This is a genomic window from bacterium (assembly GCA_013360215.1).
Taxonomy (GTDB): domain Bacteria; phylum CLD3; class CLD3; order SB21; family SB21; genus JABWCP01.
In genome coordinates this window covers 1-57,671 of sequence record JABWCP010000004.1, presented here as the reverse complement: position 1 = coordinate 57,671, position 57,671 = coordinate 1, and the positions used below count along the sequence as shown (strand labels likewise).

General features: G+C 44.6%; 46 protein-coding genes (1 of these 46 running past the window's edge). 24 read left to right on the top strand and 22 right to left on the bottom strand.

The genetic code is table 11. The annotated features are described in order from the left end of the window. From HUU58_03680 to HUU58_03635, 10 genes are all read left to right on the top strand, one after another. A protein-coding gene (locus HUU58_03680; GenBank protein NUN44758.1) for an outer membrane lipoprotein carrier protein LolA crosses the window boundary here: on the top strand, positions 1-66 show its 3' end. It extends 627 nt beyond the left edge of the window; 66 of the gene's 693 nt are visible here — the last part of the coding sequence; its start codon lies beyond the left edge, outside the window; it ends in the stop codon at positions 64-66. 98 nt (positions 67-164) lie between these two features. Continuing rightward, entirely contained in the window at positions 165-722 is a 558-nt protein-coding gene (locus HUU58_03675) for a hypothetical protein (protein ID NUN44757.1), read from the top strand. A gap of 5 nt (positions 723-727) precedes the next feature. Beyond that, a complete protein-coding gene (locus HUU58_03670) occupies positions 728-1,957 on the top strand; it encodes an exodeoxyribonuclease VII large subunit (GenBank protein NUN44756.1) in 1,230 nt (409 codons plus the stop codon). Positions 1,958-2,099: 142 nt separating this feature from the next. Beyond that, positions 2,100-3,263: an ATP-dependent 6-phosphofructokinase gene (locus HUU58_03665; protein ID NUN44755.1), complete on the top strand. Its 1,164-nt coding sequence runs from the start codon at positions 2,100-2,102 to the stop codon at positions 3,261-3,263. A 42-nt stretch (positions 3,264-3,305) separates the two neighbouring features. Beyond that, positions 3,306-4,301, top strand: a complete 996-nt coding sequence (locus tag HUU58_03660) for an alkane 1-monooxygenase (protein NUN44754.1) — start codon at positions 3,306-3,308, stop codon at positions 4,299-4,301. A 92-nt stretch (positions 4,302-4,393) separates the two neighbouring features. Beyond that, positions 4,394-4,801 carry a hypothetical protein gene (locus HUU58_03655; protein ID NUN44753.1) on the top strand — a complete coding sequence of 136 codons (408 nt, stop codon included), beginning with the start codon at positions 4,394-4,396 and terminating at the stop codon, positions 4,799-4,801. Between the two features lie 86 nt (positions 4,802-4,887). Continuing rightward, a complete protein-coding gene (locus HUU58_03650; GenBank protein NUN44752.1) occupies positions 4,888-5,037 on the top strand; it encodes a hypothetical protein in 150 nt (49 codons plus the stop codon). Positions 5,038-5,247: 210 nt separating this feature from the next. Continuing rightward, the gene (locus HUU58_03645) at positions 5,248-6,231 is read left to right on the top strand and encodes an IS30 family transposase (protein ID NUN44751.1); all 984 of its coding nucleotides are present in this window, start codon (positions 5,248-5,250) and stop codon (positions 6,229-6,231) included. 98 nt (positions 6,232-6,329) lie between these two features. Then, a complete protein-coding gene (locus HUU58_03640; protein ID NUN44750.1) occupies positions 6,330-8,813 on the top strand; it encodes an RHS repeat-associated core domain-containing protein in 2,484 nt (827 codons plus the stop codon). Between the two features lie 10 nt (positions 8,814-8,823). Continuing rightward, on the top strand, positions 8,824-9,186 hold the full coding sequence (locus tag HUU58_03635; protein NUN44749.1) for a hypothetical protein: 363 nt from the start codon (positions 8,824-8,826) through the stop codon (positions 9,184-9,186). 864 nt (positions 9,187-10,050) lie between these two features. Here HUU58_03635 and HUU58_03630 read toward each other — a convergent pair. The 10 genes from HUU58_03630 to HUU58_03585 all read right to left on the bottom strand — a co-directional run bounded on the left by HUU58_03630 (position 10,051) and on the right by HUU58_03585 (position 23,790). After that, the gene (locus HUU58_03630) at positions 10,051-11,307 is read right to left on the bottom strand and encodes a SpoIID/LytB domain-containing protein (GenBank protein NUN44748.1); all 1,257 of its coding nucleotides are present in this window, start codon (positions 11,305-11,307) and stop codon (positions 10,051-10,053) included. Between the two features lie 176 nt (positions 11,308-11,483). Next, on the bottom strand, positions 11,484-12,860 hold the full coding sequence (locus HUU58_03625; protein NUN44747.1) for a sigma-54-dependent Fis family transcriptional regulator: 1,377 nt from the start codon (positions 12,858-12,860) through the stop codon (positions 11,484-11,486). Continuing rightward, positions 12,861-14,468, bottom strand: coding sequence for a murein biosynthesis integral membrane protein MurJ (gene murJ, locus HUU58_03620; GenBank protein ID NUN44746.1), 1,608 nt, complete (start codon positions 14,466-14,468; stop codon positions 12,861-12,863). Between the two features lie 17 nt (positions 14,469-14,485). After that, positions 14,486-15,124: an LON peptidase substrate-binding domain-containing protein gene (locus HUU58_03615; GenBank protein ID NUN44745.1), complete on the bottom strand. Its 639-nt coding sequence runs from the start codon at positions 15,122-15,124 to the stop codon at positions 14,486-14,488. Continuing rightward, positions 15,108-16,235 (bottom strand): 3-dehydroquinate synthase, encoded by a 1,128-nt coding sequence (gene aroB, locus HUU58_03610; GenBank protein NUN44744.1) that lies wholly within the window; start codon positions 16,233-16,235, stop codon positions 15,108-15,110. Before aroB ends, HUU58_03615 begins: the two co-directional genes overlap by 17 nt. A 101-nt stretch (positions 16,236-16,336) precedes the next feature. Continuing rightward, positions 16,337-19,468, bottom strand: a complete 3,132-nt coding sequence (locus HUU58_03605; GenBank protein ID NUN44743.1) for a hypothetical protein — start codon at positions 19,466-19,468, stop codon at positions 16,337-16,339. 508 nt (positions 19,469-19,976) lie between these two features. After that, positions 19,977-20,264 (bottom strand): GIY-YIG nuclease family protein, encoded by a 288-nt coding sequence (locus HUU58_03600; protein ID NUN44742.1) that lies wholly within the window; start codon positions 20,262-20,264, stop codon positions 19,977-19,979. Between the two features lie 386 nt (positions 20,265-20,650). After that, positions 20,651-22,513 carry a molecular chaperone HtpG gene (htpG, locus tag HUU58_03595; GenBank protein NUN44741.1) on the bottom strand — a complete coding sequence of 621 codons (1,863 nt, stop codon included), beginning with the start codon at positions 22,511-22,513 and terminating at the stop codon, positions 20,651-20,653. A 264-nt stretch (positions 22,514-22,777) separates the two neighbouring features. Further along, positions 22,778-23,197, bottom strand: coding sequence for a hypothetical protein (locus HUU58_03590; GenBank protein ID NUN44740.1), 420 nt, complete (start codon positions 23,195-23,197; stop codon positions 22,778-22,780). A gap of 68 nt (positions 23,198-23,265) precedes the next feature. Next, positions 23,266-23,790 carry a DinB family protein gene (locus tag HUU58_03585; GenBank protein ID NUN44739.1) on the bottom strand — a complete coding sequence of 175 codons (525 nt, stop codon included), beginning with the start codon at positions 23,788-23,790 and terminating at the stop codon, positions 23,266-23,268. Positions 23,791-23,993: 203 nt separating this feature from the next. Between HUU58_03585 and HUU58_03580 the strand changes: the two genes are divergently transcribed. Then, positions 23,994-26,885, top strand: coding sequence for a leucine-rich repeat domain-containing protein (locus HUU58_03580; GenBank protein NUN44738.1), 2,892 nt, complete (start codon positions 23,994-23,996; stop codon positions 26,883-26,885). A 20-nt stretch (positions 26,886-26,905) separates the two neighbouring features. Then, positions 26,906-27,490 carry a hypothetical protein gene (locus tag HUU58_03575; protein ID NUN44737.1) on the top strand — a complete coding sequence of 195 codons (585 nt, stop codon included), beginning with the start codon at positions 26,906-26,908 and terminating at the stop codon, positions 27,488-27,490. Positions 27,491-27,694: 204 nt separating this feature from the next. Here HUU58_03575 and HUU58_03570 read toward each other — a convergent pair whose 3' ends face one another. From HUU58_03570 to HUU58_03520, 11 genes are all read right to left on the bottom strand, one after another. Next, positions 27,695-29,035 (bottom strand): hypothetical protein, encoded by a 1,341-nt coding sequence (locus HUU58_03570; protein NUN44736.1) that lies wholly within the window; start codon positions 29,033-29,035, stop codon positions 27,695-27,697. 104 nt (positions 29,036-29,139) lie between these two features. Beyond that, on the bottom strand, positions 29,140-31,821 hold the full coding sequence (locus HUU58_03565; GenBank protein NUN44735.1) for a TonB-dependent receptor: 2,682 nt from the start codon (positions 31,819-31,821) through the stop codon (positions 29,140-29,142). Between the two features lie 223 nt (positions 31,822-32,044). Then, the gene (locus tag HUU58_03560) at positions 32,045-33,046 is read right to left on the bottom strand and encodes a DUF4388 domain-containing protein (GenBank protein NUN44734.1); all 1,002 of its coding nucleotides are present in this window, start codon (positions 33,044-33,046) and stop codon (positions 32,045-32,047) included. 86 nt (positions 33,047-33,132) lie between these two features. After that, a complete protein-coding gene (locus HUU58_03555) occupies positions 33,133-34,434 on the bottom strand; it encodes a hypothetical protein (GenBank protein NUN44733.1) in 1,302 nt (433 codons plus the stop codon). Next, positions 34,424-35,179 (bottom strand): hypothetical protein, encoded by a 756-nt coding sequence (locus HUU58_03550; protein ID NUN44732.1) that lies wholly within the window; start codon positions 35,177-35,179, stop codon positions 34,424-34,426. Before HUU58_03550 ends, HUU58_03555 begins: the two co-directional genes overlap by 11 nt. Next, on the bottom strand, positions 35,176-36,939 hold the full coding sequence (locus tag HUU58_03545; GenBank protein ID NUN44731.1) for a hypothetical protein: 1,764 nt from the start codon (positions 36,937-36,939) through the stop codon (positions 35,176-35,178). Before HUU58_03545 ends, HUU58_03550 begins: the two co-directional genes overlap by 4 nt. Before the next feature lie 2 nt (positions 36,940-36,941). After that, the gene (locus tag HUU58_03540; protein ID NUN44730.1) at positions 36,942-37,526 is read right to left on the bottom strand and encodes a tetratricopeptide repeat protein; all 585 of its coding nucleotides are present in this window, start codon (positions 37,524-37,526) and stop codon (positions 36,942-36,944) included. 50 nt (positions 37,527-37,576) lie between these two features. Further along, the gene (locus HUU58_03535) at positions 37,577-38,401 is read right to left on the bottom strand and encodes a class III cytochrome C family protein (GenBank protein ID NUN44729.1); all 825 of its coding nucleotides are present in this window, start codon (positions 38,399-38,401) and stop codon (positions 37,577-37,579) included. 44 nt (positions 38,402-38,445) lie between these two features. Continuing rightward, a complete protein-coding gene (locus HUU58_03530) occupies positions 38,446-39,018 on the bottom strand; it encodes a hypothetical protein (protein NUN44728.1) in 573 nt (190 codons plus the stop codon). A gap of 7 nt (positions 39,019-39,025) precedes the next feature. Next, positions 39,026-39,904, bottom strand: a complete 879-nt coding sequence (locus HUU58_03525; GenBank protein ID NUN44727.1) for a hypothetical protein — start codon at positions 39,902-39,904, stop codon at positions 39,026-39,028. Further along, positions 39,901-41,232 carry an NAD(P)-binding domain-containing protein gene (locus HUU58_03520; GenBank protein ID NUN44726.1) on the bottom strand — a complete coding sequence of 444 codons (1,332 nt, stop codon included), beginning with the start codon at positions 41,230-41,232 and terminating at the stop codon, positions 39,901-39,903. The genes HUU58_03525 and HUU58_03520 overlap by 4 nt, the downstream gene beginning before the upstream one ends. Before the next feature lie 235 nt (positions 41,233-41,467). Between HUU58_03520 and HUU58_03515 the strand changes: the two genes are divergently transcribed. The 11 genes from HUU58_03515 to HUU58_03465 all read left to right on the top strand — a co-directional run bounded on the left by HUU58_03515 (position 41,468) and on the right by HUU58_03465 (position 55,123). After that, the gene (locus tag HUU58_03515) at positions 41,468-43,138 is read left to right on the top strand and encodes an amino acid permease (GenBank protein ID NUN44725.1); all 1,671 of its coding nucleotides are present in this window, start codon (positions 41,468-41,470) and stop codon (positions 43,136-43,138) included. 168 nt (positions 43,139-43,306) lie between these two features. Further along, a complete protein-coding gene (locus tag HUU58_03510; protein NUN44724.1) occupies positions 43,307-43,534 on the top strand; it encodes a hypothetical protein in 228 nt (75 codons plus the stop codon). Between the two features lie 168 nt (positions 43,535-43,702). Next, on the top strand, positions 43,703-44,200 hold the full coding sequence (locus tag HUU58_03505; protein NUN44723.1) for a TlpA family protein disulfide reductase: 498 nt from the start codon (positions 43,703-43,705) through the stop codon (positions 44,198-44,200). Positions 44,201-44,203: 3 nt separating this feature from the next. Further along, entirely contained in the window at positions 44,204-44,809 is a 606-nt protein-coding gene (locus HUU58_03500) for a thioredoxin family protein (protein ID NUN44722.1), read from the top strand. Between the two features lie 75 nt (positions 44,810-44,884). Then, positions 44,885-46,462 (top strand): M20/M25/M40 family metallo-hydrolase, encoded by a 1,578-nt coding sequence (locus tag HUU58_03495; protein ID NUN44721.1) that lies wholly within the window; start codon positions 44,885-44,887, stop codon positions 46,460-46,462. A 330-nt stretch (positions 46,463-46,792) separates the two neighbouring features. Further along, positions 46,793-48,460, top strand: a complete 1,668-nt coding sequence (locus HUU58_03490) for an amidase (protein NUN44720.1) — start codon at positions 46,793-46,795, stop codon at positions 48,458-48,460. Between the two features lie 397 nt (positions 48,461-48,857). After that, positions 48,858-50,501 (top strand): caspase family protein, encoded by a 1,644-nt coding sequence (locus HUU58_03485; protein ID NUN44719.1) that lies wholly within the window; start codon positions 48,858-48,860, stop codon positions 50,499-50,501. A gap of 35 nt (positions 50,502-50,536) precedes the next feature. Further along, positions 50,537-51,130 carry a fibrobacter succinogenes major paralogous domain-containing protein gene (locus HUU58_03480; GenBank protein NUN44718.1) on the top strand — a complete coding sequence of 198 codons (594 nt, stop codon included), beginning with the start codon at positions 50,537-50,539 and terminating at the stop codon, positions 51,128-51,130. Between the two features lie 172 nt (positions 51,131-51,302). Further along, positions 51,303-51,590 carry a GIY-YIG nuclease family protein gene (locus HUU58_03475; protein ID NUN44717.1) on the top strand — a complete coding sequence of 96 codons (288 nt, stop codon included), beginning with the start codon at positions 51,303-51,305 and terminating at the stop codon, positions 51,588-51,590. Between the two features lie 297 nt (positions 51,591-51,887). Continuing rightward, positions 51,888-54,005 carry a ribonuclease R gene (gene rnr, locus HUU58_03470; protein NUN44716.1) on the top strand — a complete coding sequence of 706 codons (2,118 nt, stop codon included), beginning with the start codon at positions 51,888-51,890 and terminating at the stop codon, positions 54,003-54,005. A 20-nt stretch (positions 54,006-54,025) separates the two neighbouring features. After that, the gene (locus HUU58_03465) at positions 54,026-55,123 is read left to right on the top strand and encodes a YjgP/YjgQ family permease (protein ID NUN44715.1); all 1,098 of its coding nucleotides are present in this window, start codon (positions 54,026-54,028) and stop codon (positions 55,121-55,123) included. A 7-nt stretch (positions 55,124-55,130) separates the two neighbouring features. On the opposite strand, the gene HUU58_03460 is transcribed toward HUU58_03465, so the two are convergent. Then, positions 55,131-55,631: a hypothetical protein gene (locus tag HUU58_03460; GenBank protein NUN44714.1), complete on the bottom strand. Its 501-nt coding sequence runs from the start codon at positions 55,629-55,631 to the stop codon at positions 55,131-55,133. 345 nt (positions 55,632-55,976) lie between these two features. Here HUU58_03460 and HUU58_03455 point away from each other — a divergent pair. Then, positions 55,977-57,671 (top strand): hypothetical protein (locus HUU58_03455; protein NUN44713.1); only part of this gene is annotated, 1,695 nt, incomplete at its 3' end.

Below are 57,671 nucleotides of genomic sequence, written 5' to 3'. Positions count from 1 at the left end.
AATGCTGATGTATTTAAGCAAGAAACACCTAGAGGATTTCAAGTTAAAAATCTGGAAAAAAAATGAGTTCAGCAAAACGTATTGGATGGTTTATGTTCGTCGTACTTTTTACTGTTTGTGGGTTATCGGCCGATGCGCAAGTGAGGCGCAAACCGACAAAAAGGATGGAACCCAAAAAAGAAACAAAAAAAGACAAAGGCAAAACAACCTACCTTATTGGCGCTACCACAGCTTATTCCGGGATTACAGGTGTGGTCGTGGAAGCCGTGGGCAAATCCAATAAAAGCACATATAGTTTAGAAGCGGGCTATTCATTTAGACGAGTAAAGTTTGAATCTCCGTATATCGTTTTAGATACCTCATTGACTAATAAAACGGAAATGGTGCATGGTTTTGGCGCTCATATTTGTATGAATAATTATTTGTCAAAATATAAACAAGGGTTTGCTTGGACATTAGGCGTCGGAGGTCACTATTTTTTTAAAAAGCACAACGCTAAAATTTATAATATTACGGACGAACCGTATTATCGTCCCGGACCGGATGTCAAATTTTTTAGCGTGTTTGGACGTGTAAGTTATAGACTAGAGACTGATGAGGGTATGTATCTAACCCCCTTCATCGGCGGTGGTATTATGGCCACACCGTTTAAGAGTACTTTCCATTCCAAGATAAATGGTGCTTTTTTCCAGGGCGGGATCAATTTTGTAATGAAGCTATAAACAGAATGGATCTATTTTCAGGTCAAAATGAGAATTCGTCCGATCTTGTTCAGCAACAGGAAAAGAAGCCTGTTGTTTATTCTATTACCGAAATAACCCGCTTAATAAAAACCAATCTTGAAGATTCATTCCCCGCGATTACCGTTTCCGGCGAAATTTCCAATCTGACCCGTGCCTCTAGCGGCCACGTATATTTTACACTCAAAGATGCCGGCGCACAAATCAAAGCCGTGATATGGAAAAGTTCGTCGGCATCCCAATCGGATGCTTTGAAGGACGGGAAAAAGGTCATTGCTCGAGGAAATATCGCGGTTTATGAAAAAGGCGGCTACTATCAAATAACCGTTCAAAAGATCCAACAAGAGGGCGTTGGAGCACTGCAGGAAGCTTTCGAAAAGCTTAAACAAAAGCTGTATGCCGAAGGATTATTTGATACCTCGCATAAAAAATCTATCCCAAAATATATTCAGCGCGTCGGCATCATAACTTCTCCTACCGGAGCGGCCATCCGCGATATACTTAGCGTTGCACGGCGACGCATGCCGTGGATCGAATTGATTTTGTATCCGGTCAAAGTACAAGGCGAAGGGGCGGCCGAGGAAATAGCGCATGCGATTCGTGAATTTGAAAAATACGGAGCCGTGGATGTTTTGATCGTAGGTCGCGGGGGCGGATCTTTAGAAGATTTATGGGCTTTTAATGAAGAGGCTACAGCGCGGGCTATTTATGCCTGTTCGATACCGACGATCAGCGCCGTCGGCCATGAAATAGATATCTCCATCAGTGATTATGTTGCCGATTATCGTGCGGCCACGCCTTCGGCGGCGGCGGAGATGGTAACGGTAGATCAGGAAGATATGCGAAGTTATATCGTCAATCTTCAATACACGCTATCACAAAATGTAAAAAAACGAATCAGCGATTATCAAAAACAGCTGCATAATCTGAAGAATAGATATGCTTTTCGTCAACCGGAAAACTTAGTCGGTCAATACCGTCAGCAAGTAGATGATTTTGAAAAAACCATGATGCGCGTTTTGCGCCACAAACTTATCGTTTCCGGGCAGACGATCACCGCCTTAGCTCGCCAATTACAAACACTCAACCCCAAAAATACGCTTCAACGCGGATACGCGATCGTCCGTCAAAAAGATCAAATCGTCATGCGTGTTTCCAAATGGGACGACACCAAACCTACAGAATTGGAATTTTTTGACGGTAAAAAAAATATCTGATTTTTTGCCTATCCTAGATTATTCTTACCTAATTCCATTTTTTTTAAACAGCACATAAGTTATATTTCCCAACATTTCTCATGTCTTTTCGTGGCGGGAATCCTCATCTTATATTGATTTTATAACCTAATGAGGTGTATTTATGAAGCGGATCGGAGTATTGACGGGTGGCGGCGATGTGCCGGGTCTCAATCCTTGTATCAAAGCGCTGGTTTATGATGCGATTCATGCCGGTATGGAAGTGGTCGGAATACGAAGCGGTTGGGGTGGATTATTGAGATACAATCCTGATGATCCGGAAGGCAGTAAAAAATGGATTACACCGCTGGACCTTATCAATACACGCACGATTGATCGCAGCGGGGGTACCTTTTTACATACGTCACGAACCAATCCCGGCAAAGTCAGCAAAAGTGACGTGCCCGATTTTTTGAAAAAGCCCGAACATGATACACTGGATCCCAAAACAAAAATTGATTTCACGCCGCATATTTTTCGTGTACTGAAGCATTTAAAAATTGACGCGTTGGTAACGATAGGCGGTGACGATACACTGAGTTATAGCGTGCGTCTGCATAACGAAGATTTTCCGGTCGTAGCGATTCCCAAAACGATGGATAATGATGTGTATGGTACGGATTACTGTATCGGATTTTCTACCGCTGTCACGCGTTCGGTACACTTTATCAATATGCTCAGGACGCCGGCCGGTTCACATGAGCGTATAGCAGTCGTGGAGTTATTTGGTCGTAATTCCGGAGAAACATCGTTGATTTCAGCTCTGCTGGCCAATGCGGATCGGGCCATTATTTCCGAAGTGCCGTTTGATCCCGAAAAATTATCGGAAATGCTTTTGAATGATAAAAGAAACAATCCCAGTAATTATGCGATCATGACCATATCCGAAGGCGCTACCATGGAAGGCGGCAAGATCATCGAATACGGTCAAGAAGACGCATACGGGCATAAAAAACTCGGAGGCATCGGCGAAATCACTGCGGAGGCTATCAAAAAAATCACAGGCCAGCACATGATCTACCAATCTCTCGCGTATCTCATGCGCAGCGGTGAACCGGATGCTCTTGATCGTATGGTGGCCATGAATTTTGCCGGATTGGCGATTGATCTTTTGACCAAAAATCGCTTTGGCATGATGACGGCTTTACAGGATGGGCGCTATACCACGGTACCTGCGGAAACTATCATACAAGGCAAACGCAATGTGGATGTAAAAGAACTTTATGACGTGAATAACTATCGTCCGAAAGTTTTTAATGTCATGCACAAGCCTATGTTTCTGTACTGATCAACACGCATATTAAAAAAAAAGCCCGTTAAGATAATTATTATGAAAACACAAAACCGGTGGGTATATGTTTTTAGTTTTTTGTATCCGTTGAGTGTTATTGCGGGTAATACACTTGGCGGTCACTTTGCGAGGTCGGGCGCTGTAGTCGGACTGGTGATCTATCCTTTGTTAGATTGGTTACTGGGGGAGTCGGAAAGCAATAATTTAGAAGATTCCGAGCCGTTTTATTTTGATACCATTTTGATGGTGCATGCGGTTTTACAGATCGTTTGTTTGCTCAGTTTGGCGCTTCTGATCCAAAGAGACGGGTGGAATTATTTTGCAGTGCTTGCTTCGATTTCCACCGGTCTGAATTCCGGCATTTCATCGATCGTGATCGCACACGAATTGATTCATCGCCGATACGCGTTCCAACGCGTTACGGGTGTTTTTCTTTTGTGGACGGTCAACTATATGCATTTTTATTTTGAACACGTCCGCGGACATCACAAAAGCGTGGCTACGATAGAAGACCCGGCTTCAGCCCGAGTTGATGAAAATTTTTGGTTTTTTTTAATCAGGACGATTCCGGGTCAATTTATAAATGCCTACAAGATCATGAATCCTCGTGCAAATTCATGGCTGCTCAATCCGGTTTTTTTATTTTTAATAGTACAAATCGTTTCATGGATCGTCGTTTATTTCCTATTGGGGAAATACATTTTGTTTGCCTGGTTGATTCAAAGCGCCTTCGCCGTTTTTTTGTTGGAGTATGTGAACTATATCCGGCATTGGGGATTGCAAAGGCCTGTGGGTTCGCGGGTTCAACCCGAGCATAGCTGGCAAAGCAATCATCGGTGGAGCCGTTGGACTTTGGTCGAATTGACACGTCACGCCGATCATCACTATATCGCATCCCGTGAATATTGGAAACTAAGAACCTATCGGGAAAGTCCTAATCTGCCCACCGGCTATTACGGTTGTTTTTGGTTAGCCGTTATCCCGCCGATCTGGCGTAAAGTCATGAAAAAAAGATTACCAAAACCAAGTATATAACGCACCATAAAAAACGATTTATTGAAACCAAACCCTTGTTTTTTCGTAGTTACATTAGTTTTATCTCTGTTTCCTGATCCGGATCATGGTTTTTGAGCGATTTGAAGAGTAATCTTTGGTTACGTATGAAATATAAGAGCACACATAATTTTTATTCTTTAAGTGTTGTATTACTGACACTATCGTTTGTCGTGACGACTAGTGTGCCGATGACATCGTCTGTGATTTTTCAAACAAAGAAAAATTGCTGCGGTAAATCAAGTGCGGGTGCGTGCAACAAATCGCAGCACCATGATTCCAAAAAAAATTGCCCTAAAGAAGCGTGCCCTCCGGTTGTAAGTTGTCAGGTATGCTGCATCTATGAATCGGTAGAATCAATTTCCCTTTCACCCGGAAAACAGATACAACATCAGATTTTTTTTGCACCGGAATCCGGATATAATCCGGAAATCCTTCGCATCATTTGGCACCCTCCGAACGCTGTCATCCCGAACGCATAAAAAATAAACATCACAAAACTATTATGTATGTAGCAAATATGTTATTTGCTATGATATCAATTTTTAAAAAAACAGGAAATTTATATATGAAAAAATTAATGCTTGTCGCTGCGGCCGCTTTGATGGTCACGTCTTTTGTATTTGCCGGTATGGGTCAGGATAATTGCGGTTCGTGCCCCAATAAAGAAAACTGCGGCACAAAAGTATGCGCCCCCAAAGAGTGCTGCAAAAAGTAGTGCTTTGTTAATTAAAAAAACCCCCGTACTGCGAAGTGCGGGGGTTTTTTGTGATCTATCAAAGTAGTTAGAATTGTAATTCGCATGTAAACGAACAAACGCAAAAAAAGTAAAATTTTTTAAGTAATTCGATCCTTAGTTTGAAAATTCATAACGCGAGTTCAATAATTAAGTGCAACACCTTGGATAGAAATTACTATCCTGGGTGTTATGAAAATAAGAAAGTACAGTCATCTCTCTCCTGAGGAGAGAGACAAAATTGCGATGCTCCGGGCTAAAGGAATTAGCCTTGGTGATATAGCGGCTCAATTGCGTCGACATAAGAGTACGCTTTCACGGGAGCTCAAGCGAAATGGCGCTCCGTTGTATGATGCTTACTCGCCGCACCCAGCTGAAAGACGCGCCGCGTTGCGCAAGAGCCAGGCTCATCAGCGGTCACGCCTTAAAGATGCGTATATCCGTAACTATGTAACCCAGCGTCTCAAGAAAGGCTGGTCGCCGGAACAGATTGCAGGACGACTCAAGAAAGACCACCTCAACATGCGCATCAGCCATGAAGCCATTTACCAGTTTGTCTATGAGCCTGAGCTTCGCAAACAAGAGAATTTAGTGCCTTACTTGGCTCGGGCCCACAAGAAGCGACGCATCAAAGGACATCGCCATACGCATAAAGACTCGCATATTCCTTCGCGTGTGTCTATTCACGAGCGTCCTCAAAGTGTTAACACGCGTTCACAAATCGGTCACTGGGAGGCCGATGCGGTTGTCTCCCGGCAGAGCCGTGCCGCACTTAATGTGCTTGTTGAGCGTAAGAGCAGACTGACCAAAATCACCAAAATGAGTCAAAGAACAGCCAAGAATACACATCGCGCCATTACCAAGGCTTTAAAGTCGCTGCCCAAAAGGGCGCGACGAACGATTACTTACGACAACGGATCCGAAAACGTTGAGCACATGCGCACCAACAAAGCCTTAAACACCAGATCGTTTTTCTTTGAACCTTTTCACAGTTGGGAGAAAGCTACGGTCGAAAACACCGCCGGTCTCATCCGACGTGTTTTTCCGAAAAAATTCAACTTCGACCACATCTCTCATCGCGACGTCAAAAAACTCGAAAACTTGTTAAACAACAGACCGAGAAAATGTTTATCTTTTTCCACGCCTCTAGAAACCTTTAACCGGTGTTGCACTTAAATGTTGAATGCAGGTAATTCATTTTCTACATAAACTCAGTTTTTACAGAACACGATCAATTTTTCAGAAAAAAAATTACTTATGATGCCAATGGCAATATGACGAGCGACGGTGCCAATAATTTTGCCTACGACTATCGCAATATGCCCATCGCGGATACGATCAAAAACGGCGCAACCGTGCTGCGTATCCTCAAGTACGCCTACGATGCGGCTACACCGGACAATATTCTCTATTTTAAATATGATATTTATGGCCGTAAACTCGAAGAGGGTTACTATAGTTATAATTGGACTTCCATATCTCAGGCCAATGCCGACGATCCGTTTTGGCCGGCTACACCTACGACATGGCGAAAGAAATATACCTATGATGGTGATGGCACGATAACTTATAGTAAAGGTCAACTGCTTAAAGCACTAACCAATAACGATACCGATGATCCCGAAGAAGTAGAAGAGAAATACGAATACGATATATTTGGCAGACTTACTTCTAAAAGTGTACGTGTCGTGGATTTTGATAATTATACATACACAACGTATTATGAATACGATTATTCAGGCAACGTTACAAAAATAATTTATCCTTACAAAGCCGTAGGAGGCGGGGCGCAGGCCATCATGAGCGGTCCGGTGAATGCGGAACATTTAGTTATCGAAAATACGACATTATCTTCAGATGCCAATGTCACATACGAATCAGGTGGTGATATCGTAATGACCGGCGAATTTAACTCCAATGGGGCAGACGTTTCTGCAAAACCAGGAGCAAATAACAGCGAAAAATTTGCGTTAACACCAGTGACGGAAAATGTTGCATTTCAGATGATGGCCGCATCTCAGTCTATGGGAACTCCTGATCCGAGCGCTACAGTCGTGACGTACCGATACAATTCGTTAGGTCGTTTGACAAGTATTGGAAATGCCGGTGATCCTGATTATTTTGCTGCATACACCTATAACCCCGACGGCTCGATGGCTAATGAAAAACTTAAAGACACAACGATAAAACGTAACTATTTATACGAATCCGTAGGTTGGCTCAAGCAGATCAATGATCCTTATATTACAGAGGACATTTATTACACTTCCGGAGGTTACGGCGGTGCGGCGTACTACAATGGCAATATCGCCAAAGTCGTTTTCGATTATAAGTTTGCAGGTAGTCCGACGGATTATTCATATCTTTTCAAATACGATAAACTTGGTCAGCTATTGACGGCCGATCACTCGATCAATGCCAATGGGGATATGGGTATAGGTACGGAAAATCAATACGATGCCAATGGGAGTATGATCTCGGATAAAAATAAAAATATCACAAGTGTCACTTATAATTATCTTAATCTTCCGACCAAAGTGGAGTTTGGCAGCAGCAGTAACAGGATCGAGTGGAAATATGCAGTAACCGGAGCCAAACTCAGAAAAACGGTTTACACCAACGGAACAGTTACTTCCACGATTGACTATGTCAGCGGATTCGTATATACATCGAATAATCTGAATTATACATTGGACTACTTTTTTACGGAAACCGGCCGCATCAAAAGAACCGGAACCGGCGATCTACAGTATGAATACGATATCAAAGATCATCTTGGCAATACGCGAATTTCATTTGCTGATCTGCTGCCGACGCCCAATCAGCAACCGGATATACTGATGGAAAGCCACTACTACGCCTTCGGTATGCGAATTGAGGGGCTTGGCAAACAGAGTGACAATAAATTTTTGTACAACGGTAAAGAATTGACGGACGATTTTGGGCTGAATTGGTATGAATACGGTTGGAGATCATACGATGCACAGCTGGGTCGATGGATGAAAATTGATCCTCTAGATGAGTTTCATTCGCCGTACTGCTACGTTGGGAATGACCCCGTCAATTGGATTGATCCCGATGGCGCCGATGGTGACCCTTGGCAAGTAGATAACAACAATACCGTTACAAATGCAGAGTTTGTAATGCCCGAAGTAACGGTGTATGCTGAACGACCTTCAATTGTTAAAGACGTTGGGCGGTCGGTTGCAAATTTCATGGTTGACATGGGCTTTCACCATATTTTTGCGGCGATGTTCGATCCAAGTCGTCATGGTGTGGACGCTCTTAAGGTTGCCGCTCCGATCGTGTTTGAGCCTGCAGATTATTTTTATACCGCTCAAGATATCGCCCAAAACGGATTAAAACTGTCTCATGCTGCTGCTTTAATACCATTTGTATCTGGGACAGCCGCATCAAACACTTTAAAGGCTGTGTCGAAGTATGATGTCGGTCCGGCAAACGTTTTGCGTGCCGTATCAGTAACAGGTGATCAACTGCAGATTCATCATGTTGTGCAATCACATCCTGCATTACAAGCAATTCCTGGTTATAATGGGAAGATTGCTCCAGCAATCGCGATTTCAAATCGAGAACATCAAATGATACCCACTATTCGAGGAAATTTTGCTGGCACAGCTCGTCAATTATTGGCGAAAGATATTTGGGATTTAAGAAACAATACAGCGGCTCCAAATAGCGCTCTTAAACAACTCATTAACATGAATAATGAGATGTTCCCTTCAGCTTTTTCAAAATAGGAGTGAAGCAATGACTAAGGAAGACTTTGTTAAGAACATTAAAACTGTTGTGCGCGATTCATCAATCAATGGGACATTTGATGTCTTACAGAATCCACCAGGAATCAAGCCAGCGCAAAATCTCATCGAAATATCTAGATGGTACAATAAGCTAGGGGATTCGGATAAACAGATGCTTAGGCGGATTGTTGAATTTGCCATAGATGGTAGTATTTTTGATTTTTTTTGTGTACTTGATGGCGTTGCTGCAATAGAGGACACAGAAGAGAAGGGCACATTGGAGCTCTATTTTGTGACAGATTATCAGCGAGAATTGTTGAATGATGATAACACAGAATTCCTGCACGATTTATACAGGTACGAAACCCAGTAACGTAGAATTTTAGATAAGAATTCTATTCGAGCCCGCGCCGCCCTTCGTGCGAGTGCGGGATTTTTTTAATGTCTGCGCAGACAAGCTGCTCGCTACCGCTCGCAAGGGAACCCGCCGGCGGGGAGTTGTGTTGTAATGCGTCCCACGCTGGCTTCACTCCTCGTCCCTTGCCTCGTCGCTTGCTCTGTCCGCCTCAGACCGCTCGCACTCTCTCAGCCCTACGTTCTGCCGTGCTCGCTAAGAGTAAATAATCCAGTTTGGTGATTCATTCGTGTTTTGTGCGTTGATCCCAAGTGAGGAGATAAAAACCGGCGTCCACCGCTCGAGGCCGCTTTTGCGAGGGCAAGTCTGAATCCCGACCAATCGCCTAAGTTCCGCTATACCCCGCGTCTGGTGCGCGGGGCAGGCTCATGCCTTCAGCACCGTTGATTCTGCCATATTAGAGTTTTGCTTGACCTTACTGGACGCTGACATGTCACCGCCTTTGGCGGAGCCACGTCGTGTAGCTTTTTCTTAGTCGACATCGTGGATTATGGTTTAGTAGAGCTATCCTTTCAAGATGTCGCGCGTGCGCACTGATCCCGCCCTTCGACAGGCTCAGGACGTGACGCGCGCCCGCGCTTACATACGTATGTGCGAGATGTATCGGCGGCGGGTAGGGAAATCGGAAGACGGAAGCGGAAACCAAAGTTGTGTGTCCCGCCCGAAGGCGGGACGTTTTTCAGATCCTCCACGGAGAGAAGATATCCTAAATCAAGTTTGTGATTGATTGAAAAAAGTAAATCCCGCCGAAATAAGGCGGGATTCATGTTCAGGAAGTTTGTAAAATCGTCTATACACGCCGAGCTAAGGCGATACAGCATCTCAATACATCTTGCGAATATCGGTGCCGCGATAAAAGAATTTGAGAATCTGTTTGTACGAATAACCGGTTTTGGCCATTTCGCGTGCACTGTATTGGCACATACCGACACCGTGACCAAATCCGGCGCCTTTGCAGTTGACCGTCTGGATGGTGCCGTCGGCATGGCGCATCACATCGAGTCTGAAAAGCGAACTGTATAACATGTATTTTTCACCGCGCATGATGCGACGTGCCTGCTCGCCCGTGACGGTATAGCTGTCTTTGGTGAAGCCGATTTTGAATTCCTGCACGCGCTGTGACGAGTCGCGCGAAACGACGGCAAGATTGTAAAGCCGTTGTGTGGCTAATTTGCTAAAATCTTCATTGGGATAGACGACCGCTAAAACCGTGGGCAGATTGGTTTTGATGATTTTTTCGATCTCTTCACCGGTCCACTTCACTTCCCACCGATAATGCGGCGAAGCTTCGTCCAGCGCTTTATCTCCGATTTTGGTGCTGATGCTGTTGAGATATGGTTTCGGATCGGAGCTTCTCCATACCCAGTGCGAACGCGTAGTGACGCCTCCGGCTGTCGAATAAAATACGGCGTCTATCGGCTTGCTGTCATATTCCGCTACTTCGCCGAGAGTTTCGATCACCGCCTGATTGCTTACCTCGGTTTCCGTACCTGCGCCGTCATATACCTGATCATTGATGTCGCTCTGGAAATCAAAAATTTTGTATTTGCCTTTATTTTTGATCGCATAGGTTCTGGCCGCGACGGCTTGCGCCTTGGAAGCTTCGATTTGATCCATTCCGAGATTTCCGATTTCATTGCGCACGACACCCATCAGGTACGATTCCATATCGAGGCGGTTGATGACCAATATTTTACCCTCTTGCGTCGTTACCCATAAACTGCCGCGGTATTGTTTGTTATTGATGATGTAGCGCTGCGAGGACGACTTGGTCGTAAAAATCAGATTACCGTACGCACCCAACGATTTGCCGGTCGCATCATAGATTTCCACGCGGTTTTCGTTGAAACGCAGTTCCACATTCTGACCAGCTGAAATAAATCCGACATCCTGATTGTCATCCGTTTTGACGGCAAAAGCTTCTTTGGAAGAGATATTCACGGATTGGGAGGAGCGGGCAATAAGTACTTTAACTTCAGGTATTACAGCGTCTTCCGGTATCGAACGCATACGGGGTGCGGAGGTACAGCCCGCCCAGAGGAGCATGCTCCCGGTAATCAATAAAAACATTTTTTTCATAGTGTGACCGCTTGGTTAGAATATTTGTATAAGTAATTTACCCTCACAAAGGATCGCGTTATATGACTTCTGCTAATCAAGACTTGCTGCTTATGGTACTATTGGTGTCCGTGTTTTTCTTTTTTTGTGCGACGCTTTTTGTGATGCACCGTTATTATAAATAACGAAAAACACCATCAATTCGCCGATTTATCCATTTCGATATTATACTGCTTCAGCTTTTTGTGTAGATTCGTTCGTTCTACATCCAATTCCTCCGCCGCCCGCGATACATTCCAGTTATTTTTTTGCAACACTTGTATGATGTATTGTTTTTCCGCTTCTTCTTTGAAGTCTTTGAGCGTTTTACCGTCTTCATAGTTTAGGTTGGTCGCCACGGCCGTCGTACTTTCGGCGGCCAATATCTGACGCGGGAGGTCTTCCCGCTGCACGATATCGGTCAGGCTGAGGATCAGTGTGCGTTCGACGACATTACGCAGTTCGCGTATATTACCCGGCCATCCGTAATCCGATAATGTTTGCAGCGCTTCATCCGAAAATGTTTTTTCCGGAAGTCCGCCTTCGGCGGCGCAAAGTTTGACAAAATGTTGGATCAGAAACGGGACGTCGGCTTTTCTTTGGCGTAAAGGCGGCATCAAAATCGGTACGACATTCAAACGAAAATAAAGATCTTCGCGGAACGTTCCTTTTTTGACTTCTTCTTTCAGGTCCTTATTGGTTGCCGCGATAACGCGTACATCTACTTTGATCGTTTTGGTGCCGCCGACTTTTTCAAATTCGCCCTCCTGCAGTGCACGAAGCACTTTGGCCTGCACTTTGAGGCTCATGTCGCCGATTTCATCCAAAAAAATAGAACCCTTGTCAGCCAAAACAAACTTGCCGTCGCGATCGGCTACGGCGCCGGTGAAAGCGCCTTTGACCGCGCCAAATAATTCACTTTCAATAAGTTCTTCGGGGATCGCAGCGCAGTTGACTTTGATAAACGGTTTGGATTTGCGCGGACTGTTATCATGGATGGCGCGGGCGACCAATTCTTTACCGGTGCCGCTTTCGCCTAAAATCAATACGCGGGCATTGGTCGGGGAAATTTTGGAAATCGTGGCTTTGATTTCTTTCATGCCCGGGCTTTCGCCGACCATTTCAAAACGTTTATTTACTTCCTGCCGCAGAATTCGGTTTTCTTCTTTGAGCGAAACGCGCTCGAGCGCATTTTTGGCTGTGATGATGAGTTTTTCTTTGGTCAGCGGTTTTTCGATAAAATCGTATGCGCCGAGTTTGACGGCTTCCACGGCGTTTTCGATGGTGCCGTGACCCGACATCATGACAACCGTCGTATCCGGATTGATCGTACGTATTTCTTTGAGCACGTCAATCCCATTCATCTCCGGCATTAATAGATCTAAAAAAACGAGGTCAATCGTATGTTCTTTTAGAAGATTAAAAGCCTCCCGCCCGCTTTCGGCCGTCGAGACGGTGTAGGTATCTTGTAAAATCATCTCTACGGTTCGACGAATATTTTTTTCGTCGTCAACGATCAAAACATGGCTCATGATCTATGCACTCTCTTTTTTCATAATTCGATTGAGCACCCTTTGCAATACGGAAAAGTCAGCGCACTTAAAAACAGCCGTCAGGGTAAAATAAATGATCATACCGGCGAAAATGCTGATACCGACCACCATAAGGTCTTGCATACGTTGTGCTTTTTGCTGGATAAAACTTAACGTCGGTAACCACTGAACGAGCATCCAGACGACCGCACCCTGTGCGAGTGCGCAAGCGAGGAGTTTGCCGCCGGTAACCGCCGCGCTTCGGATATCCACTTCGGGAACACGCCGCTTGAGGCCAAACGTAAAAAGAACAATCTGAATAAGAAACGCCGCGAGTAGCCCCAGTGAAAAGGCCGACGGTCCCATGGATTGGGCTAACGAATAACTAATGCCGAGATTGATCACCGTACCGATAAACCGGTACCAAAAAGGACTCCACGTATCTTTGATCGCATAAAAAGCACGTGCGAAAAGATACCATAAACTTTCCAGCGGAACAACTAATGCGTAAAAAAATAATGTGGACGCGGTCATCTCGATCGCTTCCGAACCAAATCGTCCGCCGCCCAATATCAGGCTGATGATGGGATAACTTAGGATAGCCATGCCGATACCCGACGGCAAAGTCAAAAATAATATCTGACGGAGCGAATTTTGAATGTTGTAGTTAAAATTTTGAAAATTGCGCTGACTGGCGTTTTCCGACAAATACGGAAAAATCGCCGTAACAAATGAAATTCCAAAAACGCTTACGGGAAAACTTTCAAAATTGAGCGCGTAATTAAAGGCACTAAAACTGCCATCCGGCATGTGAATTGAAATTTTAGAATACGCCAGTATGACAAACTGAAGCAGCGCCATGTTTAGAAAATTGGGTATAGCCAAAATAAAAATACGACGAACCCCTTCTTTGTCGAAAAACCACTGAAAGTTATATTGATATCCGGTGCCGCGCAGATCCAGCAGCGTCACCAAAACGACAAATATCGAACCGAGGAGTGCACCGTAAGCCGCCGAATCAATACCCATCGTATCGTGAAAAAGAACCATACCCAAAATGATGGCCGGATTGTAAACCAAAAGCGCCAACCCGTACGCTGTAAAATGTTTGTGGGTTTGTAAAATACCGCTCAGGATTTTGCTTAATGCAAAAGCGATCTGCGATGCAAGAAAGATACGGGAAATATGAACGATGGTGCTTTTTTGATCCGGAGGCAGATCCGGCGAAAGCCATACATCGCATATCACCGGCATACCGATACCGATGAGTAAACAGATGCCGATAAATACGGTCAAAGTAATATTGAGAAAACTGCTGGCCAGACGATTGGCGGCTTCATGACCTCTCTGGGCAAGAAATTCGCTAAACATCGGTATGAATGACGACGACGTAACGCCCATAATCAATATGGTCTGCAAAGCATCCGGGATACGCGTGCCGTAGTTATACAAATCGGTGTCCAAACTTGCGCCGAAATAATGCGCCATCACTTTATCGCGTACAAGACCGAGGACCGTGCTCAGGAGCGTAGCTATGGTTACAAAAAGCGCCGCGATGCCGGCCTGCTGCGAGCGAAATATTTTTTTTCCGTTATTGTGAAGATCGGACACGGGTGACTCCGGACGTATTATAATTTAGAATTATGCAAATAACCGTTGCCGGAAATGATGCTTTCGATGTCGCTGGTCATTTTGTGACGCTCCATCAACCGGCGCAAGGCGGACGTGGCTTTGCGAAGGCGCTCGGCGGTAGAATTCATTTCCAAAAAAGCCTGGCGCTCGTTTAAACTAAATCCTGCGCTGGAGGCGATGATATAAGAGATACGTTTGGCATCCAGCAGATTGAGGTCGGGTACATCTTCTTTATTGATCAATTTTACAGCGTCTTTAAATGTTTGCGCCGCCGCCCGTGACAATTCGGTTTCTTCGACGATATTATCCGAGATGTCGTCAATGTACTCCACTTCGCCTTGCAGGTAAGGTTTATCGTTGGTCACGCGATGGATCGAAAACCGGTCGCACCCTTCGGTGACGATATTCATGCGTCCGTCGTCAAAACGTTTGAGTACGTCGCGGATACGGGCGGTGCAACCGATCTTATAAAAATTTTCTCCGGTGTAGTACACCACACCGAAAACCGATTGCTGTTCCAAACATTCGGCGATCATCGCTTTGTAACGCTCTTCAAAAATGTGTAGCGGCAACGGCATACCCGGAAAAAGAACGACGCCGAGCGGAAACAGCGGTATTTTATGCAAGGGTTTCATGAATGATGTAGTTTAAAAAATCGAATGCTTCTTCGGTATGTTTTTTATGAATCCCGGATACGATTTCAGTTTTTCCTACAGCGGTGCTCATGATCCACTGAATTTGGTTTTGGGAAACTTTTTTATCGTGATATAAAGCGTTTAGAACGTCTTTTTTATCCAGAGCCAACCATGATTTTTTTACTTCCGAACGCGAGAAGATATCATCAACGTGCGGTAAGAGGACGCCCATCATACGATCAAAATTCGCACCGGATAATTTTTTTAATCGCAGCGAAATACACAATGCGGCCACCATACCCAAAAAAACCGCTTCGCCGTGTTTGATCGGTTCATACCCGGACACACGCTCGATCGCATGAGCAAAGGTATGACCGAAGTTGAGAATCATTCGTCGGCCGGTGTCTTTTTCGTCGGAAGCCACCACGGCGGCTTTTATGCTGCACGCGCGATGGATGCAAAAAGAAACGGCTTCCGGTTGGCGTGTCAGCACCAAATCCTGATTATTTTCCAGCCAATCGAAAAACTTAGCGTCTAACGCGATGCCGTACTTTATGATTTCAGCCAAGCCGCAACGCATTTCACGATCGGGAAGTGTTTTAAGAAAATCCGTAGCGATGTGAACCGATCGGGGCTGGTAAAATGCACCGATCATGTTTTTACCCAGCGGATGATTGACGGCGACTTTGCCGCCGACGGCGCTGTCAACCATAGCCAATAACGATGTAGGCACTTGTACGTAAGGAATGCCGCGCATAAAAGTAGCGGCGGCCAATCCGGCGATATCGCCGATAACACCGCCTCCGAAAGCTAAAATCTGCGTTTGGCGATCCGCTCGAAAATCAATCAACTGCGTGACAATGTGTTCGAGTGTAGAAAATGTTTTATGGGATTCACCGTCCGGTATAACTATCCAGCGGACCGAAAAAACACGACTCAATTTTTTTTGATACAAAAAAGCGAGTGTTTCATTGGTGATGACGATGGTTTTTTCTACGGATTTTTTTTGTGGTACGAAGGACGTACTGATTTTATCGGAAATGGTAATGGGATAGCTTCGTTGGCCGAGGGGAACGGTTATTTTTTTTGTTGAGGCCGCTTTTGTTTTCATGACCGCTATAATACACAAAAAAAAACTATTCTAAAACAGAAAAGGGAAGGTTTGAGTCCTTAGCGGCACAAACCTTCCCTTTTTTACATACAGATCAAATCTTATTTGTTGAGTTTTATTTCCTGCGGTTGTTTGAAATAATTCACACCGGCATTGGAGATCAATTTTTGCAATTCGGGGATATCGGTATTCTGAATTTTTTTATGATCTTCGATCAATCCTTCGAGCATTTTCCGCAGGCGTTCGTATTTCACTTTGGCCTGTTGCGTCGGGGCTTCGTAGTGTGACGTGATATAAAACTGCAGTTCACCGATCTGTTGTAATAACTCATCCGAGTTGTCATTGAATCCTTGTTTGGACAGCTCCGACTGAATTTTATCCTGAATGCCGGACATTTTTTTCTGTGCGGACTCCGCGAGACGTTTGATCGGATTGGATTTGGCAGAATCCAGATTGCCTGTGACGGCCAGCATCGCGGTTATGGATTTTTTGGATTCGGTGATTTGTTGATAAACGGTTGCGGCCGCGGTTTGAAGTTCACCAGCCTTTTCGGCCCATGTTTGCATGGCTTTGCGGCCATCGGTGGAAATAACAAATCGCGGATCGTTCTTAACTTCGACGGATTGTTTATATTCCTGACCGTTATACCGCATGCGCACGGTATACATACCGGGCAATACATAGATGCCGGAAGCTTCAAGATCGGTACTATCGACGGAGGATATGCCTTTGAAAGCGCCGCGGGACAAATCCCAAGCTACACGATTCATACCGCGCTTCATGCCGCCTTTGATCACACGTATAACCGAATCTTTATCCAATATTTCGATTTTCATCTTCGGTTCTTTGGGGGTGTCTTCTAAAGCCTTGATGCTATCGGATGTATTCACAAAATACGTAATGATGGAACCGTACGGGCGTTGTTCACCTTTGAAGGCGGCGTTGCCCGGGCCGGTAGCGTTGGACCCGGACCAAAACGAATAATTATACTGATAGCCGGGATTGACTTCGTACAGATGCGCGTTCTTTTTGGAGTTTTCAGCAAACTTTCGTAGCGGTGTAATATCATCGAGAAGATAGATACCGCGTCCGTGCGTACCGATGATGAGATCATGTTCGCGCGGATGAGTTGCAAGATCATAGACCGGCACGGTGGGTACACCGGCGCGCCACTTCATCCAGTTTTTGCCGCTGTTAAAAGAAACGTAAAGTCCGTACTCGGTGCCAAGCCACAGAAGGTCTTTGTTTACCGGATCTTCTTCGAAGCAGTGAACGAATCCGTCAATTTCTTTGGTCGCTAGATTAGTCCATGTTTTTCCGAAATCGCGTGTACCATAGACGTAGGTTGACCAATTAGACCGGCGATGATCGTCAAACACGACGTACGCCGTGCCGGCATCAAATTTGGACGCTTCAATATGAGGCACCCATGTTCCTGCGGGTGCTGCGATGGATTTGTTTTTTGAAACCAGTGTCCATGTTTTACCGCCGTCTTGTGTGACTTGGACATTACCGTCGTCGGTTCCGACCCAGATCACGCCGCGCTTGACGGAACTTGGTGCGATGGTGAGAATGGTACAATGATTTTCAGCGCCGGATACATCGAGCGTCAATCCGCCGGTTTCTTTGCCAAGATTGATTTTCGTCGTATCGTTGGTAGTGAGATCAGGGCTTATGATTTCCCATGTATCGCCTTTATCCGTACTCTTGTGTAAAAACTGGCTTCCATAATAAATGGTTTTCGCATCAAAAGGGTCCAGTGCAAATCCGGCATTCCAGTTATACCGGTGTTTGACGGCAGATTCCGTCGGGCGAATGAATTTTTGTAAACCGGTTTTGTGATTGAAATACACCAAAGCGCCGCCTTGGGACATCGCGTATCCAAAATCGGCATTTTCGGGATCGGGTTCCGTATCAAATCCATCGCCGAACGCAACCATATCCCAGACGTCGTTATAAATAGCATCCCGCTTGAATGTGGTACTCGGACCGCGCCAGGAGCCGTTGTCTTGCAATCCGCCGTAGATATTATAGGGATATTCCATGTCATAGCTGATATGATAAAACTGGCCGACGGGCAGGTTTTGAACAAAGCGCCATGTTTTACCGCGGTCGTAAGTGAAGGCCAAACCGCCGTCATTTCCGGCGATCATCATTTCGCCATTGGGATGCATCCACAAGGCATGAAAATCGGGGTGAATGTTTTGGTACGGTGTCAGAAGAGAAAAATTTTTGCCGCCGTCTTCGCTCACATCAAATGTAGTATGAGTTCTGTAAACGATGTTTTCGTTGACGGGGTTAACATCTATAGTGCTGAAATAGAACGGGCGGGGGTGAACATTTTTTTCTTTGTTGACGGTTCGCCATTTGTCGCCGCCATCATCGGAACGGAGCAATACGCTTTCGGAGGCTTCGACAAGCGCGTACACGATGGACGTTTTGTTGCGCGAAAAAGATAATGCGATGCGACCCAGTTCGCCCTCAGGCAAACCGTCTTTGGTGGTTTGTTTTTTCCATGTGTCACCGCCATCTGTAGATATATGCAAACCGCTGCTTGTACCGCCCGATTTGAAATACCATGGGTAGCGGCGATGTTCCCACATACCGCACAAAAGTTTATTGGGATTGGAGGGATCCATCACCAGTTCCGCGGCGCCGGTTTTTTCGTCCACATAGAGTACTTGTTTCCATGTTTTACCGCCGTCGGTTGTTTTATAAACGCCACGTTCTTTGTTTTCGCCCCAGGTGGTTCCCATGGCGGCTACCCACGCGATATCGGCGTTTTCAGGATGTAGAATAACGCGTGCAATTTTTTCGGCTTTTTCAAGACCGAAGAATTGCCATGTTTTGCCGGCATCTATGGATTTGAAAATACCGCGACCGACGCCTACGGAATTGCGCACATTGGATTCGCCGGTACCGACCCAAACGATATTGGGGTTTTTTTGGAAAATCGCAACCGAACCAATGGAGCCGGTGGATTGATCGTCGAAAATAGAGTTCCACGTAATGCCGCCGTTAATGGATTTCCAGACACCGCCGGTAGCGGCTCCGACATAGATGATGTTTGGATCGCATTTGACGGCGTCAATCGAAGCGATACGCCCGCTCATGCCGGCAGGGCCGATACTCCGGGCTTTCATGCCGCTGAATAATGAACTGTCGTATTGCGCAGTAGCAAATGAAGCCAAGCACAAAACGGTAACAAGCCAATAAAACACGACTTTTTTCATAACAGAAAACTCCATTAAAAATAGCGTATGTGATGTGATGACATTTCTATAGAATTTTTAAGGTGATACAAAACATAATTACACGGTCGCCATATTTCAGACATATACGGCCGAGTGTTTTAAAGAAATATTTTTGTATAAATTCAATAAAATCAGATGAGTGAAACTAAGTAATCAAAAATAACAGCCATCAAATAACACCGGCCATAAGGTTATATATCTAAATAGATAAGAAAAGAACCAAAAAAAGGGGCCATAATGGAAAAGTAAAAGACCTTTACGTAAGTTGCTACTTAATTGTTTCAATAATGAGAGAAAAATCAAGCGTTTTATAAAAATTAAAAATTGTTGGGGTTAGGCAGCGGGAAGCCGATGTTGAGGGCGATGCATTGATGAGAATTCCCTTGTTCCTTTTTGTGTACACCCTTCCCGCTTTCGCGGGAAGGGCTCGGGTGGGACGACAATACGCAGGTCACTAATCAGTCGTTCCCACGAAAGTGGGAACCCATCATATAACGTCATGATATAAGTCCTCCCACGTCGGGTTCATTTTTTCAATTAATTCGATCTTCCATGCTCTTCGCCATTTTTTGATTCGTTTTTCACGGATAATGGCTTCGCGTATGTCATTAAATTGTTCGAAATACACAAGCGTATGAACCTTATACCGTGAAGTAAATCCGGGAACAATTTCGTTTTTATGTTCATAAATGCGTCGTATTAGGTTATTCGTCACCCCTGTATAGAGCGTGCCGTTACGTTTGCTGGCGAGAATATAAACGTAGAAAATTTTCATTTTTAAAAAATTCGTTCAATTCTTATCTTGTGGACACCCGCGTTCGCGGGTGAGACACTACACAACACAAAATTCTGAATTGTCGTTCCCGCGCATGCCTTGAGAACTCAGTGTGAGTCACGCCATAAGCTTGATCGAACGCCAGTCGAAGGGAAACAAGAACCTACTCATTAATAATAAAAAACCCCGGCTGTTCACGGAGCCGGGGTTAGAAAAAATATTCAAAAAATTAAAATCGGCTCATGCGCTCCAATATATCAGATTGGCTTGATCCATACGTGTATGACGACGAAGGGTAAGCCCATTTAAACGGTAATAACATATGTTGTTGTTCTTTTTCATAGCGCAGAATTATAACCGATCTATTTTTGTTTTGCAAATCTTTTTTATGCTTTTACCATTATTTCAGCGATACGCTTGGCAAAAAGCACCGGATCTTTGGGTTTACTGCCTTCCAGTACGAGCGCCTGATCATACAACATCGCCGTATAGTCTTTGAGCAACGGTTGATCTTTATCGGTATCAAACATCATCTGCATTTTCCCGATCAGAGGATGGTCCGGATTGATTTCGAGCGTACGTTTGCCGGACGGAACATTTTGACCCAGGGCTTTCATGATTCGTTCCATGTTTTGGTCCATGCCGTCTTCGTCGGCAACAAGGCAGCAAGCTGAATCTTTGAGTCGTGCCGAAACCCGTACATCTTTGATCTCTTCCTTCAACTGATCTTTGAGCAGGTCAATCAGTTTACCGTATTTCTTTTCGGCTTCTTTTTTGGATTCTTTTTTATCCTTGTCGAGTTCGATGTCGCCTTTGGTCAAAGATTTGAGTTTTTTACCGCCGTATTCGAGTTCGGATACGATAAATTCGTCAATCTCATCGGTCAAAAAGAGCACTTCGTAATCCTTATCTTTGACCGCTTCCAAATACGGTGAGCGTTCGAGCTCTTCACGCGAAGCGCCGGTCATGTAGTAGATAAATTCCTGATCGGATTTCATTCCATCCACGTAAGTTTTGAGCGAGGTATATTTACCCTTTTCGGTGCGTGTGGATTCGAACAGCATGAGATCGCGTAAGGATTCTTTGCGCTGATGATCGGAATACAGTCCCTCTTTGAGAGCACGATTAAATTCGTTGTAAAACTCCACATACTTTTCAAACTCGTGCGTTTTCATATCGGAAAGGGCATCGAGAATTTTTTTGGCAATGTTTTTCTTGATGACTTCCATTTGTTTGTTGGCTTGCAGAATTTCACGCGAGACATTGAGCGGCAGATCCGATGACTCGACAACGCCTTTGACAAAACGAAGATACGTAGGAATGGCCTGTTCGCAATGATCCATGATCTGAACGCGTTTGACATACAGCATCGGACCGATTTTGAATTCTTTATAAAACAGATCAAACGGCGCTTTTTTGGGAATAAAAAGCAGCGCTGAAAATTCCGATGTACCCTCGGCGCGAAAATGGATGGTTTTCAGCGGTTCACCGAAATCATGCGAGACGTGTTTGTAAAAATCGTTGTATTCTTCCGTGGTGATTTCGCTTTTATCTTTGAGCCAAATGGCTTTACGCGAATTGAGCGTTTCTTCTTCAATTTTTTTATCTTTTTCGACATCCATACAAATCGGATGTTCGATGTAGTCGGAATATTTACGAACGACACTGCGTATTTCCCACTCTTCCAGGTACTTTTTGCCCTCTTCGTTCATAAAAAGAATCACGTCCGTGCCGCGGGTTGCTTTTTCAAACGATTCCACCGTAAACACACCATCCGCTTTGGATTCCCATCGAATAGCTTTATCCTGCGGTTCTCCGGCTTTGCGTGAAATGACGACCACACGATCAGCGACCATAAATGAAGAATAAAAACCGACACCAAATTGGCCGATCAATTCAGGGTTATCTTTGACCTGTTTTTCCGTAAGGCGTTGGATGAAGTCGCGCGTGCCGGAATGTGCGATCGTGCCGAGAGACCGGATTATTTCTTCTTCGGTCATACCGATACCGTTATCGGAAATGGTCAGTGTGCCGGCTTCTTTGTCAATTTTGAGTTTGATTTTCCAATCGGCATCACCACCTGATATTTGGCTGTCGGTGAGGGAAAGGTAGCGCACTTTATCAATCGCATCGGAAGCATTTGAAATAAGTTCACGGAGAAATATTTCCTTGTGCGAGTACAAGGAGTGAATCATCAAATGAAGTAATTCTTTAACCTCCGTTTTAAATTCGAGTGTCTGCGAAGACATAAAAATTCACCTCATAAAATGTTTGAAAAAATAATTTTTAGCGGGGGAAAATAGAAAATGGAAGGGAAAAAATCAAATAAGGAGGATTCTCATCCGGTTAAGGTTTTATTTCGTTTTGAAAGGACATAAATCCGTAGAAAAAAGAGAAAGCATAACCGCTAGGAATGTGTTGCTTCACACCCCGGTTACTTTGAAAGGTTATCGTATCCTATTAAACGATTTGATCTTGTCTGAGAAGAAATATTTCAACGGATCCTGCGAAGATCAAATATTTTGATTTTTTGACATCCATCGGCCGCCGAGATAAGCCATCGGTAAATAGGCGCCAGCCAAATCCAAGATGGTAAACCATACCGGAGAAGGGAGACTAAATACGCTGATCAGGCCGCCCAGTAAAAAAACAAATCCGATACTCAAGGCAAACTTCATCTTATGATTGGCCGCTATCAAAGCGGCTACGGCGGCACCGGCCAGCGTTCCCAGTGCATGCGCTAAAAACGGCATAAGAAAGTGCCGCGGTTCAAACAAATGCATAGATGCTTTGAGTCCTTCCATCGTCGTCGCATCGGCACCCGCAGGCGGAGGAATCAATTGGCCGCCAATCATAATGATACTCATATTGACAATACTGCCGACGATCGCTCCGACAATCACAGCAAAAACATTTCGAATGATGACGTTCATGGGTTTTTCCTCCGAATAAAACGATTATTTAAAAACGTACATTAAATATGCTGTTCATTATCGGGTGATTATTGCCGCAAGATTTTGAGATAGGCAACCCACGGCCCGGTATCGTCTTTGTAGCGCTTGGCCAAAACGCGCGCGATCTGACTGATGTGATCGAGATCGTGCACCGCCCACGTCGAAAGGAGCTGCACCAAGGTGACCGTGCCAAACGCGGGATGAAGACCGGTGCGGTTCATATCTTGTTCTGAAATATTCAGCGATTGGAGTTTTTTAATATTTTTCGCGCGCAGCTCGGTGAATGCGGTTAACAGTTGCCGAAGGGTTTTATCTTTGCTGTCTTCAAATTGTGCAAAACGGTCAAATGGTTTGAATGTTTTATCAGGTAAATCGGATAAAATGATTTCTGCACGTGTGATCCAGTCGGTTTTTTCTCCGTGAATCAGGTGCCCGACGATGTCGTAAGCTGACCATGTATCGGGGCCCTCATTGGACGAAGTCCATTCCGGTGATAATCCGTCAAGCCACGCTGTCAGAATCATCGGGGTACGTTCGAGGATTTCGATGGATTGAGTCAGAGAAAAATTCATTACCGTGTCTCCTGATGCTGTGACTTGGGTTTGAAAAGATAAATACCCGTCTTGAGAATGTCATCATAAAAAAGGTGATAAACTCATCATACTATTTTGAATAGTTAATAATGAAGTTGCAATTCAAATATGTTGATTAAAAATTATTGAGAATATATATTTAAAACATCGTTGGTGTTTTTTATATCAAAAGGGAAATTGAGATGAAATGTTTATGTTTGTTGTTTTGTCTTTTCTGCAAACTTTCTATCGCTCAGATAACTGTTAATGATCCTCAATTTAGGTCTGTTCTTCAAAACAAATACGAAGTTAACTTTGATGTTAATAATTTGATTATAAACCCTGAAGCAGTCTTATTGATTAAACATTTAGATGTATCGGGACAAGGTATTTTTGATCTAAGCGGAATTGAGGCTTTTACGTCGTTAGATAGTATTAATTGTAGTTCGAATTATCTCACAAACTTAGATTTATCTTCAAACACTTCTTTAGAATATGTGCATTGTGGTTACAATGGAATCACTTCAATTAATTTAACGGGTTTAACAAAACTAAAATATTTGTGGTGTAACAGCAACCAAATATCAAGTCTTGATCTTTCGGATAAACCCCTTTTGGAAGAGCTTTTTTGTTTTAGTAATGGGCTACAAAATTTGTATGTAAAACAAAATAGCGCTTTACGGTATCTTTATATTTCTGAAACCCCTATTTCTGAAATTGACATATCTTCAAATTTGATGTTGACTCACTTGAATTGTGCTGATACTCCTATTTCGAGACTTTCAATATCAAACAACAGAAGTTTAAACACTGTAAAATGTTATAGGACTCGAATTGATACACTTGTAATTAATTCAAATCCATTATTAGAGTTTTTGTTTTGTTCACAAGGTCAATTGAAGTCGTTGACTTTAGACTCTGCATTAAATCTTCGATACATTGAATGCGATGACAATCAACTTTCAGATTTGGATTTATCGCAATGCCCTAATCTAGAAACAATAAATATAAATCGTAACCAAATAGGCTTATTAGACTTATCAAACAATCCTGCTGTAATTGAAGCTAGATGCTATGGAAACCCGTTGCCATTAATAATAACAGCTAACCTGAATGCGGCTTTTTCTATTGGTGATGGAACGCAAGTAGCAATCAAAGTAACCGATTTTTCGAATAACGAATTACCTTCATACAAAACTGGTGCAATAGTTCTAGATTCAATCGGTGTCTCTATCGTTGTTACGGAAAACAAAAGTACAAAATCAGCTTTTACGTTTAAAGTAGATTCGTTTCCAAATATAGTTGGTTCACTTCCTCCCGGAACAATTAATTTGATAAGTTCAAAATACTGGAGTGTTATCAATTCGGACTTTAATGGTCAATATAACATGCTTTTCGACTTAAGCGGTTTACCGGGTATAGAAAGCTTTAATGGGTTGCGTGTAATTATGCGTGAAAACTCACAAAGTCCTTGGAAAGATGTTTTATCGAATGATGGAGTGTTAATAACATATTTGTGGACTCCTTATATTATGGTTAGTGGACTTAAAAATTTTGGAGAATTCGCGATAGTGAATTTCGATATTACGCCTCCGTCTGCTCCTGTTGAACTGACGGCTAGTGCTGGAGATTCAAAGGTGCTGCTTTCATGGAAAACGAACTTAGAAAACGATGTGCTAAAGTATCGAATCTATACAGGCAACGGATTTACATCGCCTGTTCAAATTGACAGCGTTCAGCAAAGCTCTTTTTATACTATTACCAAAACAATTTATAATTTAGTGCCGGGCAGAAATTATCGATTTTATGTTACTTCTGTGGATTCTGCAAACAATGCTAGCTATTTTTCTACTAGCGTCGAGTCCCTCCCGTTTGATAGCACTCCACCGCTTCCTCCTAGTGACTTAAAGGCAACTTCTGGAGATGGTTTTATTTTGCTGAAATGGAATGTAAGTAGAGAAGGAGATTTTAAAAAGTATCGGATATATAGTTCAACTTTAGAAAATCTATTTGGTCAAATTGATTCGTCAATATCAAGTACGGATACTGTCAGAAACTACACTAAATTATCAAAGGGAACTCAATACACGTTTAATGTGAGTGCAGTAGATACATTCGGAAATCAAAGTGCTTTTTCAAATGAAGCAACAGCTGCGTTTTATGCGATCGCAGCAAAAGCAACGATTGTTGTATATCAGAATCCTGTATTAACAAAACACTTTGATATTGCAGTTATAGCAGAATCAAAATTGGCGATAAATCCTATCGTTCGGATGTGGTTGACGGGTCAAAATGATACATCATCCATTGTTTCTACTCCAGTAAATAACTCACAAAATATATTTAGAGGTTCTGGAAAATTTAGTGAGCCTGGGCAGGTGAATTTTTTTGTGAAAACCCTTACTCCGTCAGGAGGTGATACAGCTCAGGTTGTAACTTATGGGGTCACCTTAGTTAAGAAAGGAGAATTTAAAACTATTAAATCATTGAACAGTAAATCAAATCTTATAATCAAAACGCCGTTTTTCGATGACAATTACTTTTTGTCGCAGAACTATCAGAAAAATGGAGAAGAAGTAGTATATGAGTATGGGCCCACAGAATTCAAGTTTCAAAAGCCATCAGAAATAGAAATTTTACTAGAACCCGAACAACTATCAGAAAAAACAAAATTGGCTATTTTTCAAGAAACCCCTGGTGGTTGGGTACAGATTCCCAGTCAATTAAGCAAGTCAAACGATGCTTTGATAGCAAATATTTCAAAACTAGGTAAGTTTAAGGTGGGGTATAAAGAAAATCTTGGTTCAGAAGTACCATCGACTTTTTTTTTGAGACAAAATTACCCCAACCCCTTTAATCCTTCGACATTTATCGCTTATGATGTACCAAGCAAAAGTTTCATATCAATAAAGATATATAATATTTTAGGTCAAGAAATAACCACGCTTGTGTCGAAGATACATGAGCCTGGTAAATATACTGTTTCATGGAATGGTCAGAACGCGTTAGGAAAATTCATGGCATCTGGAATATATATATATAAACTTGAATCTGAAGGTTTCATTCAAGCGAAAAAAATGATGTATATTAAATAAAAATAGGAGGGTGAGAACAATTGAAGTGTTTTTTGTTTTTTCTTATATTAGTAGTTTCATTTCTTGCTTGCAATACACGCAATTCTGAAAACAGTTATGATGATTTAACGAATCAAGGATGGGTTTATTTTTCTAAAAATAAATATTCTCGTGCGATTAAGGAGTTTAATGATGCAATTGAGAAATCGCCGGAAAGAATAGATGCGTATATAGGCGTATGTTGGTCATATATGAAAACCGATTGCCTCAATCTTTCAATTCAATACTTTCAAATTGCTTCAACTAAATCACTCGTCAATGCAGATTTGTTTGCAGGATGGGCTTATGCCCTTAATGCAAAAAAAGATTATGCGTACTCTAGTATTAAGGCCTCTGATGCGCTTGCGATAGATACATTTTGGGTGTTTACCAAATCAAATACTCTTTCTCTAACGCATGTTGATTTGCATATTTTAAAGGCAGAGAATTTTTTTCTATTAGGATTGTTCCAACAAAGTTTGAATGAAGTAAAGATTGTTAATGCTGCTTTTCCTGTAGTTTCAGTAAACTCAGACTGGGAAAAATCTGAGTTGGCCAAGGAAATTCAAAGGTTAAAATCCTTATAATCAATGACTTTTAGTTTGATCAATTCATAACCGTGTCTCCTGATGCTATGACTTGGGTTTGAAAAGATAAATACCCGCCTTGAGAATGTCATCATAAAAAAGGTGATATTTATTCACAATAAAAATCCCGCGCCTGTAAGAACAAACGCGGGACTGCATGTATCTCCAACCTAACCATGGAGAAGGATTTTCAAATCATCGTTTTTAGTCCGACCAGCGCACCCAGCTACCTGTGGCCCAATTGGTGGAACCCATCGCACCGCGGTAGGTCGCGCTCACATCAAAGAATCCATCACTCGGTGGCGTGGCCGCATTGCTGAGGCACGGTGAACCGGCTAGCACGGAGAAATCTTTGGAGCCGACATTGGTGAAGTTCGGATTAGCTTCGGTAACATTGGCTGCGGCGAAAAAGCGGGTCGAATCGTTGAGGCTGTTGAATCCGCCGTAGTTTCCGGCAACCGTCACGTCGCGGTCGTTATTATATACGACGGCATTGGTGATCGTGAGAAGGCCTTTGTCATAGTTACGCGAGGTCGAGTCGCTGCTTGAGTTATCAAGGCGCCATGCGACACCGGCGAAATTGGTTACTAAGAAATTTTTGAGCGTACCTTCAAAGTCTTCACGTAAACGCATTCCGCGATTTGCATCCGACGCATCTTTGCCGGTTCCAAGTCCGTAGAGCGTTACGTTGTAGATCGTCGGTTTGGTCGGGTTTCCGGAACCAAGAGTATGGCGACCGTCGGATTCAAAGCCATTGTCCGCACCGGTCGTTTGTACGCCAAGCCAAAATTGGCCTTTACCGTTCCAACCCTGATCGTGATCAAAGCTGTCGTCATCATTGTAAGCAGAAATTAAATATTTCGCATTGACACTGCCGCCAAAGAATTCAAAACCATCGTCTGTACATTTATAGACTTGTACGTGTTCCAACGTCGTACCGCTACCGCACGAATATAAGCTCAATCCGTTGAGCTCGGAATCCGTGATCAATCCGAATCCACAGTATTCGATACGTACATACTTGAGCGTGCCGCTGTTATCGGTCGCATTGGTTCCGCCGTATTGGATTTCCGACGAAACACCTTCGACATCACCGATACCGCCAGGAATATTGTTCGGCGCTTCACCGATCAGCACGATACCGCCCCAGTCGCCGGCCGTTTTGGTCGTTCTGGCAGAAGTAAAAACAATCGGATTGGCGGCCGTTCCTACGGCTTCAAGACGTGCGCTTGCACGCGGGCTGGAAAAATTGGTCGGATCGGCTTTGAGTGCAAAAATAGCGCCGACACTGTCCGGATTGTTGTTGTGGTAAGTAAACTGAATCACTGTGCCGGGTTCGACGGTCAGTGTTACACCGGGCAATATATAATAGGCACCTGTCAGAGTTTTTGTACCGCTCCAGGTTTCATCTTCGGCGATCAATGTACCGGGCAGCGAGGCGTACGCCGTGGGCACTTCGGCCGGTGTATCCTTTTTGTCATCGTCACCGCATGAAATCAGTTGGATCGAACCGATGAGTAGCAACAAAAGCAAACTTCTTTTCATGAAAAACTCCTTACGCTTGTTATGTAGTTATTTTGGTATAGCACAATCTAAAATGAGCATGTTATGTCGGAATTATGCGAATATTACCTTTGCATCATAAGCGATCAAAAGTCGTAAGATGCGCCTACGCTATAGGTGATGCCGGGTGCGTACTTGCGTGTAATGGTATCGCCCTGACGATTGATGACACGGTCGTTGAGTAAGTTTTGCATAGACAGTTTATAAGTCCATTTTCCAAATTTTTGGGTGGCCGTGAAATCCAATTTATCAAACGGCATTTCGTATTCATCTTCGCCCTGACTAACATTGCCTACGGAACTCAGGCGTTTGCCGAACCGGTTATAGGCCAGGCTGAACTCTGTCGCTGAACGGAGTACATAAAAACCATTGAGGTTTATCGTATACGGGGACTGGCCATACATAGGGCGGTTGCGGTTGGCTTGCGAAAAAACAGCTTTCCCGTAATTGACAGAAGACGTCATTAGAGCGAGGTTGGCGGTTACGCGTAACGCTTCGGTCAGTGCTTTACGTGCTTCGAGCTCTATGCCCCACAGATCGGCTTCAGCGATATTACCGTAATACACTTCCGGATTGGTGCTGAGGCGGTGAAAAATTTCGATCGGATTCGTAAAGTGTTTATAAAAACCGCTCACTGCAAAATATTCGCCGATTCCAGGATACGTTTCCCACCGCAGATCGTAGTTCTGGATTTTGGTTCGTTTCAAATCGGGATTACCGTACACGGTACGCGCTCCGACAAAGTCCGAATAGAAGAAGTTGGATAGTTCGCGAAACTCCGGACGGGCGAGCGTAGTCGAGAAAGCGGCGCGGAGGTTGGCACGATCACTTACTTTGAAAGTCAAGTTTATCGCGGGAAGAATGTCCGCCGTGTTGAGCACTTCGTTTTTATCAATGCGCTGAATGGAATGTTCGGCACGGGCACCGGCGATAAGATTCCAACGGTTTCCGAGCGTGAGGTCTGCCGAGAGATAACCGGCAAAGATATTTTGATCGCCTTTATAAGAGTCCGTGTTACGCGTTGTTTCAAAGAAAATTAACCCGCCGTTGGAAAACAAATCCGGATTCAATGCTTCTTCCGGGTTGGTCGTTTTGAGTTCAGCGGGATATACGGACTGCGGATCGCCGGCTATAGCAAATCGGCGGGCTTCGAAATCACGCTGCTTATCGTAGAACAAACCGCCGGTTTTTAGTCGTAATGTCGGCAGAAGTTTCAAATCCCAATTGAGTTTGACATTATAGTCGCGGTCTTTTTGGTCGGAGAAGAAGTGGGTATTGGTGCGTTGATCCAATACGATCTCGTATTGATTGAGTGTGCTATTATATGCGTAGTGCGTATTGCGCGTATCGGGTTCGTAAGCATTGGCGGCGGCCATGGTCGCTTCGATCAGGATTTTGGAATCCATCCATTCTTTGATGTAGGTATCGTATTGGAGATTGGAAGCGAAGATGGATCGTTGTGAAAAGCGTAATTGGGTTTGCCGGTAATCACCGCCTGAATTGTAGTAATATCCTTCGACACGGCTTGCTGTATTATCGGACACGTTGGTGTACAGATTGCGCAGGCTGACTTTGGATGTCGGATTTATTTTGTAGGATACATTGAGCATACCGCTGAGCAGAGTGCTGGTCATGCCTCGGGAGGCATCATAGTCGGAAGCGAGGGATTGCGCTTGCTGAAGATTGCGCAGTACTTCGTTGCGCACCTGATTTTGATAGCTGTAGTTGATCGCGGCGATAAATCCGAGTGCGCGCGATCCGACGGCCACTTGATCGCCATACGATATACTGTAGCTTTGACCCGGCGCGACACGTGAAGAACGCGGTGACCAGGAATTTTGAAACTGGCGGATGGCCGTAACACCTTGGGATGTACCGATACGACCTTGTTTTGCGGCCGTAGGGAGTTTTCGCGTGCCGTCATCAAATCCCAGAAAATCCGATCCACCGCCGTTGTAGTTCAGATAGTCATTGCCGAGGCTATTGCTGTTGAACATGCTGGATACGCCGATTTTGATCGTACGGGATTCCGGAAAGTCTTTGGTTTCGATTTGCACCGAACCGCCGGAAAATTCGCCCGGTTGATCCGGCGTGTAGGTTTTTTGAACGATGATATTGTCTATCACGTTGGATGAAAAAATATTAAGGGGTGTTTCTTTCTGATTGGGATTGGTGGACGGCAGTACGGAGCCATTGAGCTGGACATTGCTATAGCGGTTTCCGAGGCCGCGAACATAGACGTCTTTATCGCCGACGATCGTCACGCCGGTAACACGTTTGAGCGCCGCACCGGCATTGCCGTCCGACGTTTTGGCGATTTGTTCGGAACTGACGCCGTCCATCACTTTGGAAGATTTTTTCTGTGCCAGCAAAAGACCCGATTCCTGAGTTTTGAGCACTTCGGCTTCGACGACAACTTCTTCTCCTTCCAATGCCTCCGGTTCCAGCGAAATTTTGAGCGTAGAAGCAAGGCCGTCATTGACGGTAAGATTATGGACAGTTTTCTTTTTGTAGGAGAGGCATGAAATTTCAATACTGTATGTACCGACGGGAATTTTACCGATGATAAAATTACCGTCGAGATCGGTGATGCCGCCCAGTTTTGTGCCAAGCACAAATACGTTTGCGCCAATCAGCGGATCACCATTGGATGCGTCAACGATAGTTCCGGTGATTTTGCCGACCACTTGCGCCTGCAAAAATGTCGGAATGACAAAAAATAAAACAGCGGCAAGATAAAGAGGAAAACGCGGTAAACGGTTTTTCATACGACTTCCTTAACGATGGTTAGGTTAAATGCTTTTCGAAATCGCCGAAAGATAAAGGAAGTGTATTAGGAGAGAATTATCGAAGTGTTATTGTTTGAGCTTAAAAATTAGCGAAATGTTATCACGAAGTTGGCAAGAGTATTAAAAACCTGGAGTGTAATGATTTGGTAACACAAATTTAATAATACCGGACTAAAGTATTCTGTAGTAAGTATTGTTAGTTTTACATCTCTTCGCTTAGATTGTGAAACTCTCGGCGGCCTTCGATGATTTCGACGGCCTCGTTTTTGAGCAGCAGGGAAATATTTTCCCATAGATCCGGGAGTTCGAAATGAAGACTATCGGCTAACTCAAGAAGGTTCTTTTTGCCGTCGATTTCTTTATATAAAAGGTTAGCCGCAAATTTGCCAGGAAACTGGCGGTTTCGATTTACAGCATCAGCTTTGATGCGTCCCGGTATGATAACGCGCATCGCTTCGGCCTGGCGTTCGATCAGTATGCGGCGTTTGAGAAGATCGTCTATTACGGAAAGGTAGAACATTTCGTTGTGGCCGATTTTTTCCAGAATGCGCACAAGCGTTCGCCGCCCGTTGACATACGATAGCACGGTGAGTTGATCGGCGTTTAATGTAAGCGATGCATTTTCAGGGATGGCCCGGCGGTTGATTTTTAGTGCCGATTGCAACGACGTAACACCGCTGGCAAGTCGTTTCCATTCATCCAGCCGTTGGGTGGTATCCAATAAAACAAAATCCATGTTAAGGCGCACCGGGATTTCTTCTCGCACAGGGAAATCTTTTTTTACGGTTTCTTCCACAGTGAATGTGCCTCTATTCCATTTCATAATTCTAAAAATCACTTCTCGTAAATACCGATTGAGTATCCGGGTCAACGCATTTGCGTCCAATCCAAAATATCCCATACCTTGGAGCAATTGGCCCAACGGGATGTGCATGCGCTTTTGTAACGGCAGGGTTTTAGCTAAATCTTGTTCGGTCAGATAACCTTCGCGCACAAGAAATTCCCCTAGCAGGATTTCTTCCGGTGCGGAGGCTTCGATGAAATAGTTTTTTTCGATCCGGATCGAGGCGTTTTTTTCGCCGTCCCTGAGACGTAGCGTGCCGGATTTTTGCGATAACTTGATGAGCGAAAGTATGCTCGTCATGCCGGATTGTGCGATATCGCCTTGGAGTATAGTTTTCCTGTTTAAGTCGGCAACAGCCATAGGAGATTTGTCTTTTCGAAAAAAATACAAATCGTTTATTACGTCCAAACTATCGCTGTATTAGCAAAATGCTATAAAGTACGGGGTCAATGCAGATAATAAAACATGCGGATATTAACACCGGAATGGGGATCGGTGGCGCTACCTATTTCTTCATAAATTCCTGCGGACATATACCACGATGCGTCAAATCGATACGTGACGTCGGCCGAAACGGTAGTCAAAAGTTTGGCGCGTGAGGAAGCTGAGTTCCACGTATAGGTATTAGCGATGAGAGAAAATGAAGCGTCCAAACGTGAAGCAAAAAAATCCCGATTAAGCGAAATATGGGTACGATAATTGCGAATCCACTGATTATCCGTATAGCTGAATCCGGTATTCAGGTTGAATCGCCAGAAAAAATAATTTTGATAAAAAAGCTGAAGCGCCGCGTAGGTCAGGTCGTCATGGCCAAGTCGTTTTTTTACCGACGGTATTGTTTCTAACATTCCGATTTTGCGCCATTGGAATATCCGGTAACGCACGGAACCGCCGATCATCAATTCCTGCGATGTTTTAAAAAAACGATCCATACTAAGGCTGTCGGTTGGCGCAGGAAAGTAGGCGCGCCGGTCATGGTATTCCGCAAAAAAACGGGTGCTTAGATTTTTGTTTAAACGATAATACAAGGTGTTTTGCGAATAGCCGAGCAGCGCTTTGTTCACTACGTATTGATTGTTAGATACGATGCGCCATGTGTAGGAAGGTCGGTATTCACCGAAAAGATAAGCTTTGGTAAGACGGGTATTGCGCAGTTGTTCAGCGCTCAATCCGGCTCCGGCTTGCCACCGGGTTTGGTCATACGTCAGACTTCCGCCCGTACTATAGCCGATGCCTTCAGGGCGATTGTCGTATTCATCAAAAATTTTCCCGCCATAAACAGAGCCTCTCCACCGCGAGGTGATACGTGTATTTTCGGCGCCGAGACCATTGATGGGATAAGCGTCGGTATGGGTGCCGAGCGGGACGAAGCGCCCCAGTTTGACTTCGCCATCGTGTAGTGTATAAGATCCGTAGGCTTGACGAATTACCGTTCGGTGATCAAACGGCTCGTTTTGATTTCGCAGACGAGTTTGTGTTACGGCGTCTTTTTGGTAAATATCGGTACGTATTTGCCAGATAATTCTATTACTGTCATCGAGCGTGCGATAATTGAGCATCGCATACTGTGTAAACTCGCTTAGCTGCGGATTGAGCGAAGCGCCGCGGGAATAATAATTCCATCCGGAAGAAAATCGTGCAATAAAAGGCTTTTTGTTGCCTGTGAGAGATTGCGAACGGCCGTCTTTTACAAATAGGTACGCGATTAATATGATAACGATGACTCGGTTTAAAAATCTAATCATCATCGTCCCCTTCCCCTTTATGATCAAAACGATGACAGTCCCGGCATGTATAGGTCGTATAGTTGGGTATCTGCTTGTGGCATGTCTCGCAGCTTCGGCGATGATGCCCGGTCAAAGAAAACCATTCGTCGGCATGCGGATAATTACTCCAGCCGTTCATGTTATGGCAGGCCATGCAGTCGCCGATGGATTTGTACGCATTATGATCGGTGGTTGCGCCGAGCGGGATATGGCAATCGCCGCACTCCTGCACGTTGGGCATTGCAAACGTGATGAGGTTTTTATGGCAGCCGGCGCAATCTAGACCTTTGTGTGCGCCGAACATGAATAAATTTTGATCCTCATGTTTAAAAATCGAAGGCGCCCACGCATACTCCGTGTGGCACCGCTCACACTCCAATCCAAGTTGTGCCTGATGCGGATCGGCATGGCATATGAAACATTCGCGAATGGCCGAACGAAACACACCGCCGCCATGGCATTGGCTGCATGCCGTCTGAAGATGGGCGCCGACAAGCGGAAACCCTGTTTTGGTGTGGTCGTATTCGATTTTAGATTTTAATGTTTTCCACGTCGTCGTGGTGTGACAAGCATCGCACGGAATGTCAAACGGCTTATGCGGTATTTTTACATACGGTGTATCCGCGGCAGGGCGTGCGTAAGTCCACGCCGTATACTCGGGATCCGGTTGCGGTAAATAGGCGGCCATACTGAGTAGTGCAGCCGCGATGATAAGGCTTCGGTTCATCGTTGTTGAAACACTCCTTCGTGTTGATCCGGATGGCATGCCGCGCACTCGGTACTGATGGGTTTGTAGACTACATTTAGTGTGTCCGACGTAATCCGTGCACGAATATGGCATTTGGCGCATTCCACTTTGATGTGAGCGCCGGTTAGCGGAAACTGAGACTGCTTTTCGTGATCAAAAATTGCCGGCTTGAAAGCGTCGTTAGAATGGCACTTAGCGCAATCGGTTTTCGGATGCGAAGGCGTCATGGTTTTGTATTCGGCAAACTGACCTTCATGAATATCGTTGTGGCAGTGCTCGCAGTATGTCGGTATCGGTTTGTACAATGTGCGTTTTATCTCCGTGTCCACATCTACCAAAGGATGGCATTTTTCACACGGTGTTTTTTCGTGTTTTCCTATTAATTTGAAATCAGAATTTTTTTGATGATCAAAAACAATGTCTTTCCATGTTGTGGTTTTGTGGCAGATGTCGCAATCATTACTTTTTAGTTTATCTGCAAATTGCCCGCGATGAATATCTATATGGCACGATTGGCATGTTTTTTCTTTGAATTTCAGGATGACATGCGCGCTGTCAACGCGAGGTCGGATACCGGTTCGACGTAAAAATTCAGACGCATTGGCTTTGATATGGCATTTATTACAATCTGTTTTTTCATGAGCGCCGATAAGCGGATAGGAACTCTCGGTTGCATGCATGCTGATCGTAAAACGCGACGGACGGAAACCGTTGACATCATGGCAGGTTTCGCAACGGCCTTGATCGGATCGCTGAGTTAATTGACCGGCATGCGCGTCAGTATGGCAATCGGTACAGTTAGAAAAATTCATATTTTTATAGACGGCGGCTTTTTTTGTATCCGGTTGATGGCATTTTTCGCAGCGCACTGTGATGTGTAGGCCTTCCAGAGGATAACGCGTTTGCCGGTGATCAAATAAGGCGTTTTTTATTTGTTTCCACGAAACCGTCAAATGGCATTTTTGACAATCTTGGCCGAATCGGTTTTGATGCGGATCGGCATGGCATGGTGTACAATTGGCAAACTGAAGCGGCCGGTATTTGAAGTAGGTTTCGTCTGTTTTATGATCGGCTTTTTGACGCGGGTCGGCAACAGAAGTGTGGCATTTTTTACAGGATACTTTGGTGTGCAATCCCGTGAGCGGATATTTTGATTTGTTGTGGTCAAAAATTTTGTCTGAAGATTTTTTCCAATCATTAAAATCGTGGCAATTCAAACATTGGTCAAACTGATCACGGTGTTCGTCAAAGTGGCATGAACGGCAATCTTGCGATAAACCCAAAAAGGTTTTGTTGAGCAGTAACCCGTCGCCGGTTCGTGCGCGCACCGCATTATCTTTGATGAAGGCCTCTTTGTGGCAAACTTCACATTGGGTCGTTTGATGTTTTCCTTCGAGGATATATCCGGTTTGTTTATGGTCAAATTTCTCTCGGGATGGTTTCCATTGGATCATCGCATAGTCTCGTCCGAGGTGGTCATGATGGCATTCGATGCAGGCTTTGTTTTTGGTTTCAGTCGAACCGTGAAAACCTTTATTGTTTGCGATGCGGGTTTTTATCAAGGTATGGCAATCAAGACATCGTGCGTCGTCTATTTTTTTGCCGAGGTCGTGGCATTGCGTACATTGCTGAATGCCTTCGAGTTGTTTATGCGACGAAGCCAAATCACCCGGAGAAAACTGTGCGTGAAGCGACCACGCCGTCATCACCGATAATATAGTATGTAGAAAGTGTTTCATGTTTATGGTTTATATCCCGCATCGGTCAGGGCACGCGTTGCTTTTTTTCCCATATCGGTATCCGGACCTAAGCGTATTGTCTTTCTCCAGTATTGCACAGCGGACTGAGTGCGCCCCATGCGCGCGTGCACTATTCCCAGATTGAATGTCGCCGTGATGTGGTCGGGGGCATATTGTAAAGCACGTTCAAACTGCAGAATGGCTTCATCATTCATGCCGGTATTAAATAAACACACGCCGAGGTCGGTTCGGACGTCGGGGTTTTCAGGTTGTAAACGCAAGGCTTCCGTGTATGGTTTTACGGCATCTGCAAAATTACCGTTATCAAACAGTAAATTACCCAACTGAATCCAATGTTCGGTATCGTCAGGATGACGATTCAAGTAGCGGTTGAGTTCTTGAACGTCGTTTGTGAATTCTACATTCACCTGTGAGTTTTGAGGAGTATTTTGCCACGAGAATGATGATGCAGATGGCGATACTCCAGGCGGTATGGTGTCTGACGCTTCGTTGGTTTGCCATAGCGCTATACCCAGTAACCCCAGTCCGGCGATAAGGACCCAAAGTTGTTTTGAATGATGTATCATCTGATATTCGATTTTATTTTTGATCGGGTCGAGCCGAAAACTTATTTGCACTAATCATCATCATGATCTTTCTCTCCACGTGCGTTTTTGTCGTTAGAGGACTTATTCTCTATGTCATGTTTATTGGCGCTGCGATGACATTGAACGCATTTCTGAAAATCACGAATACCTTCCTTCTGATGCTCGCGAGCAATCTTTTCTTTTGAGTGCTCATGACAACCATAGCAGGTATAGGTCTGGAAATTATCTTGCACATGGCATATTACGCAGGGGCTTTGGTGATCGCCGTCCAATCTAAAATACGATTCATGAGCAAATGTGGCCGGAGTCCACGCATTGACGGTGTGGCACGTCCCGCAATCATTCGAAAAAGATTGATGCAGCGAGGTGTTCGGTTTTAAGTGGCATGGTGTACAAGCTTCTCGTGTTGTTCCGTTCAATTTTTCATGTGCAAAGTGTACCTGACTCCAGAGCGTCGTGACATGACATTGGGAACAAGCTCGTGTGGAATCCAAGTGCATGGGTGAATTTGGTGAAGCATGGCAGGTTCGGCATTGTCCGACCATTTCGGACGTCAGCAAGGCATGATCAAATCGCGGTTTGGTAGAAGTACGCCCCTGATGGTCGGTATGACAATCAATGCATTGATTTTTTTGAAGCTTATCATGGAAAGCGGTTTTTTTGAGAATGGAGGAAACGGAGCTGAGCGAATCCACACCGATATGGTCAAGGCGATGACAACTCATACATTTGTCGGCTGAAACCCCGCGAAACGGGATATGGCATGAAAAACATTCGTGTTCTTGTTTGGCATGGGCTTCCGTAAGTTCGCCGGGATTCATCATACTGTGAGGAACCTTTAATAATAGAAACATAAAAACAACCGCGGCAGCTGTAATACTGAAGAATAAAATTGATTTCATCGCCATGACCAAAATATCAGAATGGCTATAATGTGATAAATTGAAAGTATAGCAAACATAAGTGTAACCGGTATATGAACCGAGCGCCATCTACGCATAAGACTAAAAGTCAATGCATCCCAGTAAATTCGCTCACGAATTTCAGTATCGGACAAACCGATTTGCCGTAAATCTTTTGTTTTTTCCGTCAGTAAATCTTGTGACCGTCGCATGAGAAGCTTCCCGATAAGTCCGCTTGCAGCAGCGATCACCATCGCGATCAATGCATACCAGGGTAGCCATGCATTAAAGTGAATACCGCCATGCACGAGAATCATCATGGTTCCGCACCACGCAAGGTATTCATGTGAGCGCAGCCATGACGGCATATTGCCACGGCTAACCAATTTTCGTTTTCGTGCGCTATACAAAAAGGAAATCAATAAAGTCACAGTTCCGATGATTCCCAAATAGCGTCCTACCCACGCCATATTCAGGTAATGCAATAATCCGTCTAAGGCGACGGCGCTCAGGATCAGAGATGTGAAAAGAGCGACAAACCATAGCAAATAATGTACGTTACTATTCATAGTCGCCTCATGACGTAAAAATCCATCCGTAGCCGAATAAAAAAGCCGTCACTATATGAGCTATCATGATGATGAACATGACTACGGCAAACGGAAGGTGAAACATGTGCCAGTACCGAAACATTTTTTGTGTAAGCGTGAGATTGGCCAATTGGCGTTGCAGATGCGCTTTCAAGGTCAGTCGTGTATGGGCGTCTGACGAAAGCGGGTTACGGTTTTTTTCAAACTCCTGAAGTAGGGTGCGAACCCGCGCATCGTGACGTATGTTTTGTATCATCATTGCCGGAAAAGCACGAATGATCGAGAGTCGCGAGGTTTTTGTAAATGCGGCGGAAAGCGCGTCTAAACGCTGTAAAAGATCTTCTTCTATGCCGTCATCTTTCTGCAAGCGATCACGCAGTGTGGTGATTTGCTTTTCCAATTCGATTGGTGTGATTTCCCGACCTGTAATGGTTTTTGGAATTTGAAGATATAGATAGCGACCGATAACCCCGCTTGCGACGACGATCACCATACACCAAAAACTTACTCCGATAATACCACCAAACTTGAATGCGGAATGAAACACGATCAATGCAGGTCCGAGAAGGCACAAAAAAATATGCAGTTCAAGTATGTGTTTGATCTGCCCGACAGCAGCCATCCATCGGGCTCGTTTTCGTAAGGAATACAATAGTACGCCGAATGTCATAAGGAATGCACCGATGAAACCCATCCCGTGGCCCCAAAAACCGGTAGGGCTTAATAATCCGTGTTGTGCATGATCGGGTCGCAAAGGAAGCGGTGTGCCGTAATAATCCCAGCCGTAAATTCCGATACTGAAAACAACGATGAATCCTGCAACTGTCATCGAAAGGATGTACCAGCGATGCATTCGTTTATTCATGCTGCGATCACCTTGGATTTTTGAATGAATTCGATCCCGATTTGTTTAAGGAACGGAGTCGGCATTTCACCGCCGGCAAAAATAAATACAAAATCATTTTCTACCGATACCGGCCCGTTCGATGCCTGAATAAGTACCGACGTCGGATCAATTTGTAAAACATGAGATTGGTAATAAATTTTTATTTTCTGATCCCGTTCCGCGTCACGGATACGATCTTGATTTTTAGGTTTGGCACGATAAAAATCTCCACCGCGATTGATCAAAGTGACTTCGGCCCCGGTTTGTTTGGATAAAGCAAGTGCGGCTTCGATCGCGCTGTCGCCTGCCCCCACGACCAGTGAACGGCTATGTTTGTAGCGTACGGTTTCAAGAAGTTGGTATGCCACTTTTGGCAAATCTTCTCCGGGAATTTGTAGTTTTTTGGGCGTACCTCGGCGACCGAGCGCCAAGACAACGTGGCGTGACCGGTATGTATGCCCGGCGGCTGTGTACACGGTAAAAATTTTATTTTCACAGTTTACATTCACTATTTTTTCATCACAGCGGACAGCTAAATCGGTTTTTTGGATAATGTCATTCCACATGGAGAGCAGAGTTTCTTTGGATAACTCACGCTGTTTGAGTAATCCGTAAAGCGGAATTTCCACCGATGTCGTCATTACAAGTTTTTGACGCGGATAACTCAAAATAGCCCCGCCCGCTTGAGTTTCTTTTTCGAGAAGCACATAGTCTAATCCGTTCTTTTTGGCCGTCAGTCCTGCACTGAGTCCTGCAGGACCGGCACCTACGATGACGACATCGTGAATATCGGACGATGTGGATGAAGAATCGGTATTTCGTACGTTTTCGGTAATATATTCGATCACAGAACGGCCCTGAAAAATGGCGTTTCGTATAAGCGCCATACCGCCTAATTCACCGATCAAAAAAAGATTAGGTATATTGGATTGAAACGATTCATCTAACAAAGGTAATTCTGTGGTGGATTTGGTCGGATCGAGTACGATACGAATGCCGGACACCGGACACGCTTCGGCACAAATGCCATGGCCGACACATTTGGCCGGGTAAACGAGTTCCGCCAAACCATCAATCATGCCCAGTGCATGTTCGGGGCAGGCGATCACACAGGCCGCACAACCGATACAGCGGGATTGATCGATCAAGGGATGCTGGGCTACCGGTTTATCATGCCCCAGTGTGATAGCTTCCCTTTTTTTGGCTTCGAAACGCGCTCGTTTTTTGTTGGTGTACCAAAGGTAAGGGATAAATACCAATGCAAAAAGTGATACACTGATGATAAGCGTTAAAATCGTTTCCGACATAGATTATGTTACATTATGCGATGCATTTACCGTGATTTATGATAATAAATTGCTAAAATCGATCGTTGCGTCATAGTTAAAAAGCTTTAATGTTAAAAAAACGCGCACACTTAATTGGAGATTAAACTTTAAGCGATCTAATCTCTACTTGATATAGGATGATAAAATATGTACAATGCCCAACGCTTTTCTGTAATCCAATCTCAATTTCTCAACATAGTGTAAAGTAAATCGCATGGCAAATTCGCTTTTCAGGACAAAATCTATTGATAAAATTATGCGCGAAGCCGAGGAGGGTATTTCCGACGCGCATACGCCGCATCTATCCAAAACATTTGGTGTACGGGATCTTACGGCGCTTGGTGTCGCGGCTGTGATTGGCGCCGGTATTTTTTCCACGATCGGTGCAGCCGCGTATGACGGCGGACCCGGCGTGATTTTTTTGTTTTTGATCACGGCTGTGACGTGCGGGTTTACCGCTTTATGTTATGCGGAGTTTGCAAGCCGCGTTCCCGTAGCCGGTAGCGCTTATACTTATTCGTACGTCACATTTGGCGAAGTTATCGCATGGATTATCGGCTGGGCGCTGATACTGGAATACGCCATCGGTAATATCGTCGTGGCGATTTCCTGGAGCAGTTATTTCAATAATCTTCTGGAAGGGCTTGGTTTGCATCTTCCGGTGTGGCTTACGGTGGATTACCAGACGGCACGTAACATTTACCAGGATGCACTTCGGAATAACTTGCCGACCGATCAGTTAGTTTGGACTATGGCTCCGAGTTTTGCGGGTCTGAAAGTAGTGATGAATTTACCGGCTTGTATAATCGTCATTTTAATTACGATTTTGGCTTATGTCGGTATCAAAGAGAGTAAAAACAGTGCCAATCTGATGGTTGCTCTCAAATTGTTGGTGCTATTTGTCGTGATCGCAGTCGGTGTTTTTTATATTAATACGGATAACTGGACACCGTTCATGCCCAATGATTTTACGGGCGTGCTCAAAGGCGTATCCGCCGTGTTTTTTGCATATATCGGTTTTGATGCGATTTCCACTACGGCGGAGGAATGTTCCAATCCCAAACGGGATTTACCGCGCGGTATGATGTATTCGCTGATCATTTGTACGATCATTTATGTGATCACAACATTGGTGATCACGGGTATGGTCAATTACAAAGAATTTCAAGGCGTATCGGATCCGCTCGCGTATGTGTTTGAAAAAATCCAGATGGAAAAACTCGGGTATATTATTTCGTTCAGCGCCGTCGTGGCGGCGACAAGTGTTCTTTTGGTGTTTCAGATCGGCCAGCCGCGCATTTGGATGAGTATGAGTCGTGACGGGCTGCTTCCTAAAAAATTTGCCGAGATTCATCCGAAATACCATACACCCGGCTTTGCAACGATTGTCACCGGCGTGATCGTGGCGATTCCTGCGCTTTTTATCGAAGGCGGCATCGTTACCGACCTGACGAGTATCGGGACACTGTTCGCATTTGTCTTAGTATGCGGCGGCGTATTACTTTTGCCGGCGAAAAAGGAACAGGATGATAACCGTTTCCATTTGCCTTATATCAATGGTAAATGGATTGTGCCTTTGCTGTTGCTGGTTTTTATATATTTCTTTTCCGATCGTATCGGCAGCGCGATGACGCATATCGGCAACGAAGCGTATCAGGAAGTGTTGTTCCTCATTTTTATGGTTATCGCCGTTGTGATGGCGGTGCTTACGTTTGTGCGAAACTATTCTCTCATACCGATACTCGGCATGATGTGTTGTTTATACCTGATGATCGAAATACCCGTCAAAAGCTGGTTTGTCTTTTTTATATGGATGGCTGTAGGGCTTTCGGTGTATTTTATGTACGGTTATAAAAACAGTCACCTTTCGGAGTCCAAATCATAAAAGAATTTTAGTGTGACGATCATTAGCCGCGTTTCGATTCGTCGCCCGGTAAAAGAAGTGTGAACGTTTTTTGATAATCCCGCCAATTTACTTCTGTGGCTTACCGGATTTAAGCGGTTAGAACCGATCTGTGGTACGCAGGGAGAGGTCGGCGCGAAAGCAAAGCATGTGTATGAAGAACGCGGTCGTACCATCGAGATGATCGAAGAAATAACGCTTAAAGAAAAATATCAACGTTTTCACGGCACACTGGATCATCAAAGTATGCGATCTGTCATCAAGACCGAATTTATTGAGATCGATGGTACTCATACACAAATGACCGCGACAGTTCACGTAACCTTCCACACCTTCCTTTTCAAACTGATGATGCCGCTGATGAAGGGGGTATTCTAAAAACTTCAAGACGGGGATTTGATTAAACTGAAATCCTGCGTCGAAGCGCTTTAAGGGATTGAAACTTTTTCGTAACCGCTAACGTAAAAACACCAGCTCCTGTATAATAAATTGTCAGGCAAGCCACATCCTGTGCCTTGCCTGGTTTTATTAAATCCCTGATAAAAAATGCGTCGGAATTTTCTTTTACTGTGGTTGATAACTTGTTCTGTAATGGGACAAGTGGAAAAAGTGTCACTGCCTGAACTTGAACGACGATTAATGCTTAATAGGGACAGTGTCCTTGTTGTCAATTTTTGGGCTACGTGGTGCAGTCCTTGTATTGAGGAATTACCGCTGTTTGATTCGTTATACCAAAATGCTGCGAATTATAAATCTGAGAAAAGAAACGTATCGGTTATGTTAGTCAGTTTGGATTTTGCTTCACAACTGGAGTCCAAGGTAAAACCGTTTGTGATCAAACAGCGATTGAAAGCGCCGGTGATTCTTCTGGACGAATCGGATGCCAATGTGTATATCAATCGGATGCACCACGACTGGAGCGGTGCGATACCGGCTACGCTGTTGATTCGCCCTTCCACCGGTGAACGTAAACTCATCGAGCGAAAATTTGAATCCTATGACGATCTAAAACAAAGCATATTTCATTTTATTGAAAGGCAATGAACCATGAAACGTTTTCTTTGGTTATCCCTCATCGCGATGATTTTTCAGATTTCCCTGTTAGCTCAGGGTTATAACGTCGGCGATAAAGCGATAGATTTTCGTCTGAAAAATATAGACGGGAAAACAGTGTCGCTTGCCGATTATAAAGACGCTAAAGGTTTTATCGTTACTTTTACCTGCAATCATTGTCCTTATGCCAAAGCCTATGAGGAACGTATCATGGCGCTGGATAAAAAATACAGACCGCTTGGTTATCCGGTGATTGCGATCAATCCTAATGATCCGGTAGGATATCCTGAAGATTCGTATGAAAATATGATCGCCCGTGCCAAAGAAAAAGGTTATACGTTTCCATACTTGGTAGATGAAACGCAAAACATAGCTCGTGCATATGGCGCAACGCGCACTCCGCACATGTATGTTCTCCAAAAAACATCCGCCGGATTAGAAGTGGCTTATATCGGTGCTATTGATGAAAACACCGAAAACGCATCGGCGGCAAAAAATAAATACGTCGAGTGGGCCGTGGATGCTCTACTCAAAGGCCAAAAGCCGAGTACGACATTCACCAAAGCTATCGGCTGTACGATCAAGTGGAAAAAATCGTAATCTTGGTTAATAAAATATTTTTATACAACCCGCTTCAAAAACAAGCGGGTTAATTTTTTTAAAAGTGGAGAATACATGGCGCATACGAGGGTCATTGTTTTTATATGTCTGCAATTTATATCAGCATTAGCTTGGACATCTGTAGCCCAAACCAAAAACATGTCCGCCGATACGACGCGACTGAAACATCACGTAATGACCATGTCGCACGATAGCATGCGCGGACGCAGAGCCGGTTATGAGGGCGAACAAAAAACAGCATCCTACATTGAAAATCAATTCCAAAACATCGGTTTAAGCCCGTTTATCGGTACGAGCTACTTACAACCGTTTCTTCTGCCGCGCGGGCGCATCAACGCCTCTTCGTATGTTATTATCAATGAGGATACGTTGCGTTATCTTACCGATTTTTCGACCTATGAAGTGCCGGAGAAAAGATCTGAAATCGAGAGTGACATGGTTTTTCTGGGATATGGCATTGATGGGCCCGGAAAATCGTACGATGCATACGGTGGAAATGATGTTCACGGTAAAATCGTCGTTGCGCTCCAGCCGTCACTGATTGATCGTACGCGTCTTGGTGAACCTTTAAATTATGATCACATGCAGTTGGCATCTTGGGCAAGAACCCGTGGTGCACGGGGACTTGTTTTGCTGGAGAACAACCCGGGGTCAAATAAAAAACGATTCAATTCTGCATCGTATTCAGAGGTGTATCGGCCTTTTTCTGATAATTTTTTTTGGATATCTATACAGAACGGATACGCCTTCATTCAACGTTATTTCAACATAACACAAGAACGTATTGAGCCTGTGATGAAGCTTACCGCACCGGTCAGAATTAATACGCGTATAGACGGATACTGGCTTAAAAGCGCCAATGTGATCGGCAAATTAGAAGGTACGGATCTGGCCAACGAATATATCGTCGTAACCGCACACTATGACCATATTGGTGTTGGTAAAAAAATCAACGGGGACTCCATCTGTAATGGTATGTTAGACAATGCGTCCGGAGTGGCGACTATGTTGGAAGCGGCGCGAATGTTGTATTCATCGCAAACAAAACCCCGGCGTAGTGTACTTTTTGTTGCAACCGGCGCAGAGGAAATGGGATTTATCGGATCGCAATATTTTACCGATCATCTGCCGATACCCCAATCCCAAATTATTGCCAATATCAATTTGGACATCACGGGGTATTATTATAAATCCGAAGAACCTTATGTCACTTTACTTGGTGCGGAATACAATAATATGGGTGATTTCATCGAAGATGCGGCCGATGAGTCCGGTGTGCGTGTGGGGTCTAATACGATTCCCTCGTTTTTTTATCGCAGCGATGCGGTAGTATTCGCTAGGGCAGGTATTCCGTCCATCCACATTGCATGCGGTCTTCCGATCAGTGAAATGAAAAGTGGTATGGAATACTTTATGAATTACTACCATCAAACAACGGATGAATTATACAAAGCGCCTGTGAGTTTTAAAATTATGGCCGGTCAAACAGAAACCGTGGCTCGCTCAATCATCAAAATAGCCGATCATGATAAACGACCAGTTATAACTTCGGACTTGGATTCAGAGAAATGGATGAGTTGGCGCGAAGCGTGGGGTGGATTTCGCATGTGGGTTGGCGGATTATTCGAATAAATAAGCGAGCCCTTCTAAAATATACTAGAGAATGCTAAATTCCGGGCGTCACACCAGAGTATTGTCTGTAAGAGAAACGAAGTGGCTATTCTCGCCAAGGTGCTAAGAGAAAAGCATGCTAACCTTTTTAATGCTTTGCGACTTTGCGAGCGTTTTTTTTGAACATATCGCAGGGCATCCGTTTTTGCGGAGCTTATAAAGCCCAAAAAACGTTAATCAGCTTTCGTGACAGATTACCATTTGCTAATAAATTATTCGTTTACAATAAGAGGCTTTGTTTTATCTAAGGTATTCGTATATTTTTCTATCCAAATCTAATGAGGATTTTGTATGAAACCGACTCGCCGGATCGTTTTATTTATTTCCGCGATAACCGCTGTGCTTTTGCTTGGTATGGTATTGCAGGAAAAGGGTAAAATAACCCTAACCAAAGATATGATCGCTCACGCCGAGAAACTTTTCGGATTGCAGTTCAACGAGGCCAAGCGTGATTCGATGCTGGAGTCTCTGCAGGAACAGCTGGGTAACTACGAAGCGATGCGAAAAATCAAACTGGATAATTCCGTTGCGCCGGCGTTGCAGTTCAATCCTATCCCCGTCGGATTTAAAATAGATCAGGATAAAAAATCATTCAAACCGGCGCGTTTGGATAACGTGATACCGCCGCCGGCATTGGAGGATCTCGCGTATTATTCGGTCAGTGAGTTGGCGTGGCTTATCAAAAACAAAAAGGTTACGTCTGAATTGTTGACCAAAATGTTTTTAGATCGTTTGCGACGTTACGGGCCCAAACTCGAAAATGTGATTACGATCACCGAAGGATTAGCTATCAAACAAGCACGCAAAGCCGACGCCGAAATTGCTCAAGGCAAATATCGCGGCCCATTGCACGGCATTCCTTACGGCGTCAAAGATCTCCTGGCGACGGTAGGTTATAAGACGACATGGGGCTCTGTACCATATAAAGAGCAACTCATTGACGAAGATGCGACGGTTGTTCGTAGATTGGAAGAAGCGGGAGCGGTACTTGTTGCTAAATTAACTATGGGCGAATTGGCTTGGGGTGATGTGTGGTACGGCGGTAAAACGCGTAATCCTTGGGATACGACACGCGGATCAAGCGGTTCATCGGCCGGCTCCGCGTCGGCGGTTTCAGCCGGATTGCTGCCTTTCGCAATCGGGACTGAAACCTGGGGTTCGATCGTATCTCCTTCGACGGAATGCGGAACGAGCGGTCTGCGACCGACATATGGTCGTGTAAGTCGTTATGGTGCTATGGCACTTAGTTGGTCAATGGATAAGATCGGGCCTATCGCACGTTCAGCGGAAGATTGTGCACTGATATTTAATGCTATGTACGGACCGGACGGTTTGGATAAAACCTTGGTGGATGCGGCATTCAATTACGACGCTTCTTTGAAAATCAGCAATCTGCGTATCGGGTATCTGAAATCGGATATGGATAGAGATTCTACGCGCAAAGCCTATTACGATACGACGCTGGCTGTATTGAGAAAACTGGGTGCAAAATTGACCCCGATCCAGTTGCCGCAATATCCGGTGTATGATATGGCGATCATCTTATCGGCGGAGGCGGGGGCGGCTTTTGACGAACTGACGCGCAGCGGTAAGGATGATCAACTTGTTCGGCAAATAAAAAACGCATGGCCCACTGTGTTTCGTGCTTCACGCTTTATCCCGGCGGTTGAATATATTCAAGCCAATCGCATTCGTACTCAGCTTATTCAAGATATGCAAAGCCTGATGGACACGATAGATGTATATATCGCTCCTCCGTTTGAAGGCGACAACCTGATACTTACCAATTTGACCGGTCATCCGTGTGTGGTCGTACCTAACGGATTTACAGAACGTAATCTTCCAACCAGCGTGTGTTTTATGGGAAAACTTTTCGGTGAAGCTGAAATTTTAGCGTTAGCCAAACAATACCAAGATGCGACGGATTATCATAAGCGGCATCCGGGTTTACGTTTCTAACTATAACTTACTTTCAAACCAAAATTTTAGAGCCGCCGGGTGTGATATTAATACCCGGCGGTTTTTTATTATCAAGAACCGCGTATTTGTAATGACAAGACCAAAGAATCAAATTTATAATGACAAGCGTTTTCTCTCGGCTGGCGTTCGATCACGCCTATGGCGTGACTCACGCCGAGGTCTTGGGGCAAGTTATGGGAACGACAGAAGACTCTGGTATTGTCTCACCCGCGAACGCGGGTGTCCATTAGCTGCAAACCTAACTATTCCTTTCGATGGAAAATTCCTTTGAAATCAGCCATTTCATCGCTTACATTTTAGCCAATTGATACTACAATATCAGCCAAACAATATCAGTCAAAATCGTTTTTAACTCAATTCAAACGGGGGGGGTGACATGAATCGTTTCTTACTCCTGATTCTTCTTGTGTCCGACGCGGCTTTTGCCCAGGATACGCGCGGTCTAAAACTTATCGCTAAAGACCAAAAGGGAATTCCACAGGAACTCACACTGTACCAGAAAACCTACGCGGTCATTATCGGCATTGACCGCTATAAGAATTTGGATTTCAATCAACAACTCAAAAACGCCGTCAGTGATGCCAAAGGCATAAAGAAACTTCTTTCAGACAAATTCGTTTTCGACAAATTCTATGAGCTTTATGATGAAAACGCCACGAAAGAGAGTATTCTGAAAACTCTTCAGGGCGATCTGTCGAAGACAGGTCCGGACGATGCGATTTTTGTATTCTTTGCGGGCCACGGATATACCCAAAACGGCATCGGCGGCGAAGACGTCGGATTCATCATTCCATCCGATGGCTCTTTCAGTGACGATGCGATGTATAAAAACGTCTCCATGGTCGAATTGCGCGATAACATCTCAAAGACGCTGAAAGCCAAGCATATTTTTTATGTGATGGATGCTTGTTATTCCGGCACTCTGCTCAAGCGCGGTGCGGAAGTCAAAGAAAAAACTGTGGACTACAGCTACCTCAAGTCCATCACCGCATCCAATGTCCGACAGGTACTCACCGCCGGAGGCAAAAGCGAACAGGTGCTTGATGGCGGGCCTCAAGGCCATTCCGTCTTCACCGGTCGCCTGATCGAAAAACTCGAACAGACTGAAAACTACATCACTGCCTCCGAACTCGGACTATACATTCCAAAGAAGGTTTTCAGTGACGCCGTCGATCGCAATCATAAACAAAACCCGCAATTCGGCAACCTACTCGGCGAGGGTGATTTTGTCTTCATCACCAAAGCCGCTCAGAACGTGAATTCCGAAGACGTACTGGCCAAGGAACTCGCCCTACTGCAAAATCAGAACAAACAACTCGAAGATCAGAAGAACGAAAAAGCCAGATTGGAAAATCTGAAAAAACAGCAAGAACTCAAAGCTCAGATGTCTGCGCTTGAAGAAAAGAAAAAACTGGCCGAAATCGAAGAGGCAAGACGGTTGGAAGAGCAGAAAAAAACTATAGAAGAAAACAAACGCAAGCAGGAGCTTCTCGCCCGAATCGTAGAAGAAAAGAAAAAACAGGTAACGATAGGCTACGGCATAACGCTTCTTCAAGCCATCGAACGCATCGGTGAACTTCAGGATAAGATGGCGAAAGTAGAAATAGATTTCGACGAGCAGAAACAAAAAGCTATCACGCTGGCGGTGGACGAGACACCGAGAGGCGAATTCGAAACTCAGCAGGAATATAATACGCGGCTGTATAACAATAACCAAAGGCGTAAACAGGTTGACGATGAATACGAAGTGCTTAAAGCGCGAAGCAAGAAAGCCTTCTTGGACGAAGTCGCGGCCATCACCTCCAAGAAATACAATGTCTTCAAGGATCGCCTATCGGTCAAACTCGGTACATACAATGTGGACGGCGGATATTTCCCGGTCACGGTGATTGAGGCGCAAGAAATAGATTCCTGCGACAAGAATCCCATTCAGAATACGGTCAATTCCAAAATCTATGCACAGCGCGAAGACGCGAAGACGCGAAGACGCTTCGTGCCAACGAGTCCATACTTGACCTGAATGCGACGCTTCTCTTCAGCGCCGATCAGAAGCTGATGATAGACAAGATCACGCTCGTGGATGCGGTGAATAACAAAAATTATGAATTCGCTGCGAATATGATTCTGAATGCGACGAAAAAGAGTGAGTCAAAAATCGGCAGTTTTACTGACCCGCGGGACGGGAGAACTTACAAAACCGTGGAGATCGGCAATCAGGTCTGGATGGCGAAAAATCTGAACTATGATGCCGGCGAGGGTACATACTGCTATGACGACAAGATATCCAACTGTGCGAAATACGGAAAGCTGTACACTTGGGAAGCGGCCAAGAGAGCGGTACCGAAAGGCTGGCATTTGCCTAGCAAGAGTGAGTTCGAACAAATGCTGAAATTCATTGGAGAAGACAGAGAGGGGGCCTATTCCGAATTAACTAAGACCAGCGATTGCTCATTTCACGTTTTGTTCGGCGGTTGTCGAGACCGCTACGGCCCTTACAACTACCTCGGCGGCATCGCTAACTTCTGGTCCTCGTCGGAGAGCGATACAGATCACGCGTTGAATCTGACCGTCTACAGTGTTACCCGCAGTGCCTATCTGAAAAGGGACAGTAAAGGTGACGGGTTTTCCATTCGTTGTGTGAAGGATTGAAGTTTGTACTGAGGATTGGCATTATAGTTTCTACATACTTACAGATGGTTGTGAGTTCCCGCTTTCCCTTCGACTTTGCTCGGGGCATGCGTGGGAACGACAGAAGACTCTGGCATTGTCTCACCCGCGAACGCGGGTGTCCACAAGACAAGAATAGAATCAAATTTTTTCAATGAAATCATATTACGTATATATTCTCGCCAGCAAACGTAACGGTACGCTCTATACGGGCGTGACGAATAACCTAATACGACGCACGTATGAACATAAAAACGAAATTGTTCCCGGATTTACTTCACGGTATAAGGTTCATACGCTTGTGTATTTCGAACAATTTAATGACATACGAGAAGCCATCACTCGTGAAAAACGAATTAAAAAATGGCGAAGAGCCTGGAAGATCGAATTAATAGAAAAAATGAACCCAACGTGGGAAGACTTATATCATGATGTTATATGATGGGTTCCCGCTTTTGCGGGAACGACAGATCAGTGGGATGCGTATTGTCTCACCCGCGCATGTGGGTGTCCATAAAAATGTAGAAGAATCAACTTAATCTACAATTCATAATAAGCGGAGTTGAATCGGGTGATTATCGTTCAAACAAACGTAAATTTAATTTAGCAGTGGATATTCAGATTTCAATAAAAACATTAGTGTAAGCCTTTATTCCGCCTTATATTTTCCTGTTTGATTTGATGTCTTATCCTGTATGGAATATTCCCATCGGGTGGTTGTTTATAACCGGAAAACACCTTGTTGCCAGAACAAAAAATTTTACAATTCCTGCAGAGTAACGCGCAGTCTTCTTTCAAATCCAAAGATATACTTCGTGAACTGCATATACGGGCGGATCAGCACGACGAGGCCCACGGTATATTGCAGAAACTCGTTGCTTCGGGGTCTATCGGAAAAAAGGGTAACAAGTATTTTGCCCGTGCCGTGTCGTTGACGGGAACACTTTCGATTAATAAAGCCGGTGAGGGTTTTGTAACGGTCGAAGGATATGAAGAAGATTTTTTCATCTCACCGTCCCGGCTCAAAACCGCGATGAATAAAGATACGGTGATGATGATTCCCTATCTCCGTAAACGAACCGGTAAGCGGCCCGAAGGCGAAATCATCGGCATCGTAGAACGTGCACGGACGCGCATCGTGGGCACGGTGGACAGTACCGGAGATTTTTTTGTAGTCATACCCGACGATCGCCGGTTGCGTCGGGATATTTATGTGGCTCCTGAAAAAACCAATGGCGCCAAACACGGACAAAAAGTGGTGGTTTCCTTGGAAAAATGGGACGATCCTTCGTTGAATCCCGAAGGCGCCATCATAGAAATCATCGGTTATCCCGGCGATAAAGGCGTCGATGTCTTGTCGGTGGTCAAACAGCACGATATTCATTTTGATTTTCCGGAAGCGGTCGAAGCGGAGTGTGCGCGTATCCCGGCAACTATACCGGATGATGAAATCGCACGGCGGTTGGATTTTCGTGCAGCACTGGTTTTTACGATAGATCCTTTTGATGCCAAAGATTTTGATGATGCGATTTCCATAGATGAAGGTCCGCAAGGACACACCCTTCTCGGCGTACATATCGCAGATGTGAGTTATTATGTACGCGAAAACACCGCACTTGACCGGGAAGCTTACAAGCGTGGAACAAGTACGTATCTGGTTGATCAAGTGACACCGATGTTACCGGAAAAACTTTCTAACGAGTTGTGCAGCCTTCGGCCCCATGAGGATAAACTCACGTACAGTTGTTTTATGGAAATTGATGCCAAAGGGCATGTCGTGGATTATGATGTCGTAGAAACGGTTATTCACAGCAAACGACGGTTTACGTATGAAGAAGTGCAACAAGTCATCGAAGGCAAACCTTTGGATAATCTTTCACCGGAAGTGAAAAAAGCGGTTACCGATGCGTATGCTTTGTCTAAACGGCTTACTAAAAAACGGATGGCGGAAGGCAGCATAGATTTTGACACACCGGAAACCAAATTCAAGTTGGACGAAAACGGCATTCCGGTGGAATGCTACCGCAAAGAGCGTTTGGATGCTCACCGTTTGATCGAAGAGTTTATGCTTTTGGCCAATCAATATGTCAGCAAACATATCGGCCTCGGCGGCAAAAAAAATGAATTACCTTTTCTGTATCGCGTACACGATAAACCCGTCAAAGAAAAGTTTGAGAATTTTGTACATCTGATGAAGGTGCTCGGTCATGCGACACACCTGCCTAAATCCATGGACTTGCTTACACCCAAACACGTGCAGAAAGTGATCGAATCGGTAAAAGGTTCCAAAGAGGACAATCTGATCGAAAAAGTGGCAATTCGCTCCATGGCCAAAGCGGAATATTCCGATAAAAATATCGGCCACTTCGGTTTAGCGTTTGATTATTATTCGCATTTTACCTCACCCATCCGACGTTATCCGGATTTGATCGTGCATCGCATGCTCAAAGAGTATAACGCGGGTATGTTGCGTGAACGAATCGCCTGGTGGTCATCCAAACTGCCGGAAATGGCGCGGCATTGTTCCGATCGGGAGCGCGTCGCTACGGAAGCGGAACGCGATTCCATCAAGGTGAAACAAGCGGAATTTATTGAACGCTTTTTGGGCGAAGAATTTGACGGTATCGTCAGCGGTGTGATCCAATACGGTATTTTTGTTGAGATATCCCAATACCTCATCGAGGGGCTTATCCATGTGCGCGATCTCAAAGGCGATTATTATGTGTTTGACGAAAAAAATTACCGCCTGACCGGTCAGCGGCGAAAAGCAACGTTTCGTCTCGGTGATCGGATTCGCATCAAAGTTGCCCGTGTCAACCGCGATAAACGCGAAGTTGATTTTACCATCGTGGAATAAAAACTGATTTCAATTCACATATGAGATTTCCCGGCATCAATATTCTTGATCGTTATCTGATCAAAAAATTTCTTTCGGTATTATTTTTCGCACTTGCCGGAATGGTGACGATATTTGTAGCGGTTAATTATGTCGAAAACGCCGACCGTTTTATTGACCGCAAAGTGCCCGGAAATATAATCGCCGAATATTACCTTAACTTTATTCCGCACATCATCACGCTCACCTTGCCGGTGGATATTTTGCTGGCCAGTCTTTTTTCCATAGGTTCCCTGGCGCGTTTCAACGAATTGACGGCGATCAAAGCCGGCGGACGAAGTCTGTATCGCGTACTGTTTCCGATTATCGTACTCGCACTGTTGGTCAGCGCAGTTAATTTTTATATCAGTGAGGCGATAGTCCCTCCGGCCAATATTACCAAATCGGAAATATGGAAATCCTACGTCGAACGCGCTTCAGCTAATCGAAAGGTGATTGGTACGGATATCCATATCTATGATCCAAGCGGTACCAAAGTGTTTATCGACAAATTTGACAAACGAAATCGCATCATTTCCGTCATGTCCATCCAGCAGTTTTATGGTACCAAACTCATATCTCGCATCGATGCGGGTGAAGCGACATGGGATAGTACGGAAGCGGCATGGATGCTGCGCGATGTCGTCGAAAGGCGTTTTACCGATAGCACGGAAACGGTGATCAAACATCCCACACTGGCCAAACACGATCTTTTTTTTGATCCGAATGATATCCTGCGCAGAGAGCAAAATCCGGATGAGATGAATTTTATCGAACTGAGAGATTTTATCAGCAAACTCAAACGCGGCGGTGCACAGACGGAACGCTGGGAAACGGACTATCAGCTTAAGTTTGCATACCCTCTTACCTGTTTTTTTATGGTACTTTTTGGCGCTCCGCTGGCAGCCTCACGTAAAAAAAGCGGCGCAGGGATAAATATTTTTTTTACGTTGGTTATCTGTTTGGCGTACTGGAGTGTAATACAAACCGGTCGTTTTATGGGATACAATCAATCCATGGATCCAGTCACGGCGGCGTGGTTGGGTAATTCGGTGTTCGGCGTTTTATCGTTGTTGATTTTTTTGCGAATGAAAAGCTGAATAGACGTTATTTTTCATTATGCTGTTCAAACTGTTCGATCAGCTTTTCTGCGACTTCATCCTGCATATCAAACAAATCATCCTCTTCACCGGAAGCGCTGGCCGATTCCGCCAGTTTGCCGTCGCTTACACGCATGCGGCGCGCATTGATACGAAATCGAGTGCCGATTTTTTGTAAGTCGCCGATAATGATGTATTCCACGCCGAGAATAGCACCCATAGACTGCACGGTTTTGGAATCCACGAGATCTGTCATCTGAAAATCCTGTTCCGACAGGGCTTTATCTACCTGCAAGCGTTCGACAAAATCAAATTTTCCTGAGCCTGAAAGCGCGGTGGTTATGCTTTCAGCGATACCTGCCGTGATAATTTCAAATTGTTTTGAACCGGTATTGTTTTTAAATGGTACTACGGCCATGCGTGTTTTAGTTTGGCTTTGTTCTGTCGTATCGAGTTGGCCATATATCGGTACAGTAACCGTGATCAAAAACAACCATACTAAACGCATGGGATATTCTCCTGAAATGTGGTATGTGTTTATTTACGACAGAACCATATCGTAAACGCTGTAAATATTAAGTTTTTTTGTTTTAAAAAGCACGAAAATCGGACTATACATAGAAATACGTATTTCAGTAGAGCATGCCATTTTCTTTGCCTTGGTATAAACTATAAGTTAAGTTTTATCGGTTCTTGCCTCATCAGTTCTATTCTTCAATGTCTGGCTTGTATATCCCATCTTTATGGGATGGATTTCACGATCAGTTAGGGCGACTTTGTAGGCATCTCTCAAGGTTCGTTTAATATATTTTTTATTACATAATACGTCGCCTTTATCATAGGAGGAAGATATATGAGATCAGCCTTACTGAAGCTGCTACTCATGCTTTCTGTCGGATTTACCACATTGGCGGGTACAAAAACATGGAATAACGCATCCGGTGGAAATTGGGGTACCGCGTCCAACTGGTTGGAAAATGCCATTCCCGGTTCAAGCGATACGGTTTATATTACGTTGAGTGGAGACTATACTGTTACATACAATGCAAATTATTCAGGCGTAAAAGCGATTATTATTGGTGGTTCGTCCGGAATACAAACGCTTTATAATCCGGGAAATGTTCTTGTTGACAGTTCGACAATTACTATCAACACAAATGGTGTTTTGTGGGGCATTGCAGGTACGTATTCAGCCGCCTCTGTAATTAATTATGGTACTATTCGATTGACAAATGGGTCGTTTACCTTTGCTCCAAAGATTGTCAACTATGACAGCGTTTATGTTTCAAGCGCCTCTATCTCTATAAGCGGTGGTTTGACCAATTATGGTAGTGTATTTGTCGCCAATGGTACGCTTAATGTTAGCGGTACGGATACGGCATATGCGGGCAAATACCTAATTTCTTCCGGCGCAACATTGAATTATAGCTCCGGTACGCATACGCTGGACGCCGGAAGTATGATCTCCGGCTCAGGAAATGTGACATGTAATGCGACCGTGAATATGAACGGTACTTACAATATTACAGGTACTACGACAACATCGGGTGGCACGCTGGCGTTTAGGGGCACTAGCGGAACATTGATCAATATCGGTTCAAATCTCTCCATCGGTAACGGCAGCTTACAAGTGCTGACCGGTGATTCGTTAATTTTAGGAAGCGGCACTTTAAGTGGTTCGAGTTCAACCTTATTAGTAAATGCTCCGATTCGTTTTACGACATCGTTTACGATGAATCAAGGCGTATTGCGTGCGACGGATTCGACGATCAAGTTATTGGTCGGCAGCGGCCAGACGCTCACACTTAATCCCACGTCCACGTTGCGCTTGCAGAGGGTTACGATAGTAAATGATGGCACGATTGATTGGTCGGGCAATACAAGCAACGCCGTGACCGGTGATTCAGGTCTTGTGATCAATAACTATGGCCTGTTTGAATGTAAGTCGAGCACGGGTTTTCCTCAGCTTTCCCACTTTAATGGTGCGACTTCACGGGTTAATAATTATGGTACATTTCGCCGTTCTTCAAATGCTAACTCGTTTCAAGTCGGGATGGATTTCTATTCTTATAGCGGGTCGGTTGTAGATATTCAAACCGGTGTGACATCCTTTATCAGCGCATTAGTTACTACGGATGCGGACATAACGATCGCTTCAGGCGCAACACTACAACTCAATGGGACATCGTGTACGATTGATGCCAATTCCTCCATTACAGGGGCTGGTAATGTAACCACAGTAACAACCGGCGGCACCCGAACCATACAAGGAACATATAATATTACAGGGACGACGACGGCATCAAACGGGACATTGTTGTTCAATGGTACAGCGGGGACATTGTTGAATATTGGTTCCACGCTTGCAATGAGCGGCGGAAGTGTGCAGGTGCTTACGGGTGATTCGTTGATATTAGGAAGTGCGACACTGAATAGTACAAGCTCGACCTTATTGGTAAAAGCGCCGATACGTTTTACGACATCGTTTACGATGAATCAGGGTGTATTGCGTGCTACGGATTCGACGATCAAGTTGTTGATTGGTAGC

Excerpts from the sequence above, each read along its gene's own strand:
- HUU58_03675 (NUN44757.1), top strand. The coding sequence starts at position 165 with ATGGAACCCAAAAAAGAAACAAAAAAAGACAAAGGCAAAACAACCTAC.
- HUU58_03670 (NUN44756.1), top strand. The coding sequence starts at position 728 with ATGGATCTATTTTCAGGTCAAAATGAGAATTCGTCCGATCTTGTTCAG.
- HUU58_03665 (NUN44755.1), top strand. The coding sequence starts at position 2,100 with ATGAAGCGGATCGGAGTATTGACGGGTGGCGGCGATGTGCCGGGTCTC.
- HUU58_03660 (NUN44754.1), top strand. The coding sequence starts at position 3,306 with ATGAAAACACAAAACCGGTGGGTATATGTTTTTAGTTTTTTGTATCCG.
- HUU58_03650 (NUN44752.1), top strand. The coding sequence starts at position 4,888 with ATGAAAAAATTAATGCTTGTCGCTGCGGCCGCTTTGATGGTCACGTCT.
- HUU58_03645 (NUN44751.1), top strand. The coding sequence starts at position 5,248 with ATGAAAATAAGAAAGTACAGTCATCTCTCTCCTGAGGAGAGAGACAAA.
- HUU58_03640 (NUN44750.1), top strand. The coding sequence starts at position 6,330 with ATGACGAGCGACGGTGCCAATAATTTTGCCTACGACTATCGCAATATG.
- HUU58_03635 (NUN44749.1), top strand. The coding sequence starts at position 8,824 with ATGACTAAGGAAGACTTTGTTAAGAACATTAAAACTGTTGTGCGCGAT.
- HUU58_03630 (NUN44748.1), bottom strand. The coding sequence starts at position 11,307 with ATGAAAAAAATGTTTTTATTGATTACCGGGAGCATGCTCCTCTGGGCG.
- HUU58_03615 (NUN44745.1), bottom strand. The coding sequence starts at position 15,124 with ATGAAACCCTTGCATAAAATACCGCTGTTTCCGCTCGGCGTCGTTCTT.
- aroB (NUN44744.1), bottom strand. The coding sequence starts at position 16,235 with ATGAAAACAAAAGCGGCCTCAACAAAAAAAATAACCGTTCCCCTCGGC.
- HUU58_03605 (NUN44743.1), bottom strand. The coding sequence starts at position 19,468 with ATGAAAAAAGTCGTGTTTTATTGGCTTGTTACCGTTTTGTGCTTGGCT.
- HUU58_03600 (NUN44742.1), bottom strand. The coding sequence starts at position 20,264 with ATGAAAATTTTCTACGTTTATATTCTCGCCAGCAAACGTAACGGCACG.
- htpG (NUN44741.1), bottom strand. The coding sequence starts at position 22,513 with ATGTCTTCGCAGACACTCGAATTTAAAACGGAGGTTAAAGAATTACTT.
- HUU58_03590 (NUN44740.1), bottom strand. The coding sequence starts at position 23,197 with ATGAACGTCATCATTCGAAATGTTTTTGCTGTGATTGTCGGAGCGATC.
- HUU58_03585 (NUN44739.1), bottom strand. The coding sequence starts at position 23,790 with ATGAATTTTTCTCTGACTCAATCCATCGAAATCCTCGAACGTACCCCG.
- HUU58_03580 (NUN44738.1), top strand. The coding sequence starts at position 23,994 with ATGAAATGTTTATGTTTGTTGTTTTGTCTTTTCTGCAAACTTTCTATC.
- HUU58_03570 (NUN44736.1), bottom strand. The coding sequence starts at position 29,035 with ATGAAAAGAAGTTTGCTTTTGTTGCTACTCATCGGTTCGATCCAACTG.
- HUU58_03565 (NUN44735.1), bottom strand. The coding sequence starts at position 31,821 with ATGAAAAACCGTTTACCGCGTTTTCCTCTTTATCTTGCCGCTGTTTTA.
- HUU58_03560 (NUN44734.1), bottom strand. The coding sequence starts at position 33,046 with ATGGCTGTTGCCGACTTAAACAGGAAAACTATACTCCAAGGCGATATC.
- HUU58_03555 (NUN44733.1), bottom strand. The coding sequence starts at position 34,434 with ATGATGATTAGATTTTTAAACCGAGTCATCGTTATCATATTAATCGCG.
- HUU58_03550 (NUN44732.1), bottom strand. The coding sequence starts at position 35,179 with ATGAACCGAAGCCTTATCATCGCGGCTGCACTACTCAGTATGGCCGCC.
- HUU58_03545 (NUN44731.1), bottom strand. The coding sequence starts at position 36,939 with ATGAAACACTTTCTACATACTATATTATCGGTGATGACGGCGTGGTCG.
- HUU58_03540 (NUN44730.1), bottom strand. The coding sequence starts at position 37,526 with ATGATACATCATTCAAAACAACTTTGGGTCCTTATCGCCGGACTGGGG.
- HUU58_03535 (NUN44729.1), bottom strand. The coding sequence starts at position 38,401 with ATGTTTCTATTATTAAAGGTTCCTCACAGTATGATGAATCCCGGCGAA.
- HUU58_03530 (NUN44728.1), bottom strand. The coding sequence starts at position 39,018 with ATGAATAGTAACGTACATTATTTGCTATGGTTTGTCGCTCTTTTCACA.
- HUU58_03525 (NUN44727.1), bottom strand. The coding sequence starts at position 39,904 with ATGAATAAACGAATGCATCGCTGGTACATCCTTTCGATGACAGTTGCA.
- HUU58_03520 (NUN44726.1), bottom strand. The coding sequence starts at position 41,232 with ATGTCGGAAACGATTTTAACGCTTATCATCAGTGTATCACTTTTTGCA.
- HUU58_03515 (NUN44725.1), top strand. The coding sequence starts at position 41,468 with ATGGCAAATTCGCTTTTCAGGACAAAATCTATTGATAAAATTATGCGC.
- HUU58_03505 (NUN44723.1), top strand. The coding sequence starts at position 43,703 with ATGCGTCGGAATTTTCTTTTACTGTGGTTGATAACTTGTTCTGTAATG.
- HUU58_03500 (NUN44722.1), top strand. The coding sequence starts at position 44,204 with ATGAAACGTTTTCTTTGGTTATCCCTCATCGCGATGATTTTTCAGATT.
- HUU58_03495 (NUN44721.1), top strand. The coding sequence starts at position 44,885 with ATGGCGCATACGAGGGTCATTGTTTTTATATGTCTGCAATTTATATCA.
- HUU58_03490 (NUN44720.1), top strand. The coding sequence starts at position 46,793 with ATGAAACCGACTCGCCGGATCGTTTTATTTATTTCCGCGATAACCGCT.
- HUU58_03485 (NUN44719.1), top strand. The coding sequence starts at position 48,858 with ATGAATCGTTTCTTACTCCTGATTCTTCTTGTGTCCGACGCGGCTTTT.
- HUU58_03480 (NUN44718.1), top strand. The coding sequence starts at position 50,537 with ATGATAGACAAGATCACGCTCGTGGATGCGGTGAATAACAAAAATTAT.
- HUU58_03475 (NUN44717.1), top strand. The coding sequence starts at position 51,303 with ATGAAATCATATTACGTATATATTCTCGCCAGCAAACGTAACGGTACG.
- HUU58_03465 (NUN44715.1), top strand. The coding sequence starts at position 54,026 with ATGAGATTTCCCGGCATCAATATTCTTGATCGTTATCTGATCAAAAAA.
- HUU58_03460 (NUN44714.1), bottom strand. The coding sequence starts at position 55,631 with ATGCGTTTAGTATGGTTGTTTTTGATCACGGTTACTGTACCGATATAT.